Origin of the sequence: Psychroflexus tropicus DSM 15496, assembly GCF_000378765.1 — a bacterium.
GTDB lineage: Bacteria > Bacteroidota > Bacteroidia > Flavobacteriales > Flavobacteriaceae > Psychroflexus > Psychroflexus tropicus.
The window spans coordinates 230,686-288,356 of record NZ_KB905345.1 but is presented as its reverse complement, the minus strand read 5'-3'; the positions used below and the strand labels follow the sequence as shown (position 1 = coordinate 288,356).

Annotated in this window: 49 protein-coding genes (2 of these 49 only partly in view); 23 read left to right on the top strand and 26 right to left on the bottom strand. The window is 35.9% G+C overall.

What is annotated here, in order from left to right; translation table 11 throughout:
• Both mazG and F598_RS0112350 read left to right on the top strand, forming a co-directional pair.
• A protein-coding gene (gene mazG / locus F598_RS0112355; RefSeq protein ID WP_019039378.1) for a nucleoside triphosphate pyrophosphohydrolase crosses the window boundary here: on the top strand, window positions 1-145 show its end. It extends 635 nt beyond the left edge of the window; only the last 145 of its 780 coding nucleotides appear in the window; its start codon lies off the left edge, out of view; it ends in the stop codon at window positions 143-145.
• Between the two features lie 102 nt (window positions 146-247).
• Window positions 248-718, top strand: a complete 471-nt coding sequence (locus F598_RS0112350) for a DUF4168 domain-containing protein (RefSeq protein WP_019039377.1) — start codon at window positions 248-250, stop codon at window positions 716-718.
• Window positions 719-766: 48 nt separating this feature from the next.
• On the opposite strand, the gene F598_RS0112345 is transcribed toward F598_RS0112350, so the two are convergent.
• The 9 genes from F598_RS0112345 to F598_RS0112305 are packed head-to-tail and all read right to left on the bottom strand — an operon-like array spanning window position 767 to window position 10,476.
• On the bottom strand, window positions 767-2,680 hold the full coding sequence (locus tag F598_RS0112345) for an endonuclease (protein WP_019039376.1): 1,914 nt from the start codon (window positions 2,678-2,680) through the stop codon (window positions 767-769).
• On the bottom strand, window positions 2,681-3,892 hold the full coding sequence (locus tag F598_RS0112340; protein WP_019039375.1) for an RsmB/NOP family class I SAM-dependent RNA methyltransferase: 1,212 nt from the start codon (window positions 3,890-3,892) through the stop codon (window positions 2,681-2,683). It lies immediately after the preceding gene.
• Window positions 3,893-3,922: 30 nt separating this feature from the next.
• Window positions 3,923-4,369: a hypothetical protein gene (locus F598_RS0112335; RefSeq protein ID WP_019039374.1), complete on the bottom strand. Its 447-nt coding sequence runs from the start codon at window positions 4,367-4,369 to the stop codon at window positions 3,923-3,925.
• Window positions 4,359-4,859, bottom strand: coding sequence for a hypothetical protein (locus F598_RS0112330; protein ID WP_019039373.1), 501 nt, complete (start codon window positions 4,857-4,859; stop codon window positions 4,359-4,361). Before F598_RS0112330 ends, F598_RS0112335 begins: the two co-directional genes overlap by 11 nt.
• Window positions 4,860-4,890: 31 nt before the next feature.
• Window positions 4,891-5,430 (bottom strand): RNA polymerase sigma factor, encoded by a 540-nt coding sequence (locus tag F598_RS0112325; RefSeq protein ID WP_019039372.1) that lies wholly within the window; start codon window positions 5,428-5,430, stop codon window positions 4,891-4,893.
• A gap of 6 nt (window positions 5,431-5,436) precedes the next feature.
• Complete coding sequence (locus tag F598_RS0112320; RefSeq protein ID WP_026302706.1) at window positions 5,437-7,266, bottom strand: ABC transporter ATP-binding protein; 1,830 nt, start codon at window positions 7,264-7,266, stop codon at window positions 5,437-5,439.
• Window positions 7,267-7,271: 5 nt separating this feature from the next.
• On the bottom strand, window positions 7,272-8,993 hold the full coding sequence (locus F598_RS0112315) for a phospho-sugar mutase (protein WP_019039370.1): 1,722 nt from the start codon (window positions 8,991-8,993) through the stop codon (window positions 7,272-7,274).
• A gap of 11 nt (window positions 8,994-9,004) precedes the next feature.
• Entirely contained in the window at window positions 9,005-9,955 is a 951-nt protein-coding gene (locus F598_RS0112310) for a glycosyltransferase family 2 protein (RefSeq protein WP_019039369.1), read from the bottom strand.
• A gap of 5 nt (window positions 9,956-9,960) precedes the next feature.
• Window positions 9,961-10,476 (bottom strand): DUF4199 domain-containing protein, encoded by a 516-nt coding sequence (locus F598_RS0112305; protein WP_019039368.1) that lies wholly within the window; start codon window positions 10,474-10,476, stop codon window positions 9,961-9,963.
• A 179-nt stretch (window positions 10,477-10,655) separates the two neighbouring features.
• Between F598_RS0112305 and F598_RS15740 the strand changes: the two genes are divergently transcribed.
• Genes F598_RS15740 through F598_RS0112290 form a run of 3 tightly spaced genes read left to right on the top strand, consistent with a single transcriptional unit; the run spans window position 10,656 to window position 14,182 of the window.
• Window positions 10,656-11,141 (top strand): acyl-CoA carboxylase biotin carboxyl carrier protein subunit, encoded by a 486-nt coding sequence (locus tag F598_RS15740; protein ID WP_019039367.1) that lies wholly within the window; start codon window positions 10,656-10,658, stop codon window positions 11,139-11,141.
• Window positions 11,142-11,181: 40 nt separating this feature from the next.
• Window positions 11,182-12,648, top strand: a complete 1,467-nt coding sequence (gene accC, locus F598_RS0112295; protein ID WP_019039366.1) for an acetyl-CoA carboxylase biotin carboxylase subunit — start codon at window positions 11,182-11,184, stop codon at window positions 12,646-12,648.
• Window positions 12,641-14,182, top strand: coding sequence for an acyl-CoA carboxylase subunit beta (locus F598_RS0112290; protein ID WP_019039365.1), 1,542 nt, complete (start codon window positions 12,641-12,643; stop codon window positions 14,180-14,182). The genes accC and F598_RS0112290 overlap by 8 nt, the downstream gene beginning before the upstream one ends.
• A gap of 48 nt (window positions 14,183-14,230) precedes the next feature.
• Here F598_RS0112290 and argS read toward each other — a convergent pair whose 3' ends face one another.
• A complete protein-coding gene (gene argS / locus F598_RS0112285; protein WP_019039364.1) occupies window positions 14,231-16,009 on the bottom strand; it encodes an arginine--tRNA ligase in 1,779 nt (592 codons plus the stop codon).
• Between the two features lie 90 nt (window positions 16,010-16,099).
• Between argS and F598_RS0112280 the strand changes: the two genes are divergently transcribed.
• Together F598_RS0112280 and F598_RS0112275 are read left to right on the top strand one after the other, a co-directional pair.
• The gene (locus tag F598_RS0112280; protein ID WP_019039363.1) at window positions 16,100-16,525 is read left to right on the top strand and encodes a hypothetical protein; all 426 of its coding nucleotides are present in this window, start codon (window positions 16,100-16,102) and stop codon (window positions 16,523-16,525) included.
• Window positions 16,526-16,528: 3 nt separating this feature from the next.
• Entirely contained in the window at window positions 16,529-17,956 is a 1,428-nt protein-coding gene (locus tag F598_RS0112275; RefSeq protein ID WP_019039362.1) for an SDR family oxidoreductase, read from the top strand.
• On the opposite strand, the gene F598_RS0112270 is transcribed toward F598_RS0112275, so the two are convergent.
• Entirely contained in the window at window positions 17,957-18,925 is a 969-nt protein-coding gene (locus tag F598_RS0112270; protein ID WP_019039361.1) for a hypothetical protein, read from the bottom strand.
• Window positions 18,926-19,008: 83 nt separating this feature from the next.
• Between F598_RS0112270 and F598_RS0112265 the strand changes: the two genes are divergently transcribed.
• Window positions 19,009-20,166, top strand: coding sequence for a cysteine desulfurase family protein (locus F598_RS0112265; RefSeq protein WP_019039360.1), 1,158 nt, complete (start codon window positions 19,009-19,011; stop codon window positions 20,164-20,166).
• Here F598_RS0112265 and F598_RS0112260 read toward each other — a convergent pair.
• From F598_RS0112260 to F598_RS0112240, 5 genes are all read right to left on the bottom strand, one after another.
• A complete protein-coding gene (locus tag F598_RS0112260) occupies window positions 20,152-22,608 on the bottom strand; it encodes a TonB-dependent receptor (protein WP_019039359.1) in 2,457 nt (818 codons plus the stop codon). The genes F598_RS0112265 and F598_RS0112260 overlap by 15 nt on opposite strands.
• A gap of 11 nt (window positions 22,609-22,619) precedes the next feature.
• Complete coding sequence (locus F598_RS0112255) at window positions 22,620-24,326, bottom strand: M23 family metallopeptidase (protein WP_019039358.1); 1,707 nt, start codon at window positions 24,324-24,326, stop codon at window positions 22,620-22,622.
• Window positions 24,327-24,348: 22 nt separating this feature from the next.
• On the bottom strand, window positions 24,349-25,143 hold the full coding sequence (locus F598_RS0112250) for a TrmH family RNA methyltransferase (protein WP_019039357.1): 795 nt from the start codon (window positions 25,141-25,143) through the stop codon (window positions 24,349-24,351).
• A gap of 66 nt (window positions 25,144-25,209) precedes the next feature.
• Window positions 25,210-26,601 carry a dihydrolipoyl dehydrogenase gene (gene lpdA, locus F598_RS0112245; protein ID WP_019039356.1) on the bottom strand — a complete coding sequence of 464 codons (1,392 nt, stop codon included), beginning with the start codon at window positions 26,599-26,601 and terminating at the stop codon, window positions 25,210-25,212.
• An 81-nt stretch (window positions 26,602-26,682) separates the two neighbouring features.
• Window positions 26,683-27,348 carry a ZIP family metal transporter gene (locus F598_RS0112240; RefSeq protein WP_019039355.1) on the bottom strand — a complete coding sequence of 222 codons (666 nt, stop codon included), beginning with the start codon at window positions 27,346-27,348 and terminating at the stop codon, window positions 26,683-26,685.
• 94 nt (window positions 27,349-27,442) lie between these two features.
• On the opposite strand from F598_RS0112240, the gene F598_RS0112235 reads away from it, so the two are divergent.
• Window positions 27,443-28,597: a THUMP domain-containing class I SAM-dependent RNA methyltransferase gene (locus F598_RS0112235; protein ID WP_019039354.1), complete on the top strand. Its 1,155-nt coding sequence runs from the start codon at window positions 27,443-27,445 to the stop codon at window positions 28,595-28,597.
• Between the two features lie 2 nt (window positions 28,598-28,599).
• Here the strand turns inward: F598_RS0112235 and F598_RS0112230 are convergent, their stop codons facing one another.
• From F598_RS0112230 to rlmD, 3 genes are read right to left on the bottom strand one after another with little or no spacing between them, the layout of a single operon-like run.
• Window positions 28,600-29,340: a DUF6048 family protein gene (locus F598_RS0112230; RefSeq protein WP_019039353.1), complete on the bottom strand. Its 741-nt coding sequence runs from the start codon at window positions 29,338-29,340 to the stop codon at window positions 28,600-28,602.
• Window positions 29,306-29,803 (bottom strand): DUF6452 family protein, encoded by a 498-nt coding sequence (locus F598_RS0112225; protein WP_019039352.1) that lies wholly within the window; start codon window positions 29,801-29,803, stop codon window positions 29,306-29,308. Before F598_RS0112225 ends, F598_RS0112230 begins: the two co-directional genes overlap by 35 nt.
• A complete protein-coding gene (gene rlmD, locus F598_RS0112220; RefSeq protein ID WP_026302705.1) occupies window positions 29,800-31,215 on the bottom strand; it encodes a 23S rRNA (uracil(1939)-C(5))-methyltransferase RlmD in 1,416 nt (471 codons plus the stop codon). The genes F598_RS0112225 and rlmD overlap by 4 nt, the downstream gene beginning before the upstream one ends.
• A gap of 182 nt (window positions 31,216-31,397) precedes the next feature.
• Between rlmD and rocD the strand changes: the two genes are divergently transcribed.
• The 3 genes from rocD to F598_RS0112205 all read left to right on the top strand — a co-directional run bounded on the left by rocD (window position 31,398) and on the right by F598_RS0112205 (window position 35,479).
• Window positions 31,398-32,705 carry an ornithine--oxo-acid transaminase gene (rocD, locus tag F598_RS0112215; RefSeq protein WP_019039350.1) on the top strand — a complete coding sequence of 436 codons (1,308 nt, stop codon included), beginning with the start codon at window positions 31,398-31,400 and terminating at the stop codon, window positions 32,703-32,705.
• Between the two features lie 587 nt (window positions 32,706-33,292).
• Window positions 33,293-34,810 (top strand): hypothetical protein, encoded by a 1,518-nt coding sequence (locus tag F598_RS15375; protein WP_019039349.1) that lies wholly within the window; start codon window positions 33,293-33,295, stop codon window positions 34,808-34,810.
• Window positions 34,811-34,822: 12 nt separating this feature from the next.
• The gene (locus F598_RS0112205) at window positions 34,823-35,479 is read left to right on the top strand and encodes a DUF6705 family protein (protein WP_019039348.1); all 657 of its coding nucleotides are present in this window, start codon (window positions 34,823-34,825) and stop codon (window positions 35,477-35,479) included.
• Window positions 35,480-35,625: 146 nt separating this feature from the next.
• On the opposite strand, the gene F598_RS0112200 is transcribed toward F598_RS0112205, so the two are convergent.
• On the bottom strand, window positions 35,626-36,612 hold the full coding sequence (locus F598_RS0112200; protein ID WP_019039347.1) for a transporter: 987 nt from the start codon (window positions 36,610-36,612) through the stop codon (window positions 35,626-35,628).
• Window positions 36,613-36,714: 102 nt separating this feature from the next.
• Between F598_RS0112200 and F598_RS0112195 the strand changes: the two genes are divergently transcribed.
• The 4 genes from F598_RS0112195 to F598_RS0112180 are packed head-to-tail and all read left to right on the top strand — an operon-like array spanning window position 36,715 to window position 42,191.
• Window positions 36,715-36,963, top strand: a complete 249-nt coding sequence (locus F598_RS0112195) for a DUF4834 family protein (RefSeq protein ID WP_019039346.1) — start codon at window positions 36,715-36,717, stop codon at window positions 36,961-36,963.
• Window positions 36,964-36,994: 31 nt separating this feature from the next.
• Window positions 36,995-39,442: a YfhO family protein gene (locus F598_RS0112190; RefSeq protein WP_026302703.1), complete on the top strand. Its 2,448-nt coding sequence runs from the start codon at window positions 36,995-36,997 to the stop codon at window positions 39,440-39,442.
• Between the two features lie 3 nt (window positions 39,443-39,445).
• Entirely contained in the window at window positions 39,446-40,717 is a 1,272-nt protein-coding gene (locus F598_RS0112185) for a glycosyltransferase family protein (RefSeq protein ID WP_019039344.1), read from the top strand.
• 7 nt (window positions 40,718-40,724) lie between these two features.
• Window positions 40,725-42,191 carry a lipopolysaccharide biosynthesis protein gene (locus tag F598_RS0112180; protein WP_019039343.1) on the top strand — a complete coding sequence of 489 codons (1,467 nt, stop codon included), beginning with the start codon at window positions 40,725-40,727 and terminating at the stop codon, window positions 42,189-42,191.
• Between the two features lie 55 nt (window positions 42,192-42,246).
• Here the strand turns inward: F598_RS0112180 and uvrA are convergent, their stop codons facing one another.
• A complete protein-coding gene (gene uvrA / locus F598_RS0112175; protein ID WP_026302702.1) occupies window positions 42,247-45,039 on the bottom strand; it encodes an excinuclease ABC subunit UvrA in 2,793 nt (930 codons plus the stop codon).
• Between the two features lie 219 nt (window positions 45,040-45,258).
• Here uvrA and F598_RS0112170 point away from each other — a divergent pair, with 219 nt between their 5' ends.
• Both F598_RS0112170 and F598_RS15480 read left to right on the top strand, forming a co-directional pair.
• Window positions 45,259-45,846, top strand: a complete 588-nt coding sequence (locus tag F598_RS0112170) for an RNA polymerase sigma factor (RefSeq protein WP_019039341.1) — start codon at window positions 45,259-45,261, stop codon at window positions 45,844-45,846.
• A gap of 55 nt (window positions 45,847-45,901) precedes the next feature.
• The gene (locus F598_RS15480; protein WP_019039340.1) at window positions 45,902-46,051 is read left to right on the top strand and encodes a hypothetical protein; all 150 of its coding nucleotides are present in this window, start codon (window positions 45,902-45,904) and stop codon (window positions 46,049-46,051) included.
• A gap of 24 nt (window positions 46,052-46,075) precedes the next feature.
• On the opposite strand, the gene F598_RS0112160 is transcribed toward F598_RS15480, so the two are convergent.
• Window positions 46,076-46,744, bottom strand: a complete 669-nt coding sequence (locus F598_RS0112160) for an endonuclease III domain-containing protein (protein WP_019039339.1) — start codon at window positions 46,742-46,744, stop codon at window positions 46,076-46,078.
• A 30-nt stretch (window positions 46,745-46,774) separates the two neighbouring features.
• Here F598_RS0112160 and bcp point away from each other — a divergent pair, with 30 nt between their 5' ends.
• Window positions 46,775-47,224, top strand: a complete 450-nt coding sequence (gene bcp, locus F598_RS0112155; protein ID WP_019039338.1) for a thioredoxin-dependent thiol peroxidase — start codon at window positions 46,775-46,777, stop codon at window positions 47,222-47,224.
• A gap of 71 nt (window positions 47,225-47,295) precedes the next feature.
• A complete protein-coding gene (gene xerD, locus F598_RS0112150) occupies window positions 47,296-48,192 on the top strand; it encodes a site-specific tyrosine recombinase XerD (protein WP_019039337.1) in 897 nt (298 codons plus the stop codon).
• Between the two features lie 2 nt (window positions 48,193-48,194).
• Here the strand turns inward: xerD and F598_RS0112145 are convergent, their stop codons facing one another.
• On the bottom strand, window positions 48,195-48,800 hold the full coding sequence (locus tag F598_RS0112145; RefSeq protein ID WP_019039336.1) for a hypothetical protein: 606 nt from the start codon (window positions 48,798-48,800) through the stop codon (window positions 48,195-48,197).
• A gap of 3 nt (window positions 48,801-48,803) precedes the next feature.
• Window positions 48,804-49,298, bottom strand: a complete 495-nt coding sequence (locus tag F598_RS0112140; RefSeq protein WP_026302701.1) for an RNA polymerase sigma factor — start codon at window positions 49,296-49,298, stop codon at window positions 48,804-48,806.
• A gap of 91 nt (window positions 49,299-49,389) precedes the next feature.
• On the opposite strand from F598_RS0112140, the gene F598_RS0112135 reads away from it, so the two are divergent.
• Window positions 49,390-50,685: an NAD(P)/FAD-dependent oxidoreductase gene (locus F598_RS0112135; RefSeq protein ID WP_019039334.1), complete on the top strand. Its 1,296-nt coding sequence runs from the start codon at window positions 49,390-49,392 to the stop codon at window positions 50,683-50,685.
• Window positions 50,686-50,750: 65 nt separating this feature from the next.
• Here the strand turns inward: F598_RS0112135 and F598_RS0112130 are convergent, their stop codons facing one another.
• Window positions 50,751-51,857 carry a TlpA disulfide reductase family protein gene (locus F598_RS0112130; RefSeq protein ID WP_019039333.1) on the bottom strand — a complete coding sequence of 369 codons (1,107 nt, stop codon included), beginning with the start codon at window positions 51,855-51,857 and terminating at the stop codon, window positions 50,751-50,753.
• A gap of 147 nt (window positions 51,858-52,004) precedes the next feature.
• Here F598_RS0112130 and F598_RS0112125 point away from each other — a divergent pair, with 147 nt between their 5' ends.
• Window positions 52,005-54,386 carry a cell surface protein gene (locus F598_RS0112125; protein ID WP_019039332.1) on the top strand — a complete coding sequence of 794 codons (2,382 nt, stop codon included), beginning with the start codon at window positions 52,005-52,007 and terminating at the stop codon, window positions 54,384-54,386.
• Window positions 54,387-54,422: 36 nt separating this feature from the next.
• Here F598_RS0112125 and F598_RS0112120 read toward each other — a convergent pair whose 3' ends face one another.
• Window positions 54,423-55,604: a Pycsar system effector family protein gene (locus F598_RS0112120; protein ID WP_019039331.1), complete on the bottom strand. Its 1,182-nt coding sequence runs from the start codon at window positions 55,602-55,604 to the stop codon at window positions 54,423-54,425.
• Window positions 55,605-55,650: 46 nt separating this feature from the next.
• On the opposite strand from F598_RS0112120, the gene F598_RS0112115 reads away from it, so the two are divergent.
• On the top strand, window positions 55,651-57,671 hold the 5' portion of the coding sequence (locus F598_RS0112115; protein WP_026302700.1) for a metallophosphoesterase. It continues 1,705 nt past the right edge of the window; the window shows 2,021 of its 3,726 coding nt (coding positions 1-2,021); the start codon lies at window positions 55,651-55,653; its stop codon lies beyond the right edge, outside the window.

Below are 57,671 nucleotides of genomic sequence, written 5' to 3'. Positions count from 1 at the left end.
CGCTCTGGAAAGGACTAATAAGAAATTTATCTCAAGATTTCAATACCTAGAGAAGAAGGCTAAAGAGCATAACTTAGATTTATCTAAGATGAGTCTATCAGAAATGGATAAGTTTTGGAATGAGGCTAAAACATTAAAACTTTGATAAAGTTTAGAAGTTTATAGTTAAACCCTCTAATAATATATCTATTCATTTGGGAGGCTTTTAAAAAATAGCAATATTGCAACAAATCTTAATAATTAAATCATGAAAAAAGCAATTTCAACATTCGGCATATTTTTATTTACTGTATTTGCCGTTTCAGCCCAAGCTCAAGAACAAGTAACTGATGCTCAATTGAAAAAATTTGCAGAAGCTTACCAAAGTGTTCAAATGTCCAATCAAGCCATACAGCAAGAAATGGTTGAAGCAATAGAGAAAGAAGGTTTATCTCCAGAACGCTTTAATGAAATTTATGAAGCTGATATGGATCCGGAAAAGGATGTAGAGGCGACAGAAGAAGAAATGGAGCAACAAAAAGCAGCCATGACTAAAATCCAGGAAATTCAAAAAAGTTCTCAAGAAAAAATGGAGAATAAATTGAAAGAAAAGGGTTTAACTCTTCAACAATTTCAGGACATAGGGGCGCAGGTTCAAAAAAATCCAGAATTACAGCAAAAGTTGCAAGGTATGATGATGAAAATGCAGACTGGCAATAATCCTATGAAGAAAAACTAAAATAGCCTTTAATATCAAATCAAAAAGACCAGATTTATCTGGTCTTTTTTAGTTTAAAATTAATCGTTTGACTTTTGAATTTAAATCTTGATTAATTTTTATAAAATAAATTCCTTTTGGCAGTTGACTAAGATTAGCCATGTATCGCTTTTGATAAGTAGTTTTACTGAAGACTTCTTTTCCAGCGATATCATAAACTTTAATAGATTTGAGACCTGTGGATGAAAAATTCAGATAAAAGCGTCCACTTTCACTTGGATTTGGATACAAAGTAAAATCAAATTGTTCTTCGAATTCAGCATTTGATAATAGGCTTTCTCCAGTAATACTGAAGTTATCGATAGTCCATCGTGTTGCTTCATCTCCATTGGTTGTATTGTATCTAAAGGCAACATATACGTTTTCTCCACTTAGTTCTGAAATATCAATTGATTGTGCTTCATATGTAAATAGCGAATTATCGCCTTCTGGGTGACGAGGTATATTGATATTGGGGATTTCTTGCCATTCAAAATTTGACGGATTTTCATTTCCATTGTAAGCTGTAGAATAGAGAAGTTCAAGCTTTGAGTTTCCAAAGGAAGCAGCAGCCCATAGGCTCAATCTTTCCTGCTCATAGATATCAAAATTTAATGGATGACTCGTGATGAGCCAATCTAAACTTTGGACTTGTCCTCCTAGAAATCCATTCATCTGGTATCCTCCTGAACCATTTTCTCCAAAAGTAGGAACACATCCCCAATTGAGACTGCTTACCTCGCTGATAGATACAAAATGATCTATCCCATTTTCACAGTCATCGAAATCTTCGTTTATAAGATAATTAGGATCTGCTAAAGTCGTTATTTCAATTTCGTTACTGTACTCCGAAAAATTATCGCCCTGATCTACAGCATAAACTCTAAAATTATAAAGTGTTTCTGCATTTAAGTCTTCAACCGTAAAATTTGACTGATTTGATGGAGAGGTTCCTATCTCTACATCGTCCTGTTCTATTATATATCTAGCAACGGCTACATTATCTTCTGATGGTGTCCATGAAAGCTCAACACTTGAATTTGTGATTTGATTGGCCTGCAGATTTGTTGGCGGGGTTGGAGCCTCATCATCCATAAAATCTCCCCAGATCCTAAGTACAAACTCTGGATGATCAATGAGAGGATTTCTGTTTGACTGGAATTGGAATCCATTATTATTTCTGTCGATCTCCCTTTGACTAACCGGGTCCTGGAGATGCCATGAGACCAATAGGTTGATATACCATTCCACAAAAAAATCTTGTGGATTGTCAGCCAGGACCTGATTGCTACTCCAGCTAGAATTAAATTCATCTTCATACCTAATAGCAAAGTATAAGACAGATCTGGCGATATCTCCTTTAAATTCATCTATGGGTTCAAAAACAATACCTAAATACCCAGGAAAAACATTGGGACCTCTTTTAGAGCCATTTGAAGATGTGTAAGTTGGATTGGTGACCTCACCAAAGGGAAAACTGCCTCTTGCTCCGTTTACTGCTCCGTCCGAAGGTACCACATGAAAATAATCATTTCGCATTGGAGAGGCACTATTGAAGGTGGACTGTGGTACTAAATGCTCTCGATTGTAGCAATCTCCTTCATCTGAATAATTTCCGCAATTATTTTGAAAATGCTCATAATTATAATCATCCGCACCGGCTATAATTTCAGAATACATGTCTAATACTGTACCATCTTCTTCAAAATAATCATCGGTATCTCCACTGTTTTCTGTGGCATAGGCATCATACAGGGCAGCATATCCTTGATCCTGATGGATCGGAAATCCATTAAAATCATCTATATCATCAATGCAAACCTTCAAGGCACTTTTTAGTTGAAATCCATTGAGTCCTTGGGTGTTGGAGTAGTATCCTTCTGGAGCTTGAGAGAAACCCAGGGTGAAAGACAAAACGAAGAGGAGGATAAGGCTGTTTTTCATTTATTTAGATTTTTTGAGAACAGCAAAATAAAAACCGTCGAAACCCGATTTGTGAGCTAGTATTTTTTCGTCCTTTTGAAGTTGAAAACCATCGCCCGATTCTGAATTTAAAAACTCTTGTACCTGAAGTTGATTTTCTGAAGGTAAAACTGAGCAAGTGGCATATACAAGTAATCCTCCAGGCTTTAGCATTTTACTGTAGTTTTGAAGTAGCTGTTGCTGTTTTTTCTTAATATCAGCTAAGAATTCTGGGGACAATTTCCATTTGGCATCTGGGTTACGTCTTAATACACCTAAACCAGTACACGGTGCATCAATAAGGACTCTATCTGCAGACTCATTCAATTTTTTGATGACTTTAGTAGAGTCAATTAGACGAGTTTCTATATTATGTGCTCCGGCACGTTTAGCTCTGCGCTTCAATTCTTTCAGCTTGTTGGAGAAAATATCCATAGCAATAACTTGTCCTTTATTCTGCATCAGTGCGGCCATATGTAAGGATTTTCCTCCTGCTCCTGCACAAGCATCAATGACCCGCATTCCTGGCTCTAGGTTGAGGGCATGAGCCACTTTTTGAGAAGAGGCATCCTGAACTTCAAAATAGCCCTTTTTAAAAGCATCAGTTTTAAATACATCTGCCCTTTCATACAATTCAAGCGCTTCTGGATAGCCTTTTATGGGTTTTGTTGGAATAAATTCTTCGTCTAATTGTATTTGAAGCTTCTTCGGAGTGACTTTTAGTGTATTAGTTCTTAAAATTACTTTGGCTTGCTCATTCAGGGCTTTAATTTCTTCCTCCCATAGTTTACCTAGTTCTTTGCGACCTAGCTCATCCATCCAGTCAGGGATAGATTCAGAATATTTTGTGATTTTAGACAATTCATCGAAGCGACCTTTTATTCGTCTGGTAGGCGTATCTTCAAACTGTTTCCAATCCGGTATTTCGATACCTCTCAAGGTTGCCCATACGGTAAATAATCGAAAAAGATTTGGTCTGGAGAACGGTTCATTTACATCTGCAATTTCAGAGTAAAGTCTTTTCCATCTTACAATATCGTAAGTCGTTTCGGCAATGAAGCCTCTATCTCTGGAACCCCAGCGTTTATCTCTTTTTAAGGTGTTAGATATCTCTTTGTCAGCGTATTTGCCTTCGTTAAAGATGAGGTGTAAGGTGTCTATGACGGCGAAAACTAAATTTCTATGTAAGCGCATGATTATAATTTAATCTGCAAAAATAGATATTTAGTCTTTAGATGACTTGTCAGATTGATATTGTTTCAAAAGTTTTTTATTGAAGTCGTACTCTGCTTTTTTAAGCATCATAATTTGCTTTGGAGTAATGACGTCTTTTAAGCTTTCTACAAATTCTTCCCTGTATTCTACACGAGACCTCTTATACGCCATGTAGTCTTGAAGTAAAGCCTGCGATTCTGACTCGGAAAGTGACTTTACCTTGCTTAATCTCGACTTGATCGATTCCCATTCATTAGATCTCAGCTTATCGTATTTTTTGTTGTATTTGGTATACACAGGCCAAAAGCGCTTGGCTTCACTAGTGGACAAGTTGAGTTCTTCAGTGAAAAAAGCAATTTTAAGCTGTTCTATCTTTTCTGCCTCAGAATTTTGAGCCATCCCGATCTGACTGAAGCAAAAAGCCATCAGCAGAATTAAAAAGTGTTTAATCTTCATTATTATAGTCTTGTTCTTCAAGTTTATCATCTAAGTATTCAAAAATATCTTCATCATCTAATTCAGAAATATTGGACTCCAAATTCTTTTTTATCGAGGTAGAATTATAGTCGATAAATTCGTCTGGAGATTCTAGATTGTATTCTAAATAACGCTCAATCATGTCATTGTCCAAATCAGAAAATTGAATGTTTTTTTCTACACTAATACTATCAATATAAAATGCACCTGTAACAGCAGCAACAACAATAGAGGCTGCTGCAACCCATTTTTTCCATGGATTAAAAGGTATAAGCTTAACATCGTTCGCCTCAACCGGCATATCGACATTAAAATCTGAAAAGTAAGTTTTAGGGACTTTAAATCCAGATTTTTTTGTCATATGATCAGTCTTAACTTCATTAAGTACTGAAGCTTCTAAAGATTCAAAATAACCTTTAGGCACCTTAAATCCCAGTTTATTTTCTTTTGTGTTTTTAGATGCTTTCATCACTAATTAGACTTGCTTATATATTAAAGGTTTAACCCTCTTTCAAAAATTTTTCAACTTTCTTTCTGGCATGGTGGTAGTTAGACTTTAGCGCGCCTACACTGGAATCTAGTATTTCCGACATTTCTTCGTAAGGTATTTCTTCAAAGTATCTCATATTAAACACTATCTTTTGCTGCTCAGGAAGAGTTTCTATTGCTTTTTGCAGTTGAAGTTGAATGGCATTCCCTTCAAAATAGACGTCACTTTCTAAAGAATCTATAAGATAATCATTTAATTCCTGGTCTGACAGTTTCATTTTCTTAGCCTTCTTATTCAAAAATGTAATCGATTCGTTGGTTGCTATACGGTACATCCAGCTAAAGAGTTTGCTTTCCCCTTTAAAGGATTTGATGTTTTTATAAACTTTGATAAATGTATTTTGTAAAACGTCGTCGGAGTCTTCGTGAATCTTCACTAAGGTTCTGATATGCCAGTATAATCTTACTTTGTGTTCAGAAATAAGAGCCTGAAAGGATTCATCAGTCTTGATTCCTTTTTGTAAATTCTCTATGATTTCCTGTTCTTTCAAAACTACTTATTCAAAAGATTGCATATTAACCAACTTTCTATATATACCATCAGCAGACATCAACTTATCATGTTTTCCCTGTTCCACAATTTCTCCCTGATGCATCACTAAAATGTTATCAGCATTTTTGATGGTAGATAATCGGTGGGCAATCACAATTGAAGTCCTGTTTTGCATCATGTTTTCTAAGGCCTTTTGGACCAGCTGTTCACTTTCGGTATCTAATGCAGATGTAGCTTCATCCAGAATCATAATTGGAGGATTTTTTAGCACAGCTCTAGCAATAGAAATTCTTTGCTTTTGGCCTCCACTCAATTTTCCTCCGCTATCTCCAATATTCGTGTCCAGGCCTTTGGGTAAAGTCATGACAAAGTCGAACGCATTTGCAATTTTCAGTGCTTCAAATAATTCGTCATCAGAAGCATCCGGCTTCCCAATCTTTAGATTCTCTTTGACTGTGTCATTAAAAAGAATTGAATCTTGAGTGACCAGACCCATTAAATTCCTTAATGAACTTTGTTTTATTTTTTTGATATTGACGCCGTCAATTTTAATCTCACCTTCTTCTAGATCATAAAATCGAGTCACCAGGTTTGCGATGGTAGACTTACCACTTCCCGATTGACCGACTAAAGCAATGGTTTTTCCTTTCTTGACGGTTGCATTAAAATTTTTCAGCACATATTCTTGTTCGTATTTAAAGGAAATATTTTTTAAAGTCAACTCTGAGTTAAAATCTTCCTTTTTTTTCGCATTGATGTCATCCTGAATGGTATTTTCAGTTTCTAAAATATCAAGAACACGTTCTGCGGCTGCATTACCTTTTTTTACATTATACGAAGCTTTTGAAATTCCTTTTGCAGGCGTCAAAATGTTATAGGCCAATCCCATATAGGCGATGAATGTACTTCCATCTAGACTACCTTCTAGCAATACCATTCTTCCTCCATACCACAATAAAACAGCAATTACAGTAATTCCTAAAAATTCACTTGCTGGTGAAGCCAGATTTTGTCGATTTAAAAGTGAATTTGAGAAGTTGTAAAAATTCTGAGTTGAAGCTTTGAATTTATTATAAAAGATAGATTCTGCATTGAAACCTTTAATGATTTTTAAACCTCCAAGGGTTTCTTCAAGGATCGATAAAAACGTGCCTTGTTCCTGCTGAACTTTGTCTGATTTCTTCTTCAAGGATTTTCCGATCAGTGAAATGATAAAACCAGAGATAGGAATAAAAATGAACACAAATATAGTTAACTCGACACTGATGAATAACATCGCCCCTATGGTGAATAAAATGGTTAAGGGTTCTCTTACTATCAATTCTAAAATGGATAAAAAAGAATGTTGTATTTCTAAGACGTCACTGGTAACTCTTGCAATGGTGTCTCCTTTACGCTTTTCAGAATAGTGAGATAAAGGAAGCTCGATGGTTTTTTTATACAAGGCGTTTCTCAAATCTTTAAGTACTCCATTTCTTAAAAAGGTAATGAAATACATAGCGATGTAATTGGATATATTTTTAAGAAAAAATAAAATAATGACCAAACTAATGACCAACACTAAGGCCATCGAGGCATCATCCTGTGCAATTTCATTAACCTGAAAGGATAAATAGTCTTTAAAGTAATCTTTAGCTTTTCCTATTCCCTCGTATACTGGCGGTTCCGTAATCTTTTCAGCATCTTTACCTTTGAACAGAACATCTAGCATTGGTATTAAGGCTATAAACGAAAGCGCACTGAACAGGGCGTAGAACACATTGGCAATAATGTTCAATATTGCATAGTGTTTATAGGGTTTCGCAAAGCGGATAATCTTTTTGAAGTATGTCATACGATTTATTCAGTCAATCCTAAGTCTGTTTGTATTTCTTTTATTTTGGAATCTAAAACTTGTTCTACCTTTTCAAAATCTGAAGTTTGAGATAGTGTAGTATTTACACTGATGTAAAACTTTATTTTAGGCTCTGTTCCGCTAGGTCTTGCTGCGACTTTTGTTCCGTTTTCGGTATAAAAAATCAAAACGTTTGACTTCGGAATTTCAATATCATAGGTCTCATGGGTCTGTAAATTCTCAGCCTTTGAGCTCAGATAATCTTCAACGAGAACCACTTTCTCGCCAGCAATTTCTTTTGGTGGATTATTTCTAAGCTGAATCATTTTCTCTTTGATTTCTTCTGCTCCTTCAATGCCTTTCTTTACAAGAGATACGAGGTGTTCCTTAAAGAAACCATGATCTTTATAAATTTCTATAAGCTTCTCGAAGACCGAAGTGCCGTTAGCTTTAAGCTCAGCGGCCATTTCACAGACCAATAAAATTGCTGTGTTGGCATCCTTATCTCTTACGAAATCACCAACCATGTAGCCAAAGCTTTCTTCTCCACCCCCAATGTGATTTTGGCTTGGATGATCCTTAATGAGTTTTGCGATCCACTTAAAACCTGTAAGACTCTCCATATACTTAACTCCGTAAGCTTCAGTTAAAACTTTCATCAAGGGGGTTGAAACTATTGTAGAAGCAACGAAGTGAGAGTCGTTAAGGCTATCATTTTTTTTCATTTTGTCAAGTAAGAACCAAGTCATCAGTACCATGGTCTGATTTCCATTAAGCAGGCTTAGCTCTCCACTTTTGTCTCTTACAGCTACACCAAGCCTATCGGCATCAGGATCGGTTCCAATAACCAAATCGCTTCCTTTTTCTTTGGCAAGTTGTATCGCCAATTCCAAAGCTTCGGGCTCCTCGGGATTTGGAGATTTTACAGTTGAAAAATCTGGATCAGGTTCAGACTGAGATTCAACCAAATGAAGGTTGGTATAACCTGCTTTATCCAGTAATTTTGGAACAGTGGTAATCGCTGTACCGTGCAAAGATGTGAAGGTAATATTTAGATCACTTTTGATATTAGCGGATAAATCAAAACTTACCTTTTCAACCGCTTTTTTAATGTAAGCATCTTCAACAGAACTATCTAAAACAGTTATCAATTCAGAATTTCCTTCAAAATTAATATCTGTAAAGTCTAAACTATTGATTTCTGAAATAATTTCCTTGTCCTGTGGGGGTACCAACTGCCCGCCATCTTCCCAGTATACTTTATAACCATTGTACTCTGGAGGATTGTGACTCGCGGTAAGCATAATTCCACACTGACATTCAAGATGTCTTACAGAATAAGATAAAAGGGGAGTAGGTCTTAATTCTGGAAAAATATAAACATGTATTCCGTTGGCCGAAAATACGTCGGCCACCTGATGAGCAAATTTTTTGCTGTTATGTCTACAATCGTAAGCAATGACGACCTTCAACTTTTCATCGGGAAACACAGATTTCAAATAATTCGAAATTCCTTGTGTATTCTTTCCTAAAGTATATTTATTTATTCTGTTGGTTCCCACACCCATCACCCCGCGCATTCCACCAGTTCCAAAACTTAAATTTTGAAAAAAACTTTCCTCCAGCATTTTAGGGTTGTTGTCCATTAAAGATCTAACTTCTTCAACAGTGTTGTTATCGAATGTGTTGGATAGCCAAGATTTAGCTTTATCTAGGATAGAACTCATTTTAATATATTTTAAATTTTTTCTGAAATTTGATAGCGTTTATGTTGTCGTTTAGTTCTCAATAGTAACTCGCCCAAAAAGCCAGCTAAAAACATTTGAACACCAATAATCATAGAGCTTAAAGCTATGTAAAACCATGGATTATCTACTACTAAAATATTTGGCAGACCATTCCATAATTTATAGAGTTTGGAAGCACCAATCCAAATTGCCGATAAAAATCCAACAAAAAACATAAGCACCCCAATAGCACCAAATAAATGCATTGGCCGTTTGCCAAATCTTGCAAAAAACCACAGTGTTACTAAGTCTAGAAATCCATTTATGAAACGCTCTGCTCCAAATTTGGTTTTCCCATATTTCCTTGCTTGATGTTTTACTACCTTTTCATCGATTTTATTAAAACCAGCCTGTTTAGCTAAAACTGGTATATACCGATGCATTTCTCCATTAACATCAATAGATTTAACCACTTCTAATCTATAGGCTTTCAACCCGCAATTAAAATCATGCAATTTAAGTCCAGAAGTCCATCGGGCAGCTTTATTAAAAAGTTTTGAGGGTAAATTTTTGAACAGCACAGAATCATATCTTTTTTTCTTCCACCCCGAAACCAGATCGTAGCTTTCTTCTTTAATCAATTTAAAGAGTTCGGGGATTTCTTCAGGATTATCCTGTAAATCTGCATCCATAGTAATGACAACATCGCCTTGAGCTTCTATGAATCCTGCGTGTAGAGCCTGAGATTTACCGTAATTTTTTTTAAAATTTATACCCTTTACGGCAATGGATTCTTGAGCTAAGGACTGGATGAGTTCCCAGGAATTATCTGTACTTCCATCGTTGATGAAAATGATTTCATATTTGAAATGATGTTCCTCCATAACCGATTTGATCCAGTTATGTAGTTCGTTCAAGGATTCTGACTCATTAAGCAGAGGGACAATGATGGATAGATCCATAAATTTTAATTGTTTCGCTTTACCAAACCGATGATCAGCCCTACTAAAAAGGTTTTAAAAATAATAGAAAGTAAGGCTATGGTAGCTAGTACAAAAGGCGAGGCAAAGACACCAGATACATTTTTAGTCATTTCAGCTTCTTCTTCACTCATTTGTTGTTTTTCAATTTCAGCTTGAATTTCTGCATCCATATCAGACTTCATGCTTTCAATAAATTCCGGCTGTACAAATTCATAATGAACATAAGTATATCCTGCGTATAAAATACCGCCCAGAACTCCTATAGCTAAGCTTAATTTAATAGAGGTCATAAGGTCAAGTCGGCCCTCATTGTCATTTTTATACAGATGAATTGCATACCAAACAATACCTACTGTAATGGCAAAATTCATTAGTGAAATAGCAGTATTTTGCTCATAGTTGAAGAGATAAAGCAAAACCAAAATTAAGATGGAATAGCCTCCAAAAAGCACTCCAAATTTTTCTGCATAAGGTTTTACGGGGAGGTTATCGTGTTGCATTGACTGAATTTATAGACTACAAATATAACTAATCACTTGTATTATCAATCTGTTCAATTATTGGATTGTTTGTAAATGCGTTCTTTTTAAGCTCAGCTATTAACAGAATTTATTTGATTTCTTTTTGAGGAGGTAAAAGCATAGAAAATCTTTTATATTTACGCACAAACATAATAAACATGAAACATTTGCTTAAAGCTAAAGTAAATGATGAGCATGAATTTGAATTTAATCAAGACCAAATTGAAAGTTTAGATGTTCAGGAAACATCTTCTGGTCTTTACCACCTGCTCGTCAACGATAAATCTGTCAGTTCAGAACTCATGGAGTCTGATTTTTTGAATAGGACCTACACTATTAAAATTAATTCTAATCTATATAAGGTCGAAATTTCTAACGAACTGGATGTTTTGATAAAAGATATGGGCCTTTCATTGTCGGCTAATCAAGTCATCAATGAAGTAAAGGCTCCCATGCCAGGAGTGATTTTGGAAGTGGCTGTTGAGGAAGGCGATGAGGTGAAAGAAGGGGATAACTTACTGGTCTTAGAAGCCATGAAAATGGAGAATTCTATTTTGGCTCCCAGAGATGCTACCATCAAAACCGTTCACGTGAATAAGGGAGGTACAGTAAGTAAAAATGAAGTTCTAATTGAAATGGATTAAAAAATCAAGATTAGAACAAAATCCTATTAAAACGTTTAAAATGAAAAAAATATTAGTAGCCAATAGAGGAGAAATAGCCTTGCGGATTATGAAAACCATCAAACAGATGGGTATTAAAACCGTGGCTGTTTTTTCTGAGGCAGATAGAAATGCTCCTCACGTGAGATTTGCAGATGAAGCTATATGCCTAGGCCCACCACCTTCTAATCAATCTTACCTTTTAGGAGATAAAATTATAGAGATGGCAAAATCTCATCAGGTAGACGCAATTCATCCCGGATATGGATTCCTAAGCGAAAATGCAGGCTTTGCAGAAAAGGTTGAAAAAAATGGACTTGTTTTTATAGGTCCAAAATCACATGCTATCAAAGTGATGGGCGATAAGCTTTCAGCAAAAGAAACCGTGAAATCCTATGATATTCCAATGGTGCCAGGGATAGATGAAGCAATTACAGATGTCAAAAAGGCCAAGGAAATCGCTGATGAAATAGGTTATCCAATTTTGATTAAAGCCTCTGCGGGAGGTGGAGGAAAAGGAATGCGAGTAGTGGAGCAGGAGAGTCAATTGGAAGAACAGATGAAGCGGGCCATAAGCGAAGCAGAATCTGCCTTTGGGAATGGTGCTGTTTTTATTGAAAAGTATGTAGGCTCACCAAGACACATAGAAATACAGGTCCTTGCAGATACACATGGAAATGTAATACACCTTTTTGAAAGAGAATGTTCAGTACAGCGTAGGCATCAAAAAGTTGTAGAAGAAGCTCCATCTACAATTTTAACTTCTGAATTGAGAGCTAAAATGGGAGAGGCAGCGGTGAATGTTGCCAAGTCTTGCGATTATGTGGGAGCAGGAACCGTAGAATTCTTGATGGACGAAAAAAAGAATTTCTATTTTTTAGAAATGAATACAAGACTTCAGGTAGAACATCCTGTCACCGAAATGATCACAGGAATAGATCTAGTTGAGCAGCAAATCAGAATTGCTAGAGGAGAAGAGCTTCAAGTCCAACAAAATGATCTAACCATCAATGGACATGCATTAGAATTAAGAGTCTATGCAGAAGACCCTACCGATGATTTCCTACCAAGCGTTGGAACTTTAGAACGGTATCGCAAACCTTCTGGCAAAGGTGTCCGAATAGACGACGGATTTGAAGAAGGAATGGAAATTCCTATTTACTATGATCCTATGCTATCTAAGCTAATCACTTACGGTAAAACTAGGGAAGCTGCTTTGCAGCTTATGGAGGAATCGATCAATCACTATGAGGTCAAAGGTGTGGCTACAACTTTACCTTTCGGGAAATTCGTTTTCAATCATGAAGCCTTTAGATCTGGAGATTTTGACACACATTTCGTTAAGAAGTATTATACGCCAGAGGTTCTGAAAGAGGAAGAAAAAGAAGAAGCACATTTGGCAGCTTTAATGGCATTGAAATTATACCAGGCTGATCAAAAAACATTAAGAATACCAGAAGTTACATCAGAAATAAAACCCAATGAGTAAAAATATAGAACAACTTCAAGATAAACTTAAACAAGCAGAGCTTGGTGGTGGTCAAAAGCGTATTGACAAACAGCACGAAAAGAAAAAACTAACGGCCAGAGAACGCGTTGAGTATTTACTGGATGAAGGTTCTTTTGAAGAAATTGGTGCTTTAGTGACCCATAGAACTACAGATTTTGGAATGCAAAACCAAATTTATTACGGTGATGGCGTGGTCACGGGTTATGGTACTGTCAATAATAAGTTGGTTTACGTGTATGCTCAAGATTTTACTGTATTTGGCGGTGCACTTTCAGAAACCCATGCTGAAAAAATCTGTAAATTGATGGATCATGCTGTTAAAGTAGGAGCGCCTATCATAGGATTAAACGACTCAGGTGGGGCAAGAATTCAAGAGGGGGTAAGATCCCTTGGAGGCTATGCCGATATTTTTTATCGCAATGTCCAGGCTTCAGGTGTTGTGCCACAGATTTCAGCGATCATGGGCCCTTGTGCAGGAGGAGCTGTTTATTCACCGGCAATGACAGATTTTACCTTTATGGTAGAAAATACAAGCTACATGTTTGTTACAGGACCTAATGTGGTAAAAACCGTTACTAATGAAGAGGTTACCTCCGAAGAGTTGGGTGGGGCAAGCACACACTCTACTAAGTCGGGAGTAACACATTTCACCTCTGTCAATGACGTAGAGTGCTTAGAACATATTAAAACCTTATTGAGTTATATCCCTCAAAACAATAAAGAAACCCCAGAACATTTTCCTGTTCAATTAGAAGATGAGGTAAGAGAGAGTTTAGATTCTCTTATTCCAGATAGTCCGAATAAGCCTTATGATATGCACGATGTCATTAAAGGAATTATTGACGAAGATTCTTTTTTTGAAGTCCATAAAAACTATGCCGATAACATTATTGTTGGGTTTTCCAGAATAGGAGGAAGAAGTGTTGGAGTCGTAGCAAATCAGCCTATGAGTTTAGCTGGTGTTTTGGATGTGGATGCTTCCAAAAAGGCCGCTCGATTTGTAAGATTTTGTGATGCTTTCAATATCCCATTACTTGTACTTGTGGATGTCCCTGGATTTTTGCCTGGAACAGACCAGGAATGGAATGGTATCATACTTCATGGCGCTAAGCTACTTTATGCTTTAAGTGAGGCGACCGTTCCGAGAGTGACTGTGATAACCAGGAAAGCATATGGAGGCGCTTATGACGTCATGAATTCTAAACATATTGGCGCCGATCTTAATTTTGCCTGGCCAACGGCAGAAATTGCAGTAATGGGTGCCAAAGGAGCTTCAGAAATTATCTTTAGGAAGGAAATACAGGAAGCTGAAGACTCTGAGTTGAAGTTATCTGAAAAAGAAGCTGAATATGCCGAGACCTTCGCCAATCCGTTCAAAGCAGCGCAACGCGGATTCGTAGATGAGGTGATTATGCCAAAGGAAACTCGTCGTAAGTTAATTAAAGCTTTCGCTATGCTTGAAAATAAAGATGTTCAACGGCCTAAACGAAAACACGGTAACATCCCTTTATAATCAAAAAAAGCCTCAAATTGAGGCTTTTTTTATGGAGATTGCAGAGAATTACATTCTTTGAGGCACCTCAATGCCAAGAACAGCAAAACTTTTTTTAATTACTTCCCCTACAATTCTTGCGAGTTCTACTCTAAAGTGAATCTGATTGGAGTCATCAGCGCCAAGTATAGAAATGTTTTGATAAAAGGAGTTAAATTCTTTTACCAAATCGTAAACGTAATTGGCTACCAATGCAGGACTGTATTGGTCTGCAGCCTGCTGAATGATTCCTGGAAATTCATTCAATTGTTTAATCAATGATTTTTCTTTATCGTCAAAATTATAATTAGTAACATCCAGGGAATCTGCCTCAGTGTTTGCCTTTCTCAGGATAGATTGAATTCTCGCATAGGTGTACTGAATAAAAGGACCGGTATTACCTTGAAAATCTACAGATTCTTTTGGGTCAAAGAGTATTCTTTTTTTAGGATCTACCTTTAAAATGAAATACTTTAAGGCTCCAAGACCAATCATTTTATAGAGTTGGTTTTTTTCAGCCTCATCGTAGCCTTCAAGTTTTCCTAGCTCTTGTGATATGGTTCTCGCTGTTTCAATCATTTCATCAATCAGGTCATCGGCATCTACCACATTTCCTTCTCGACTTTTCATTTTTCCACTAGGAAGGTCCACCATACCATAACTTAAATGATACAGATTATCGGCCCATTTGAAGCCTAGTTTCTTCAAAATAAGAAATAGTACTTTGAAATGATAATCCTGTTCATTTCCAACGGTATACACCATTTCATCAATGTCATAATCTGTAATCCTCTGTATAGCAGTGCCGATGTCTTGTGTCATGTAAACCGCGGTGCCATCAGATCTAAGAACGATTTTCTCATCAAGACCTTCATCCGACAAATCTATCCATACACTTCCATCGTCTTTTTTATAAAAGACACCTCTTTCCAAACCCTCCTTAATATGATCTTTTCCTAAAAGATAGGTTTCACTTTCGTAGTAGTTTTTGTCAAAGTCAACACCAAGCTCTTTATAAGTTTTTTCAAAACCTTCGTACACCCAGTTGTTCATTTTTGACCAAAGGGCTACAGTCTCTTCATCTCCAGCTTCCCATTTTTTAAGCATGTCCTGTGCTTCAATAAATATTGGGGTTTGCTTTTTAGCTTGCTGTTCAGCTGTACCCTGTTGAACAAGTTCTTTGATTTCAGCTTTATAGGCCTTGTCGAACTCTACATAGTACTTACCTACTAAATGATCGCCTTTTACTCCAGAGTTTTCTGGCGTTTCTCCATCACCAAATTTCTGCCAGGCGACCATACTTTTGCAGATATGAATTCCTCTATCGTTGATGATTTGGGTTTTATACACTTGTTTACCAGCAGCCTTTTGAATTTCTGCAACAGAAAAACCGAGCAAATTATTTCTTACGTGACCCAGGTGTAGTGGTTTGTTGGTATTTGGAGAAGAGTATTCTACCATCACCTTATGACTTTCTGGGGTAACCTCTTTAAAGCCAAAATTTTTATCCTGATGAATGTCTTGAATCAGTTTAGAGAAGTAAGTTTCAGAAAGGGATAAATTCAAAAATCCTTTAACCACATTAAAGGCCGAAATTGTTTCAGACGCCTTGACTAAATGCTCGCCAATTTGTTCACCTAACTGAACTGGGTTGGTTTTTATATGTTTTAGGAGTGGGAAAACGACAAGTGTAAGATCACCTTCGAATTCTTTTCTAGTGAGTTGAAAATCAAAATCTTGAACTTCTACTTGATGAGTGTTTTTTAAAAAAGTGGTTATGTGCTTAGAAAGTTGTGTTTCTAGGGTCATAGTTATTCAGTTTCAGTTGCAAAGATAATCTAAAATTTAGAGGACTTTCCAAGATGTGAGTGCGGAATTAAGTATATTTCAAATAAAAACATGCTTTTAAATGTTTCTTATAACCGTCCTAAAATAAAGGAACAAATCAATAATGAAGTTGGTCCACCTTTCACCTTTATGGATAGAATAAAGATGGGCGGAATTGGATCTGGAAAACTCGCGATCCACTCTTCAAGTATTCAAATACATAACCTCTTAATTTTAGACAATAACCTTAACACCTGTGGTGTAGAGATGAGACCCAAGGGAATTATATTGACTTTTAGATCCCTGCTTGAGACTTTTGCTTTGGTCATCCCTTATTATAAATTAAAACTTTATAAGGGTCAGGCTCAGGTCTACTCTATATACATGGATAATTATTTTGTAAAAGTAGAAGCTAAAGAAAAGCGTAATCATGAATTCTTAAAAAGGATTCTGAAATATAAATCAGATCATTTTTCAAATGATTTTGAAAATTATTAAACAATGAAAATTTTACTCACTGGAGCCAATGGTTACATTGGCATGCGGGTTTTGCCTTTGCTTTTAGATAGCGGACATGAAGTGGTCTGTGCAGTAAGAAGTGCAGATCGACTTTCGGTAGATAAGGAAACCAAAAGTAAAATTCAAATTGTGGAAGTGGATTTGCTGGATGATGTTCAACCCGATCTCTTCCCAAAAGATATTGATGCTGCCTATTATCTGGTTCATTCCATGACGAGTTCTAATTCCAACTTTTCTAAGAAAGAAAGAATAACTGCAGAGAACTTTAATACTTATATGAAAGCAACCTCTGTAAAGCAGGTCATTTTTCTAAGTGGTATTGTGAATGAAGATAACCTCTCAGAGCACTTGGAGTCTCGAAAAAATGTAGAATCTATACTTTATAAAGGAGATTATAATTTAACAGTAATCAGAGCAGGAATTATTGTAGGCTCTGGCAGCGCTTCTTTTGAAATTATAAGGGATTTGTGCGAAAAGCTTCCTGTTATGATTACACCAAAATGGGTGAATACCAAATGCCAACCTATTGGGATAAGAGATGTCTTAAAGTTTTTGACGGGAGTTTTAGAAAAGCCTGAAACTTATAACGATTCCTTTGATATTGGAGGTCCGGATGTGTTATCCTATAAGGATATGATGAAAGGTTATGCAAAAGTGAGAGGGTTAAAACTGACTATATTTAACGTTCCGGTTATGACCCCAAAGCTTTCCTCTTATTGGCTATATTTTGTAACCTCTACTTCCTATAAATTAGCGGCCAACCTGGTAGATAGTATGCGCATTAATGTAATTGCTAAAGATCATAGGTTACAGGATATTCTCGGTATTAAACCCCATACCTATGAAGAAGCCATTGAAATGGCTTTTGTGAAAATAGAACAGAATCAGGTGATTTCGAGTTGGAAAGATTCTAAAGTGAGCAGCCGCTACTCTCAGAAGGATTTGAATAAATATATTAAAGTCCCCAAGTATGGTTGCCTTCATGATCATCAAAATATGAAAGCTAGCGATCCAGATTTGGCACTAGAAAAGATATGGGCTATAGGAGGTAAAAATGGCTGGTATTACGCTAACTTTCTTTGGAAAATAAGAGGTTATATCGATAAACTGGCTGGTGGTGTAGGCTTGAGAAGAGGGAGAACTAATCCCGATAAGATCAACCCTGGAGATTCTTTAGATTTTTGGAGAGTTCTCATGGCAGATAAGGAAGAAAAGCGCTTGCTTTTATTTGCAGAAATGCGCGTACCAGGGGAGGCCTGGCTGGAATTTTTTATAGATGAGAATAATGTCGTTCATCAGAATGCAACCTTCAGACCAAAAGGCTTAAGAGGTAGGCTCTACTGGTATTCTATGTTGCCTTTTCATTATTTTATTTTTAATGGAATGCTGACTCAGATTTGTAAATCTTAATTACTCCCTGAAATCAATCACTTCATTTGAAGTTGGAAAAGAAAAGGTTCCAAAGCCCTGAGAATTGAATCGAATAGTGCGCTCATTTTCAATATTTTGAAGAGTTATATTGTTAAAAACAACTGTAATATTAAAGTTTCTGGAAACGACGTTATCCCTAAAAAAATCTACAATTACTTCTTCTGATATACTGGCATCTAAATAATTAGGAATTCCATCATCATTACTATCATCATCCCTAGGATTCAAGACAGGCTCCTCGGGGGTGCCTTCTTCAAAGGCATTAAGATCTTCATTACGAGTAAGCACTCCATCACCATCATCATCTTCATCCAAATAATTCCGCACCCCATCTCCATCAGTATCTAAATCAATATCAGAATCGTCTGTTCCTCCTATTTCGACCACTGTAGGTACATTATCATTATCATCGTCGATGTCCAAAAAATTTGGAATGCCATCTTGATCGGTGTCATGACCAAACACATCTCCAATAAAATTACCTTCACTGTCTGTTGCTCGTTCATTAAGGTCGGGGATTCCATCCCCATCCGTATCCACTCCCTCACCTGAAGCCCTAGAAATGGTAAAGAGGACGCTACCGCCGTTAGTGCTTGCAAACTCTTCTACCACAGTAGGTTCTCCAGGAGGGATCTCCTGGCAGAAGTAATCATTACTCTCTACACTGGAGCTAAGGCGTCTGTAATTTATTCGATTAGACCCATCTATTTCAACAGTAAACTGAACTGGATCAATAATATTTTCAATATTTTCTAAAATATTTTCCTCGAATGTGAAAGAAATAGCTTCATTCGATTCAGTAACGATATGTAAGACTTTACGGTTATTTTCAAATTCACAGAGATTAAGACTGGAGTCCGCATCGAAGTTGAAATCACTTACGATAATGTCTCCATCATCGCAGCTTAAGCATACTGCTATAATCATCAATAAAATTACTCTTCTCATAGTCTTAAATCTATCTTCAAAGATATAACACTTAGCTGATTTCAATTTAATTTGAAGTAATTTTGTATTAGAAAATTTAAGCGATGAATTCAGTTTATTTAGATAACGCCGCTACGACTCAAATCGATGATGCAGTAGTTGCTGCCATTAATGAAAGCATGAAATCCAATTTTGGTAATCCTTCTTCTACCCATGCGTTTGGGAGAAAAGCAAAAGCGGCGGTTGAATTTGCTAGGAAGTCAATAGCTTCATTATTAAACGTTCAATCAGCAAATATAGTTTTTACTTCTGGTGGGACCGAGGCAGACAATATGGCTATCTCCTGCGCTGTGAGAGATCTTGGTGTAACGAGAATTATTTCTTCTAAAATTGAGCATCATGCCGTTTTAAATTGTGTTGAATTTCTAGAGGCTGAACATAAAATAAAACTTCAGTTTGTAAATTTAGATGAAGATGGGGCTGTAGATCTTAAACACCTTGAAAAACTTTTAGCAGAACAGCCCCAGGAAAAAACGCTAGTTTCCTTAATGCATATCAATAATGAGATAGGTAATATCTTAGACCTCGAATCTGTCTCTGCCTTATGCCAAGACTATGAAGCTTACCTGCACAGTGATACTGTACAATCTGTTGGGCATTATCACCTTGACCTATCGAAGTTGCCAATTGACTTCGTTGCTGTGAGTGCTCATAAATTTCATGGTCCTAAGGGAGTGGGTTTCTTATACGTTAAAAACAGAGGTCAACTCAAACCTATGATTCACGGTGGGTCACAGGAACGAGAGCTACGCGCTGGAACCGAAAGTGTGCATAATATTATTGGACTTCAAAAAGCCATGGAAATTGCCTACGAAAATTTAAACAAAGACTCCAACTATATTAGGTCTTTAAAATCTCATTTTATTAACTCGCTAGAAAAAGAGATTCCTGGAGTAAGATTTAATGGACTTTCTGGAGACTTAGATAAAAGCACTTACACCTTAGTGAATGTAAGCATTCCTTTGTCTGCTTCAGAATCTGATATGATGTTGTTTCAATTAGACCTTAAAGGAATCGCCTGCTCCAAAGGTAGCGCATGTCAAAGTGGAGCTCAGTTAGGTTCTTTTGTGCTCAATGAAGTTTATGGTGAAGAATTGGATTATCCTGGTATTCGTTTTTCTTTCTCAAAATTCACAACCCAAGCAGAATTAGATTATGTTGTTTCAACATTGAAGAGCATTGTCTTTTCAAAAGCGAGCTGAAAGTTTTAAATTAAAAACTCGTGGACTCAAAAAATTGGGAATCGCAAATTGATTTCTAGAAGAGGCATCTCTTACAAAAGTGTTGGTGATTGAATTCAATCGGTCAAACATATTAAACACCTCGAATCCTACATCTACATTTTCAAATATATTGAGCCAGTGATTCTTTTTGAAGTTGTCATTCGGTTCTTTTAAAGCATAGAAAAAGCCTACATCTACCCGTTGGTAATCTGGAAGTCGATTCTGAAAATCATAAGGATCCTCAAACTGAGGAGAACCTCCAGGTAAACCTGTGTTATAAACCAGATTTAAATACAATTTCATTTTTGGAAAATTGGGAACATAATCTTGAAATAAAGCAGCAAATTTTAAACGCTGATCTGTAGGTCTTGAAATGAATTCCCTGTCTCCTTGCCGTTCTTCAGTCTTGAGATAGCCAAAACTAAACCAACTTTCTGTCCCCGGAACAAACTCTCCATTCAACCTCATATCTAGCCCATAAGCATAAGCTTCTGCATCATTTCTAGCTCTATAACGAATCCTTACGTTTTCGATAGTGTAAGGATTGACGTCGTTGAGTTGTTTGTAGTATGCTTCAGTGACCAGTTTAAAAGGCCTGTCCCATAGCTGAAAGCTGTAATCATTTCCTGCAACCAGATGAATAGATTCCTGAGCTTTTACGGTTGGGATGACGGTTCCAGTAGAATCCCTAAGTTCTCTATAAAATGGGGGTTGGTGATAAAAACCACCAGATAACCTAAAAAGCATATCTTTTTCCCAATCTGGTTTTAATGATATTTGTGCTCGTGGACTTACAACCTGTTGAGTATTAGATTCTATATTTTCTCCAGAAACTCTCCAGGCTTGAGTTCTCACACCTGCATTCATCCATAATTTTGAATTTCCAAGGCTTGTCCTGTAGCTCCATTGTAAGAAGGCGGTGAGACGATCTATTTTGGTTGAGTTTAAAGCCCTGATACTTATAAATGGTTCAATGGCCGCATCAAAGGGATTGTATGGTTGATCATTGTTAAAATCTGGGAGAGGCGGTCGAATGCTAAATCCAGCAGAGTCTATGACTTCATATTCCTGAAGGCGATCACGAATATCTTCATGAGAATAGCGGGCTCCATATTCTATTAGGTGTCCATCCAGTTTATGCGAAGCTAAATGCTGTACGTTAAAAATTAAAGCATCAAGATTATTTCTGGCATGAGTAAACTGAGATCCTGCACCTTCAGTGAAATCCACTTCTCCTAAATTGCCGTCTCCAAAGTCAGTACTTACACTTCCTAGTCTGTAGTTGGCTAGAATGTCAAAATGTTCTTGCTCTTTAGTGTGATAAGCAGAGGCAATAAGTTTTCCAGTATAATTATCATTTGGCTTGTAAGTCGCCTTAAAAGCTCCAAAATAGGTTTCATAAACGTCCTCTTCTTCACCTTCGTAAAAAACGAGTAAAGCTTGCGGGTCATCTATGGTGCCAAAATTAGTTTGCCTTGTGAAGGGCTCATAATTGTATGTATTCACGGCGATATTACCTAAAAAGCTAAGTTCAAATTTTGAGCTAAATTGGTAGGTTAAGAAGGTTTGGATATCCGCAAACCTTGGTCTAAAGTTAGCTTCAATATCTTTAGAGTTTACAAACAATGAATTGTCTCGATACCTTAGTCCAACTATTGCCGAAAGCTTTTTATCTTTTGAAACCCCCTCAACCGAAGCGCTCCCGCCTAAAAAACTAGCTTCAAAACTTCCTCCAAAACTTACAGGCCTTCTGTATTCAATATCCAATACAGAAGACATTTTATCTCCATACCTAGCTTTGAATCCCCCTGAAGAAAACTCAACATTTCTCACCAAATCTGTATTCACAAAGCTCAAGCCTTCCTGCTGACCACTTCTTATTAAGAAAGGTCTGTAAATTTCAATATCGTTTACGTATACCAGATTTTCATCAAAATTACCTCCGCGGACTGAATATTGAGTACTCAATTCGTTATTGGAATTTACTCCAGGTAGGGTTTTCAATAAGTTTTCTACACCTGCATTGGCTCCTGGTATTTTCCTTACGGTTTCTGGATCTAATGTGGTTACCCCTTCAATTCTTGCTCTACCTTCATTTCGTAAAACTACTTCTCCTATTTGTTCAACGTTAGTTTTCAAAACAAAATTGAGTTCTTCAACCTGTTTTGGCTTAAGCTTTAAGGTTAAAGTTATAGGTTGAAAACCTACATAGCTAATTTTAAGTTTTACATCAGTATTGGCTGGAATAGAAAGTCGATAAAACCCATTTGAATTGGTAACTGTACCTCCTGAATCGCTGCTGACGTTAGCAAAGGCTACGATGTTGTTATTTTCATCAAAAATTAATCCCTGAACAGTTGCAGTTTGCGCATGGATACCTTGAAATAGACCAAGAAGAACAAATATAAAAAGGTGTTTCAAATTGAATTGGATTAGTTTTTTCTATAAAACTTTGCTTCAAATATAGCAGTATTTCCTACTTTATCCGTAACAACGACTTTTAAATCATTTTTAGTATCTCTAATTTTATCATCGTTGAAATCATGTGTAAGTGTATTTGTTTTATAATCGTATTCCATAAGAATAAACTCTCCATTTACAGTGGCTCTATAGCTTTCGATCCCTGAGTCTAAATCTTCAATTTCAAGTTTCATATACCTAAAATTGGACATCCACTGTTTATCCTTAAAATTCATAGGTTTGATGGATGGAGGAGTGTTGTCCTCAAATAATTTGTAGGTTCCAAATTGATTGGTTTTGGTGGTTAACCTGTCTTTTTTTCTGTAGGTAGACACGTAATAATGACTCCCCCAGGATGTCACCCTCCCCACATACAATTTGGATTGATCTTCGGGAGAAAACTCTTTTACATCAAACCCGATCGTCACAGATTTATGAAGTGGCGTGGTTTCTTCGTGTAAGTCGATTTTTAATCCTTCAAACTTAATATCAAGAAAAGTATCTTCATAGAGGGCCCCTTTGGGAATATAGAGATCTATTTTATCGCCTTCAAAACTACTTGCTGAATTAGCCTTTGCGAAATAGGCTGTTTCTGCTTTTTCTTCAATATTTAGATCATCTTTATATTCCGAAGTGATAGGAATAGAAATCAGTTGCGTATTTCCTTTAAAATCTGAAACTAAAATTTCGAAGTTTTTATCTTCATTATGTCTATTTATGGTTATGATGCCATTATTTAGAATATTAGAATATATGCTTAAGTCATTATTAGGCTGTACGAATAGTTTATGAATTTTTCTTCTGTTCTCCTTATAGTACCCAAAATCAATAAATCGATTAATATATCGAGTTTCATAAAACGAAAATTTATCAAATCTGCTTTCGAATACAGGTGAGCCATTTAATGAAGTTTTTGCAGAGTAGATCCCGTTTTTGTTATAGGTTAAATCCAAAACATCATAAGCATCTATCCCGAACCCAATATCTCCAAAGGCTTTAATAGACTCCGTTTTATAACTACCATCGTTACGTCGAATTAATTTTAACTGTGTACGTTCTGTGCTTCCATTGATGTGAGCTTCTTTACTAAGGGGGTAAGCATGTAAAGCAAAGATTTGAGGAGATTTAGAATCTTTTATTTCTTCAAACCCAAAAAGGAATGGATTCATAGGTCTAGAGTTGTAATCTCTAATTTCAAAATGAAGGTGAGGTCCTCCGCTTGAGCCAGAATTCCCACTATAACCTATAACTTCGCCCTGTTTTACCTTTAACTCTGAGGCGGTAGGGAATAATTCAATCTCATAGGATTCCTTTTCATACTGGGCCTTTTTTATGTATTCTTCAATTTGTGGTGAAAATCCACTTAAGTGGGCATAAACTGTTTGATAACCGTTGGGGTGGAAAACATATAACGCTTTACCATAGCCCCCGTGTTGAATTTTAATTCTACCTACATAACCTTTTGCAGAGGCCGAGACTGATAGGCCAGTCACTCCTTTTGTTTTTATATCTATACCAGCATGAAAATGATTGGATCTTAATTCTCCAAAGGTACCAGATAATAATAGAGGGATATCCAGAGGTTTTTCAAAATAGTCTTTAGGTAAAGCTTCCTGAGCATTAATTTTTTGGGATGTAAAGCCAGTCAGTAAAATCAGGAGGAAGAAAACTATGCGCATGTGGGACTAGTATTGAAAATTATCATTGTAAATTATAGCGTTGTCGCTTAGCTTCAAAAATAAGAATTGCTGCCGACACTGAAACATTGAGTGAGTCAACTTTTCCTTGCATAGGTATTTTTATAATTTTATCGGCGTGAGTTCTCCAATCTTCGGTTAAGCCTTCATGCTCTGTTCCCAACACTATAGCTGTGGCGTTTTTAAAATCTTCTTCGAGGTATGAGGTAGAATTTTGAAGAGCAGCAGCATAAATCTGAATGTTCATTTTCCTTAAGTAGTCTATGATTTCGGAGGTGGATCCTATAGCGACCTGATTTGTAAATACAGTTCCAACGCTGGATCGTATGATGTTTGGATTGTAAAGGTCTGTTTTTGGATCGGCAAGTATAAATGCATCGGCTTGTGCTGCATCACAGGTTCTTAGCAGAGCCCCAATATTTCCAGGTTTTTCTGGAGCTTCCGCAACGACAACTAATGGAGTAGACGTGTTAAACTTTAATTCATTCAAGTTTAGTTTTAGAGCCTCGGCTATTCCTACTATTCCGCCGGTAGTGGAGCGGTAGGCTAATTTTTCAAATACTTCCTTAGAAATCTCAATTATTTCGCAACCTATTTCTTCTAGTGAAATTTCGAAATCAAAAATTTTGAAACAGACCAGTACTTGTTTTATGCTATATCCAGATTTTAGAGCTAATTGTAGCTCCTGTGCCCCCTCAATTATAAACTCTTTTTCAGTCCTTCTAACTTTAGATTTTTTCTGGAGCTGAATAATATGTTTAATTAGCGAATTAGATGTACTTGTGATTTCCTTCCTCATATTTAAAATTAAAAAAAGCTTCTGAAATTAATTCCAGAAGCTTCAAATTTAAACTAATGTCTTTTATTATAAATGAATCACTTCATCGTAAGCATCTGCAGTAGCTTCCATTACAGCCTCACTCATGGTAGGGTGAGGGTGAACGGTCTTTAAGACTTCATGCCCCGTAGTTTCTAGTTTCCTTCCTAAAACGGCTTCTGCAATCATATCTGTTACTCCAGCACCAATCATGTGGCAACCTAGCCACTCTCCATATTTTGCATCAAAAATAACTTTCACAAAACCATCTTTAGCACCAGAAGCACTGGCTTTACCAGAAGCAGAAAAAGGAAATTTACCAACTTTGATGTCGTATCCAGCTTCTTTAGCTTGCTTTTCTGTCATTCCAACGCTAGCAATTTCTGGATTGGAATAGGTACAACCTGGAATATTACTATAATCTAAAGCTTCAACCTTTTCACCAGCAATCTTTTCAACACATAAAATACCTTCAGCAGAGGCGACGTGAGCGAGCGCTGGACCTGGTGTTACATCACCAATAGCATAGTATCCAGGAACGTTGGTTTGGTAATAATCGTTCACTGTGATTTTATCTTTATCGGTTTTAATACCAACTTCTTCTAAACCAATGTTTTCAATATGTGTTTTAATTCCTACTGCTGATAATACGATATCGGCTTCTAAGGTCTCTTCTCCTTTTTTAGTTTTTACTTTGGCCTTCACTTTCTTTCCTGAAGTATCAACACTTTCTACTGAAGAATTGGTCATTACCTTAATGCCTTTCTTTTTGTAAATTTTTTCAAATTGCTTTGAAACTTCTTCATCCTCTACCGGTACTATGTTGGGTTGGAATTCGACTAAAGTCACTTTGGTACCCATATCGTTGTAAAAGCTTGCAAATTCTGAGCCGATAGCTCCAGATCCTACAACTATCATGGATTCTGGCTGCTTATCTAAAGTCATCGCTTTTCTGTAACCAATGACTTTTTTTCCATCCTGTGGTAAATTAGGAAGTTCTCTAGAATGTGCTCCTGTAGCTATAATTACATGATCTGCTTCATAGTCAGTGGTCTTGCCCTTATCATCTTTTACAGAAATCTTTTTTCCTTTTTTTAAGGTTCCATGACCCATGATCACATCAATCTTGTTCTTTTTCATAAGGAACTGAACACCTTTACTCATTCCTTCTGCAATACTTCTACTACGTTTTACGACCTTAGTAAAGTCTTTGTCCGGATTTTTGACGCTCAAGCCATAATCTTCAGCGTGATTTAGGTATTCAAAAACCTGGGCACTTTTTAATAAAGCTTTTGTAGGGATACATCCCCAATTTAGGCAGACACCACCTAAGCTCTCTTTCTCTATAACGGCTGTTTTAAAACCCAATTGAGATGCTCTAATCGCTGCTACATAACCACCTGGTCCACTACCTAAAACTATAATATCGTATTTGCTCATAACATTTTGTTTGCTAAGATTTTTAAAACCGCTAAATTAAGAATATTCAACAAATTCTGCACTTAAAAGTTGAAGTCTTATTTAAAGAACCAGCGCCAGAAGAATTCCCAGAAGTATAACCCCAAATTTGTAAATATTGAATTTGTGATCTTTGGAGGATTCAAAAAGTATTGTCGTGGAGACATGAAGAAAAATACCAATTACAATAGCATCAAGATAAATTACAATGGGGTCTAAAACTTTTGTATTGGACTGAATATAACTACCTAAAGGGGTCATCAAGCCAAATATGATCAGAAACACAATAATTTTAGTCTTTGATAATCTAGTATTGAAAAGAAAAGAGGCAATGATGATTGCTATTGGAACTTTATGAACAATCACCGCGTACAACAGGTGATGGTTGCTGTCTATAGGAATACCTTCGAGAAAAGCATGTATACAAAGACTCATGAAAAGTACATAGGGGAAATTGGTGTCTTTCTTGGAAAGATGAAAATGACCATGCTCTGCACCTCCAGACAAATATTCTAAAATAATTTGAAGTAAAATACCGCCTAAAATGAATATTCCTATTGAGGCTGTTCCTGTGTTGTAAATCGCAGGAAGGAATTCCAAAACAGTCACAGATAATAAAAAAGAGCCGCTGAATGCTAAAAGCAGATTGATCGTGACAGATTTCTTATATACAAAATAAGAGATGCCAAACCCGATAAGAACTGCCAGGACTGGTAAAAGTATATTCATACGTGGAATTTATTCAATTCTTATGATTTAAAGCCTGCTTGTAAAAATTAGGGTGCAAAATTAGTGTATTTTTGCCCTCCAAAATATCTTCTTCATGGAAAATAATTTCAAAATGATAGCAAAGTGTCTTTATGAATTTGAAGATGAACTTGCTAAGGAACTGAGACAGCTTGGTGCAATGGATATCCAAAAAGGGGTAAGACATGTTTCTTTTGTAGGAGATCTTGGCTTTATGTATAAAGCCAACCTAAGCTTGAGAACTGCTATTAGTATTTTGAAACCCCTATTTAGTTTTAAGATTTATAATGAAGATGATTTTTACAAAAAAATAAATGCATTTGCTTGGGAAAACCTTATCGATAAAAATGGAACTTTTGCAGTAGAGTCGACTGTTAATTCTGAAATTTTCACTCATTCCAGATACGTCGTTTTTAGAACCAAAGATGCTATTGTAGATCGGTTTCGAGATAAATTTGAATTTAGACCAAGCATAGATACGGAGCGTCCAGATGTTCAGGTGAGTGTTCATATCGACCGTGAAAATTGTGAAATAAGTCTTAACACTTCTGGAGATCCTCTTTTTAAACGCGGATACAAAACAGCAACTAATATTGCACCAATCAATGAGGTACTTGCAGCCGGTTTACTTTTGAAATCGGGCTGGGCTGGACAATGCGATTTTTTAGATCCCATGTGTGGAAGTGGAACATTGCTAATTGAAGCAGCTATGATAGCTTGTAATATCCCGCCAAACATTAACCGAGATCATTTTGCATTTCAAAAATGGGAAGATTTTGATGAAAATCTTTTTGAGATCATTAAAGATTCGACTTTAAAAAAGGTAAAATCCTTCAGCTTCAATATTTTAGGTTATGATAAAGCACCTTCTGCAGTAGAAAAATCTATTCAAAACATTGAAAACGCAAACTTATCTGACTTTATCGAAGTAAGGCGACAGGATTTTTTTGAAAGTCATAAGACCTCAGAGCGTCATTTGCATATGGTGTTCAATCCGCCATATGGAGTAAGACTTGATGTAGATGTCCCTAAATTTTATTCCAAAATAGGTGACACTTTGAAGCAGAATTACCCTGGAAGTTCGGCCTGGTTTATCGTAGCAGATCTTGAAGCCATTAAGCACGTTGGTTTAAGGCCCTCCCGAAAAATAAAGCTTTATAATGCTAAGCTCGAGTCCAGACTTTTAAACTATCAAATTTATGAAGGTTCCAAAAAAGCATCTAAACAATAAGTTTAGTTGTCAATAGCTTGTCGTTTTGTTTTGCTGTAAACCGGTATTAAGTAACTGATGCTATAACCCCAGCCAGCTCCAATACTTGAATTATCATAAGTTCTACGAAATCCAGGCACGTATAAATTATCAAAATTTGGGATATCTGTACTGGACACCAGGTTTTTAAGCTGAACATGAGCGCCCATGTAAAAGTTGCCAAAGATATTTACGCGAATTCCTGCCTGTAATTCTAACCAGCTAGCAGTCAAGTTTCCAAAAGTTTGGTCTACTGTTCTAACATCAGGTTCAAAGAAATCATCTCTAGTGTAGATGGTGTAATTTTGGAGGTTTTGAGAATAGGTGGCAAATCCATAGCGAAACCCTACATAAATCAAGTTGGTCATCCCAATCCAATTGTCGTAAATGTTGTAATTGACTCCGAGCTTAATATAACTTCCATCGGTTTCGTTTACCAAATTTTCTTCATTGTAGGTAGACACTTCATTTCCTAATTCACCGGCGATGTATAGGTTTTCTGAATATCGATAATCAGCTGCTATTTCAATGCCCTGGTAGTCGTCACCCCAAAAGCTTTGACCAATCCTGCTTAGGTCCAAACTTACTGTAAGTCCATATTTATCTTTGTAGAAAATAGAATCTGTGACTTGTTCATATTCAGTATTATCACCTTCTTGCCCAAAACAAGAATAAGAAGATACTACTAAACTAATAAGTAATAGACAGGTGTGTTTCAGATTCATTTCTGATAATGTTTTCGTTTACTTCAAGATCTCTTATCCAGGATAGTGGATTGTCATTGTTCTGCTGTCTTGCTCTAAAATCAATAAAATTCACCTTAAAACCACAGGCTCTGTTCACGTATAATTCTTCTGTAGCATAACTAAAGGTTAAGGTATCTATACGTCCTCCTGATTCATCATTAGAATTGATGTTGAAAATATATTTGGTTTCAATCTCATTGGTTTTGAGTGGTATGCTAATGTTGGATGTTCTTGGAAACCTTAGAGTATCCTGACGCTCAAAGTCAATGACCGCAAGGTCATTAACATTTCTGTTCTGTCCTGGATTATCGGCGCTAAAAAATTCAATGACCAACTGTGGAGTAGTAGGAGTGGCTTCAGCACAGATATCATCTCGTTCACAGGAAATTAAAAGTGAAATCAAAAAAGCGATACTCAAAATGTTAACCCCTGTTTTTTTCATGAACGTAAGCTTAAAGACACCACATTTTCAACGTGATGGGTTTGTGGAAACATATCTACAGCCTGACTTATCTCTATTTTATATAAATGATCCATCAATTCAAGGTCTCTGGCTTGCGTAGCCGAGTTGCAGCTTACATAAACAATACGCTTTGGTTTCACACTTAGTATCTGCTCAACCACTTCCTTATGCATGCCTTCTCTTGGAGGATCTGTGATAATGACATCAGGTTGACCGTGTTCTGCAATAAACTCTGTTGTGAAAATCTTTTTCATATCTCCTGCAAAAAAAGAGGTATTTTCTATGCAATTCAATCTCGCATTTGCTTTGGCATCTTTAATAGCTTCCGGAACCGCTTCAATACCTACCACATGCTTAGCTTTTTTAGCTACAAACTGAGCTATAGTTCCAGTACCAGTGTATAAATCGTAGACGAGCTCCTCGCCAGATAAATTAGCAAAACTTCTGGCAATCTTATACAGTTCATAAGCCTGATCGGAATTAGTCTGGTAGAAAGATTTGGCGTTAATCTTAAATTTTAAACCCTCCATTTCCTCAAAAATAAAGTCCTGACCAAAATACTTAATCACCTCCTGATCGTAAATCGTATCGTTTCCTTTTTCATTGATGACGTACTGTAAAGAAGTCACTTCAGGAAACTCTTCGATGATAAAATCCAATAATAATTCACGTTTAGCTTTATCTTCCTGATAAAACTGAATCAAAATCATATATTCTCCAGTAGAGCTTGTTCTAATCATTAAGGTCCTTAATAGACCAATCTGCTCTCTTGGATTAAAAAATTCGATATTATTTTTGGTAGCAAAGTCTCTTATTTTGTTTCTGATGGCGTTGCTAGGATCCTCCTGAAGATGACATTTGTTGAGGTTTAAAATTTTATCCCACATCCCTGGAATGTGAAATCCAAGGGCATTTTTATCTTGAATGTCCTTTCCGCTGGAGATTTCACTTTCAGTGAGCCAGCGACTGTTGCTAAAAGAAAACTCCATTTTATTTCTGTAGAAATAGGTTTTTTCGCTTCCAAGGATGGGTTTGGTGCTTTCAATTTCAACTTTTCCTATACGTTTGAGATTTTCTAAAACTTCCTTTTCCTTATAGAACAGCTGGTGATTATAAGCCATATTTTGCCACTTACAGCCACCACAAACTCCGAAATGATCACAAACAGGCTCTGTGCGTTTAGGCGAAAGTTCGATAAATTGAGTCGGCTTGGCTTGATAGTAGGACTTACGCTTTTTATAGGTGCTTACATCTACTACATCTCCCGGAACTACGTTATCTATAATTAGAACTCGTCCATCGCTTGCTCTTCCTATGCCTTTTCCTTTGCTTCCTGCATCTAAAATTTCGACCTTTTCAAAGGTTTTTTTTGAATTTTTTCGTCTTGCCATGGGGCAAAAATAAAGCAATGTTTGGATAAGCTGATTTTTTATCCAGAAGTTTTTCATCACTTAGCTTAATTTGATAAGAATAACTTATTTAAACTCAAACTAAATTGCCCTAAGGCTTCGTTAATAATTTTTAATGGTCTTTCAAATCCTTATTTTTGTAAAAATTGATTAAAATCATAGATATGTCAGTAGATACAATAGATAAATTGAAAGTAGAAGATGTAAAATCCTCTCAGGAAGCTATCGCTCTTGAGGACAAGTACGGGGCTCATAATTACCACCCCTTACCAGCTGTTCTTAAGAAAGGTGAAGGTGTTCATGTATGGGATGTAGAAGGAAAGAAATACTATGATTTTCTATCGGCTTACTCTGCTGTAAATCAAGGGCATTGTCATCCAAGAATTGTGGAGGCTATGCATAAGCAGTCGCAAACCATCTCACTAACATCTCGTGCATTTCATAACAATGTACTAGGCGTTTATGAAAAATATGCCACAGACTATTTTAAATTCGATAAGCTCCTCCCTATGAATAGTGGAGCAGAAGCCGTTGAAACAGCGATTAAAATCTGTAGAAAATGGGCTTATGAAGAAAAAGGCATTCCAGAGACTGAAGCTCAAATCATTGTGTTTGAAAATAATTTCCACGGTAGAACAACGACCATCATTTCGTTTAGTAATGATGAAGGGGCGAGAAAAAACTTTGGACCTTACACGCCAGGGTTTATTAAAGTACCTTATGATGATGCAGAAGCTTTAGAAAAGGTACTTAAGGAGCATAAAAATATCGCAGGAGCATTAATTGAGCCTATCCAGGGTGAAGCTGGTGTTTATACTCCAGCAGACGATTTCATTCCTAAAGTAAAAGCTTTATGTAATGAACACAATGTCTTATTTATGGCCGATGAAATCCAGACTGGTATAGCAAGAACAGGTGCTTTACTTGCCATTTGTGGTAAATGTGATTGTCAGGGACATTGTGAGCGTCAGGAAGCTACTTATGCACGCCCAGATGTTTTAATCCTCGGTAAAGCCTTATCTGGTGGCGCTTATCCGGTTTCCGCTGTGCTTGCTGATGATAGAGTGATGAATGTCATCCAGCCAGGACAACATGGATCCACTTTTGGTGGTAATCCAGTTGCTGCAGCAGTAGCGATGGAAGCTCTGGAAGTGGTAAAAGATGAGAAATTAGCTCAAAATGCAAGACGCTTAGGTGACCTTTTTAGAGCTGAGATGAATAAGTTCATCGAAAACCATAATATCGTAAAATTAGTAAGGGGTAGGGGCCTGCTTAATGCTATTGTCATTAACGATTCTGAAGATAGCTCAACTGCATGGGACATTTGCGTAGCTTTGAAAGAAAATGGCCTTCTGGCGAAACCTACACATGGGAATATTATCCGTTTTGCACCACCACTAGTGATCACAGAAAATCAACTAATGGATTGCGTAGATATCATCACCTCAACTTTAAAGAAGTTTGATAAGTGATAGATATTAGAAACCAAGTAAAAAAGCCTCAATCTACAAGATTGAGGCTTTTTTACTTTAAGACTCTTAAATATATATTCAGAATTTGACACTACAAGTTTGAAACTTATTGGATATTTAGCTTAAGATATACTATATGCCAATCAATTTCAACTCTATTGAGTTATCCTGAAGCTAATAAGGGTTTTAGACTATTGAAATTATCTATACCTGAAATTTTAACATGAAAGAACAAAAAACCGCACCAAAAGTACGGTCGAAGCGTATTTGTTTTAAATCTTAAAGTTTTATCATTTAATTGTTAATGTTTTATAAAATGTTTTACATTAACTATACATTTAAATCGTCTCATAGCAAACTAGCTGGTATTTATGGATTTACTTAGTAATTATTTCATTGAAATAGATCGAAATAATTAAACAAAAATCCATAAAAATGAGAAACATAAAGAAAACTATACTGTTATTGGTTTCAATTATTTTTCTTGCAACTAGTTGTGAAAAAGATGAAACCCATAAAAAAGCATCAATGAAAGTTCTAACAAGCAAAGTTTAAGCACCGTAACTAGTAAGGATATACCTGAAGTAATGAATTTTCTAAAGCAAGATGGCAAGACTAAATTGATTTTCCAGCTTCAACGTGGAAAATCAAATGATAGTAAATCTGGAAATGATGATATTGTCTTAACTACAGCAGAACTAAATTACATCAAGAAATTGACCAATTCACAAGGTATCTCTAACTATACGTTTGAGTTAACCTTTGATAATCATCAAAATTTGGACGGCTACACCAGTTACTTCAATTTGGTGGTCAAAGAACTTAGTACAGGAGATTATTATTCTTATATACAGGAATTTAGGGTGAAAAACACTTGGCTTCTGTCCAATAACCTTCATACAAACATAGATCAATTCAGTGGCCATATCGTATTTTATAATACTGTAGGGGAATTTTTGATGGATATAGAAATGGATAATGGGAATATTATTAATTATGAAGAAGCCGGGAAATGTGATAGTGGAGAAGGACAGGGTTCTGGAGGTGGAGGTGGCGGAGGATCAACTGGTGATGGACTAGGCTCTGGACCAGGACCAGGACCTGGAAATGGTTCTGGAGGTGGAGTTGGAAGCGGAGGAACTGGCGGTTCAAACATTTCAGTTATACCGATACCATGTAATTGTGAACCTAATCATTTACCAGGCCAATCTTGTAGTTGTCCTGCTGGGGGGCCAAGATTTGAAATTCATATTAAATCCTATTTTCCAGATGGTAAAACAAAAGAAATTTTAAAAAACGGTTGTGTAGAAGCTCCAGAAGAATGTTTTAATGAAGTTGGTGACCCATGTGAATGTGATAGTAATGGCGATTGTATTGAGGAAAACAACGAAGTCCCCATTATTATTATTCCTCAAACACCATGTCAAAAACTTAATTTTATTTCACAAACTGAAGATTTTCAGGAGAAAATTAATGAGCTTAACACTTTATCGAATGCCTCACCATCTGAACCGCGCTATGAAAAAGGCTTTATCATGGAAGGCATGTTAGCCAACACAGAATATACCCCTGTAGAAGGTACAGAAGATGATCCGGCATTACAGGATTTTGACTTAGCTGCGGGTTCTACGATTTCTGGCTTTATGCATAATCATTTTTTTATAGATGAGATGATTGAAGAAGAAAGAGTACAATCAATAAGTATTTTTTCAGATGAAGATGTGTTTAGTTTGTATAAGATAGCCAAAGGTGGACATATAGAAACTACAAATGGCTTTACTTTTGCTATGGTGTACCAAGGGGATATGTACCATCTGCAAATTGGAGATTTGCAGGACTTTATTGATTTTGGAGATGAGTGGTTAGCAAATCCCAATGGTTCAAAATCAAAATTTCTATATGATCTCATGAATGAACCCTCTCAAGGAAACATCCAACATGAAGCCAGTAATGACCAGAATAGAGATAATTTTGCCAGGATGCTAAAGCTGATCTCATCTTTTAGTCCTAGCTTAAGTTTGTATCATTCCAGTGTGGATAATCCCGACTGGAAAAAAGTCGTAGTCGATCAAAACAATAATGTCTCATTAGAAGACTGTAATTAAAAACTAAACATCATGAAAACACTAATTAGCATACTTATATTATTTATAAGTTCAATACATTTAGCTCAAGAAATAATACCGCTCGAAGATTTTGGTAGCTATAGAGATAAAGAGGGGAAGTATTTTAAGGACCCCTCAGGCCCCTTAGGGATTTTGGATGCTTATACGGGAGTTTGGCGCTGGACAGAAGGGAACCGTGAACTTATCTTTTACCTTTATAAACAGGAAGCGGCTACATTACAATCTTCAACTCAATATCTAAGTGACGTGATTGTAGGATACTATATTTATAAAGAAAATGGAGAAGAACTCATCAATACCAGACAGGATCTCATAGACAAATACGACTTATACGATGGTAAAATGATGTTGTCCAGAGGTGGAATTGGTATGGCGCCAAGAACCAGAGGTTATGATGCCAATACTGCTCCTCCGTTTTATTTTAGAGACCATTCTGTATTAGTCTGTTATATAAATGACATTTATGTGCCTATGCAAGGAACCCCAGGTTCATGGCGTTTTATAAATCCTACTACTGCTAAAGTTGGCTTACCTCGTAAATCAGGTGGATTTTTTTGTGGGCCAGAAGTTGTAGTTCATCCCAACTTCCCTTCCAGCAAAGGAATAACAATACACAAAATTGCAGATGAGGCGCCTCCTTTGGATTAGAAATGTTAAAAAATGTAAAAACTGTCTTGAGTAGATATCATCACCTCAACTTTAAAGAGGTTTGAAAAGTAGAAGACATTAGAAACCAAGTAAAAAAGCCTCAATCATTAGATTGAGGCTTTTTTGATAGTCATATTTTCAAATTGTTACTCCTTTGGTTGATCTACCTGATACTGCCTACGCATTCGTCTTCTTTCTTTTTCACGACGTTCTTTTTCTTCTAGGTAAAGCGATTCTTCTTCATCGTCCTCAAACAAATATTGATCGCTATTGTGCATGTCCAAACGGTAGGATACACCAATGCCTGCTCTCCAGCGTTCTGGAGAGTCCTTAAAGTTAATCAGGCCTGAAACGTCTACTTGTAAGTCTTCTGTGACCAGAAAGGCCACCCCACCTCTCACGACTTCATCACTATATAGATCACTAATATAGGTCTGAAATTCTGCGAAAATTCCAGTGCGAGCGTAAATGGAGTGTGTTAAGGTGAAAATTCCAGCATAGGTAGGGAAGTCAGTGGTAGGTTTGTCTACAATGAAATTCGAAACTAAAACCCACTTACCTCCTGCAAAATTATTTTGAGTAATTAACGCAGCTTTTGGAGAAACATTAGGTTCTCCAGGGAATTTAAATGGATTTTCTCCAAAGAGTAAGTTTACTCCAGCATAGACAGACACAGCTGGTATAAGGTCCTTCCATTGAGGGCGGTTATTCTTTTTCCAACTATACAGATTAGGCCCGTCTAGTTCTCGTTGAATATAAGGGTCGTAAAGTAAATATTTTGCCCCTAAAGTATTTTGCTGAAAATTACTATAGGGATTGTTAGTGACTGTAGCTCCTCTAATGATTGTTTCTTCTGCTCTAGCAAAGTCTCCATCTAGTATGATTTCCAGTTGCTCCATAAAAAGACCGTACCGTAATTGATATTGAAAATCAACCTGAGTTACGTCTGGAATTAACGGAGAGGAATGATTGCTCTCTCCATAGGCAATTCCACCTTCAAACTGAAGCACATTGGTCCCTACACTAAAGGCTCCAAAAGATTCTCCAGGTCGGTTTGAATTAATCATGTCTGTATACTGAGCTTGGACGCCTAAGGATGCTAGTAATAACAGGCCAGAAAATATTGATTTCATAAATAGGAATTATAGGTCAAAGATAAATTAAAATCCGATTTTTTATAAGTCAAAGGTAAATTGCTGTAAAGTATTGGTAGTTTTGTAATTCAAATTTTTATTATGGTATTTCTTAAAACCTTATTAATACTGCTTTTGGTGTACTTTGGGATAAAACTCCTAGCCAAGTACTTTGGCCCCATGCTTATGAAATATTTTTTAAAGAAGGTACAGCGTAAAATGCAGAATCAATTCAATTCTGGGCAACAAGCACCAAAATCTGATGCCCAAACCTCTAGAAATAAATTGAAAGCTAAATCCAACAAGAAAAGTAAAGTAGGAGAATATGTAGATTATGAAGAAATTGAATAATTTCCCCATCTTTATATCACAAATTTAATCCATGAATTCGATGTTAAAACACGCTTGGAAACACCTTCTGGTTCTTCTTCTTTTTATAGTGGCTTCATTGGCCTTCTTTTATCCGGTTCTAAAAGGAAAGACCATTTACCAAAGTGATATTGTACAGTACACTGGAATGGCTAAAGCTCAAAATGACTTTAGAGCAGAACAGGACTCGGAGCCTTATTGGACCAATTCAGCTTTTGGAGGTATGCCTACTTACCAGTTGGGCGCCAATTATCCTTATAATTTTATCAAAGAAATAGATCGTCAGTTAAGGTTTCTACCCAGACCTGCTGATTATTTGTTTCTTTATTTCATTGGGATGTATATCTTGTTTTTATGCTTTAAGGTCAATTATAAGTTAGCTTTTCTAGGAGCGCTGGCTTTTGGATTTTCTACCTATCTCATTATCATTCTTGGTGTTGGGCATAATGCCAAAGCCCATGCCATCGCTTATTTTCCTCTTGTGATTGGGGGTATGGTACTGGTTTACAGGCAAAACCTGTTTTGGGGGAATTTGTTATTTTGTGTGGGACTTGCCTTTGAGCTGATGGCCAACCACTTCCAGATGACCTATTATTTGATGTTGTTGTTGTGTTTGGTTATGGTAATTGTGAATGCTGTACATGCTTACCAAAAAGATACTTTTAAGCCTTTTGTTAAGGCATCTTTGAGTTTTATTCCTGCCATTATTTTAGCGGTATTACTCAACATTACCAATCTTTTGGCGACTCAGGAATATGCAGATTATAGTACAAGAGGGGATACTGGTCTTACTATCGAACCTAATGGGAGTGAAAAGGTAAAATCTGGCTTGGATTATGATTATATTACTAAATACAGCTACGGTATTTTGGAAACCTTCAATTTATTTATTCCACGGTTTATGGGAGGTTCTAGTAATGAATCTCCAGGGAGAGATTCTGAAGTTTATAAGGAGTTTAATAAACTTGTAGCTTCACCAGTACAAGCTTTAAAATTTACTGAAAGGTTACCGGCTTATTGGGGTAAACAGCCTATAGTTGCTGCTCCTGCTTATATTGGAGCTAGTGTGATTTTCCTTTTTGTATTGGCTTTATTTTTGACCAAAAACAGAATCAAATGGTGGTTGGTTGCAGGTTCTATTCTGGCTCTATTACTTTCCTGGGGTGATAATTTTTCTTTCTTCACTAAATTATTCCTAGATTATATTCCTTTCTATGATAAATTCAGAGCAGTTACTTCTATCCAAGTGATTGTTGAATTTTGTTTACCAGTATTAGGGATTCTTGGACTTTCAAAATTACTAAGCGATAAAATTTCGAATCAAGATAAATGGAACGCCCTTAAAATATCGACAATTATTCTTGCAGTATTAAGTGTTTTCTTTTTGCTTTTTAAGTCAGTTATTTTCGATTTTAGTAAAGACACTGATATAATGTACCTTAAACAGTTTGGTGATGAATTTGTAAATCAATATGGTGATATATTTTTAAGAGCACTCAAAGAAGACAGAAAGGCCATGTTTACTGCAGATACGATTCGATCCTTGGTTTTTGTCTTATTGATTGCTGGAGCTATCTACTTATACCTTAGAGAAAAACTGAAAAAAACCGTTTTTATAGGGCTTATTGGGATCTTTGTTTTAGTTGATTTAATTGGAGTCAATAATAGATATGTCAACGAAGAAGACTTTGTTGCTGCCTCTGTCATGGAAAAACCCTTTCAAGTCAATCAGGCAGATCTCGAAATTCAGAAGGATACCTCGCATTATAGAGTTTATGATTTGACTTCCAATCCTTTAAATTCTGCAAGGGCATCCTATTTTCATAAGTCTATTGGGGGTTACCATGCTGCGAAACCAGGGAGAATGCAAGAGTTATTTGACTTTTACATCTATGATGGTAAACAGAGTATTCTAAACATGCTTAATGTCAAGTATTTTATTTTTAGTGATGAAGGTAAACCGGTTGTTCAGCAAAACCGGGATCACTTAGGAAATGCCTGGTTCGTAAATGAAGTGGTTACAGTTGAGAATGCTAACGAAGCTATTTTAGCTTTAGATAGTATCAACCCTAGTACCACAGCAATTGTGGAGCAAAATCAATTTGATATTCCAGAACAAACTTATGATGTTCAATACTCAGATGAGATTAAGCTTACTTCTTACAAAGAAAACGAATTGATTTACGATTACGAGTCAGAGGGCGAGCGATTAGTCTTATTTTCAGAACTTTATTACCCGCAAGGCTGGAAAGTCTCTATTGATGGGGAGGAAACAGAGCATTTTAGAGCCAATTACGTCCTAAGAGCATTACAAGTTCCAGCTGGAAAACATCAAATTACTTTTTCATTTGAACCTGAAGTAGTTCAAATGGGTAGTAAAATTACCCTGGCAAGTTTTATAGTTTTAGTTTTAATTATCCTTGGTGGTCTTGGATATCATTATAAGCGTAAGCAACTCTAAAGCATGAAGAAGGTACTCATTATAACCTATTACTGGCCTCCAGCGGGAGGGCCTGGAGTACAGCGCTGGCTTCAGTTCGCCAACTATTTACCAGATTTTGGTTATCAGCCTGTGATTTACAAACCAAAGAATCCAAGTTATCCCATCACCGACGAAAGCCTTAAAGCCAATCTCTCTGCTGAAGTGATTGAAAAGCCAATTTTTGAACCTTATAGATTTGCAGAGCTGCTTTCAAAATCAGATTCCAAAACCATTAGTAGTGGTATTATAAAGTCTAAAAAAAGGCAATCCTGGAAAGAAAAGATGATGCTTTACATTCGTGGTAATTTCTTCATTCCTGATGCCCGAGTGTTCTGGGTGAAGCCTTCTGTGAAATTCCTGAGCTCCTATATTCAAGAACAGAAGATTGAAACTATTATCACAACAGGGCCACCTCACAGCTTACATTTAATAGGTTTAGGATTAAAAAAAAACCTAAATAATTTACAATGGATTGCAGACTTTAGAGATCCATGGACTACAATTGGTTACCATAAGGCTTTAAAGCTTACAAAAAAGTCTCAGGCTAAGCACAAAAAAATGGAGAGTGACGTCTTAAATTCAGCAGACCAGATAGTGGTAACAAGTTTTCAAACCAAAGCAGAGTTCGAGCAAAAAACAACAATACCAATAGAAGTTATTACGAATGGTTACGGAGAATTATCCGCGGAGGCTGAGCTGAGTGAAGGCTTTACTTTATCCCATATAGGTTCTTTGCTCAACGATAGAAACCCTAAGGTGCTTTGGGAGGTTTTGGCAGAGCTTATCGAAGAAAATCCTGTGTTCAATGATTTCTTTGAGTTGAAGTTTATAGGTAAAGTGAGTGAGAGCGTTTTGGAATCAGCTTATGCTGCTGGTCTTAGAAAACATATAAGTGTTCTTGGGTATTTGAGTCATCAAGATGCTGTTGAAAGCCAGAGAAGTTCACAGATGCTTTTACTTATAGAAATTGATAAACCTGAAACACGAGGGATTATCCCAGGAAAAGTTTTTGAATACCTGGCTGCTAATCGTCCTATTATAGCTATCGGACCTCAGGACTGGGACATAGAGAAAATTATTTCTGAAACCAACTCTGGCGTATGTTTTAAGTATGACGAAAAGCAAAAATTAAAAGTTCATATCAAAAATTCGTTTCAGGCGTTTTTAAACGGAAAACTATCAGCATCCACACAAAATATAGCAAAATATAGTCGTAAAAACTTAACTAAGCAATTGACTCAGCTTATTCAATGATAATATCATGGGAATCGTCGCCAAGCAATCCTTAAATAATCTTATTTCTACCTACTTGGGTTTTGGAATTGGTGCGCTGAATGTTTTGATTTTATACCCCAAATTTCTAACGGTAGAATATTATGGTTTGGTGACCTTTCTTTTGTCTGCTGGTAATTTATTTTGGCCGTTTATGGCGGTAGGGGTTCACAATACCATCGTAAAATTTTACTCTGGTTTTATCTCCACTTCAGATAAGGATAAGCTCCTCAATTTTGCGTTAGTTCTTCCTATGCTTTTGGGCCTTTTTTTGGGCGGTTTAGGATTCTTATTTTATGATTTATTACTCTATTATTTTGAAGGTGAGAATAATTTGGTGCAACCCTATGTATGGGGGATTTTTGTCATAGCCATCACAACGGCCTATTTTGAAGTTTTTTTTGCCTGGGCCAAAGTGCAATACAAAAGCGTATTTGGAACAATTATGCGCGAACTTTTTCATAGGATAGCTATTACCATACTACTGGTTTTACTTTTTTCTGAATTTATTGACGTTAATCAATTTATCTATTTATTAATTGGAGTCTTTGTACTAAGAGCAATGGTGATGTTTGGGTATGCGATAAAACTTTACAGACCTCGTTTTAGTTTATTATTACCTCCAAGATTGAAAGAATTGTTGAATTATTCATTTCTAATTTTCATTGCTGGTACTGTTGCCGTGGCTCTATTTGACTTAGATAAAGTGATGATTGAATATTTTATGCCTATAGAAAATGTTTCGATCTATGGCATTGCTATTTACATAGCTACAGTAATTGCAGTGCCTTCCAAAGCGATGCATCAAATTACAAATCCTATCACTGCCAAGTATTTAAATCATGATGATAAGGAGCCACTCAAAGATTTATACATCCGTAGTTCTAATACCTTGTTTCTCATAAGCGGTTTAGTCTTTGTTTTAATCGTGACCAATGTAAATATGCTTTATGCTATTATTCCAGAAGATTACAGGGTAGGAGTGAGCATTGTATTACTGATAAGTTTTGTTAAGTTGAGTGATAATATTTTAGGCAATAACAACAGTATTATTTTCAATTCAAAGTACTATAAAACTGTTCTAGCTGCAGGACTTGTTCTGGTAGGTGTGGCTTTTACTCTGAATATATGGCTAATCCCTTTATATGGTATTTATGGAGCGGCCTATGCCACTTTTTGCGCGTTTTTAATCTACAATTGTTTTAAGCTTCTTTTTGTGAATTTCACTTTTGGTATCCATCCTTTTAATCGCAAGAGCCTTTATATTTTTATAGTGATTACTCTGCTTATCTTTTCTTTTTATTTCTGGGATTTTAGCACGGATCAAGCGATTTTAAACATTATTTTAAAGTCCATCATTCTCAGCCTCATCTACCTTATCATTAGTATCAAAGCTAATCTATCTAAGGATTTAGTCAATTTATTTCAAAATCTGATGAAGAAGAAAAATCTATAAGATTATCAAAATAATGATTCTGATGTATTGAAATATAATCGCAGAAACCTAAAATTTAAACCTTAGCCTTAAGAAACTGACCAGTGAATGAGTTCTTTTGCTTAGATACTTCTTCTGGTGTTCCTTGCGCTACCAATTGCCCACCTTTTATTCCGCCTTCGGGTCCAAGGTCGATCACGTGATCTGCACATTTAATGAGATCGATGTTGTGCTCAATCACGATGACGCTGTGCCCATTTTCTATTAAAGCTTCAAATGATTTTAGGAGCTTATTGATATCGTGGAAATGTAAGCCAGTTGTAGGTTCATCAAATATAAACAGGGTTTTATCCGCGTTTTTACCTTTGGTTAAAAAGGAAGCCAGTTTTATACGCTGAGCTTCTCCGCCAGATAGTGTAGAGGAGCTCTGGCCTAAAGTTACATATCCCAAACCTACACTTTGCAAGGCTTCCAGTTTATTTGAGACTTTCTTCTCATTATGAGCACTAAAAAAATCCATGGCATCGTCTATGGTCATGGAAAGAACATCATCGATATTCTTGCCTTCAAACTCTATATCCAAAACTTGTTGTTTAAAGCGTTTACCGTTACAAGCATCACAAACGAGGTGAACATCGGCCATAAATTGCATTTCAATAGTTACTTCTCCCTCTCCTTCACAGTTATCGCATCGACCGCCATCTACATTAAAACTAAAATGCTTTGGTTTGAAGTTTCTAATTTTAGAAAGCTTTTGTTTTGCAAAAAGGTTTCTGATATCGTCATAGGCCTTGATATAAGTCACAGGATTGGATCTAGATGATCTTCCAATAGGGTTTTGATCTACATATTCAATATGCTTAATATGTTTAAATTTACCCTCAACGCTATCAAATTGGCCAGCTTTAGTTCCATAACCCCCATTTTGTTTGATCATAGCTGGATAAAGTATCTTTTTAACAAGTGTACTTTTTCCACTCCCAGATACTCCCGTAATAGCTACAAAACTATCGAGAGGAACTCTTACAGAAATATTTTTAAGGTTGTGTTCTCTAGCTCCTTTTAACTCTATGTAAGATGATGAAGTTCTTCTATTGTGTGGAACTGAAATTTCCTTCTTTCCATTAAGGTACTGAGAAGTGAGGGAAGAAGATTTCAAAATCTGTTTATAAGTACCTTTAGCAACAAGCTCCCCGCCATGAGTTCCAGCTTCTGGTCCAATATCGATAATATAATCTGCTGCTTTCATGATGTCCTCATCATGTTCTACAACAATAACAGTATTACCAAGATCCCTTAGGTTTTTCAACACCTCAATTAAACGTTCGTTGTCTTTGGAGTGAAGGCCAATAGAGGGCTCATCTAAAATATACATAGATCCCACCAGACTGCTTCCTAAAGAGGTTGCTAAATTGATACGCTGAGATTCTCCTCCAGATAACGTATTCGATTTTCTGTTTAGAGTAAGATAAGTAAGGCCAACATCCATCAAAAATTTTAGCCTGCTGTTGATTTCTTTTAGAAGACGCTTTCCAACGTGTTGATCATGTTCATTCAATTTCAAAGCCTTAAAAAAATCACTGACTTCGTCTATTGGTAAATCTACAAGTTGAGTGATATCCACTCCGTCAATTTTAACGTAGGTGGCTTCTTTCTTCAATCGTCGCCCTTTACATTCTGGGCACCTGGTTCTTCCTCTATACCTCGATAATAGTACTCGATTTTGGATTTTGTAGGCTTTGGATTTTACCGTTTCAAAAAATTCGTTTACACCTGTCACATATTGGTTACCATTCCAGATGATGTTTTTTTCATCTTCTGTTAATTCAAAATATGGTGTGTGAACTGGAAAATCGAATTTATGGGCATATTTTATAAATTCTTTTTTGTACCAACCCAGAGTGTCTCCACTCCAAGGAGCAATAGCGCCTTCGTAGACACTTAAGCCAGTATTTGGGATGACCAAGGCTTCATCAATATCGATAATATCACCATAGCCTTCGCATTTAGGACAAGCCCCCAAAGGATTATTAAAACTAAATAAATGCGCATTAGGCTCTGTGAAAAGCATTCCATCTAGTTCAAACTTATTATTAAAGTTTGTGATCTCATGCGAGTCCACATCTTCAATATTTAACTCTCCTTTTCCCTCGAAAAAGGCGTTTTGCACAGAGTCTGCTAAACGATTATAAAAATCTTCATCATCTTTCACTACAATTCTATCGACTACTATAGAAAGTTCACTTTTTTTCGAAATCTTTTGATCCTGAGCATCATTGATTTTAATGACTTTATCGTCAACTTTAATTCTACTGAAGCCTTGTTGTTGAAGTATGTTTATTTTTTCCTCGACACTTCTTTTTTTCTCTAATGTGATAGGAGCAAGCAAGAGTAATTTTTGTTTTTCCTTTTTTGATTTTACATAATCCACGACATCAGTCACCGTGTGTTTTTTTACCAGATTACCAGAGATAGGGGAGATGGTCTTACCTATTCTGGCGTAGAGTAATTTGAGATAGTCATATATTTCAGTTGACGTACCTACTGTAGACCTGGGATTGGTAGAATTTACTTTTTGCTCTATAGCTATAGCTGGAGCTATTCCTTTGATGTAATCTACCTTGGGTTTGTCCAGGCGTCCTAAAAATTGCCTGGCATAAGCAGATAGACTTTCAACATAGCGTCTCTGTCCTTCTGCGTAGAGGGTGTCAAAGGCAAGACTGGACTTTCCGGATCCAGAAAGCCCAGTGATGACAACGAGTTTATTTCTAGGAATAACAACATCAATATCTTTCAGATTATGAAGTTTTGCTCCTTTAATGATGATATATTCTCTAGGGTCAATTTTTTCTAAATCTGTGTGTTTCATAGGGCTTTTGAATGCTGCAAATATAGAGATTTGAATACCCAAAACGTAGGTAATCATTGATTCATAATATGTTAAATTTATTAACTGGGTGTTGAGCGTAAACTTATATTTATATATTAGCCAGATATTTATAGGCCTATAAAGCACTTTTACTTAAACTAATATTATCAATAAAACACCTTTGATGCAAAGGTTGTTTTGTATTTAAGTAAAGGATGTATGAATAGAACTTCAATTTCTTCAGAGGCTTACTTAGTCAAACAATATTTATCTGGCGACGAAAACTCACTGTCTATACTCGTCAATAGGCACCAACAAAAAATTTTCAGTTTTATATTTTCCAAAGTTTACGATAAAGACCTGGCTGAGGATATTTTTCAGGATACCTTCATTAAAGTGATACGTACACTTAAGCGTGGGAAATATAATGAAGAAGGTAAATTTCTACCCTGGGTAATGAGAATTGCTCACAACCTGGTGATCGACCATTTTAGAAAAAACAATAGGATGCCTAAGTTTGAAGGTAAAGGGGACTTTGATATTTTAGACTTCATGACAGATGGAGGACTTAATGCTGAAAAACAGCTCATTAAAGAGCAAATCGACTCAGATCTTCATGAATTAATCAAAGAGCTACCGGAAGACCAGTTGGAAGTGTTGGAGATGCGAATTTTTAAGGAAATGAGTTTCAAAGAAATCGCTTTCAAGACCGATGTCAGCATTAATACAGCTTTAGGACGGATGCGTTACGCCCTTATTAATCTAAGAAAAATTATTGATAAACATCAGGTAGTTTTGACCAACTAAGGCATACAATATTTTTAAATTGAAGTCGTTTTCGTTATATTAATAAATAAAGCATATGGCGAAAATCTACTCCAATGAAGTTTCAGAAGTGACTTCAGATTCTTTAAAACCTTCTCAAAAGACCATCAAAACTATTTTAGACTTTTCTAAAGCCTTCTCGGTGGTGAACTACAAAAACTTTCAGTTTGAAAGTATTCAGAATTAAATACTAAAAAGTAATAAAGCTTCCTTACTTAGATTTGGAAGCTTTTTGCTTATAGTAAGCTTTTAAAACCGATTTTCTACCGATAGTTTTGGTGATGATGTCTTTATCCAAGTCCCAGCCTCTAGCAGGAGAATACTCACGACCATACCAAATGATTTGTAAATGAAGATCATTCCATAAGTCTTCTGGGAACAGTCGCTTAGCATCTTTTTCGGTTTGAACCACATTTTTTCCAGTAGTTAGGTTCCACCTGTACATTAGCCGGTGTATATGAGTGTCTACAGGAAAAGTTGGGACATTATAGGCTTGAGCTAAAACTACTGAAGCAGTTTTGTGCCCCACCGCCGGGAGTTCTTCCAGAGCTTCCATACTCTTGGGGACCTTACCTTTATACTTATCGATCAAAATTTTTGAAAGTCCGTAAATACCTTTAGCCTTCATGGGAGACAGTCCTACCGGCTTGATAATCTCTCTAATCTGATCTGGTGACATTTTAATCATATCCCATGGATTATCTGCTTTTTCAAAGAGAAGAGGTGTGATTTGATTTACTTTTACATCTGTACTTTGTGCAGACATCAATACAGCGATGAGAAGGGTGTAAGGATCCTTATGATCTAGAGGAATAGGTATAGACGGATAATATTCCTTTAACGTATTTATAACGAAATCTACTTTTTCAGATTTTCTCATTTCCTGTACTTTTAGACAAAAATAGGAATTATGACAACACTAGAAGCTGGAGATAAAGCTCCAAAATTTGAAGCAAAAGACCAGGATGGAAATACTCATACTTTGGAGGACTATAAGGGTAAAAAGCTAGTAGTTTTCTTTTATCCTAAAGCTAGTACGCCTGGGTGTACTGCAGAGGCTTGTAATTTGAGAGATAACTGGAAAGCCCTTCAATCTCAAGGCTACGAAATTTTAGGGGTAAGTGCAGATTCTCCTAAACGTCAACAAAATTTCAAAGCAAAGTACGAACTGCCATTTCCTCTTTTGGCAGATGAAGATAAAGAAGTCATCAAAGCCTTTGGAGTCTGGGGACCTAAGAAGTTTATGGGTAAAGAGTATGAGGGCATTCATAGAACTACATTTATCATAAATGAAGATTCTGTCCTTGAGGAGGTGATTACCAAGGTAAAAACAAAAGCTCACGCAGAGCAAATCTTATAATTATAAGAAACTATTTCAGAATTGCTTTTCCAACTTTGATATTCTTATCCATAATAGTGTAATTTGGTAGCATGAAATGGCAGCAAGCAATTCAAGATTATACCTATTTTCTCAAAATAGAAAGGGGTTTAGCCGATAATACAGTGGAAAATTATCGGCTAGACATCCTTAAACTCACTAATTACCTTTCGGAATTTGAAACAGATGTTTCTCCAATTACTATAGATGAAGAAATAGTCCAAAATTTCATTTATATCATTTCAAAACTATTAAGTGAACGCTCTCAATCCAGACTCATATCTGGGCTAAAAAGTTTTTTCGACTTCCTGATTTTTGAAGACTACCGTAGTACTAATCCATTAGAATTGATAGAATCTCCACGGTTAGGGCGACAACTACCAGACACATTGTCAACCCAAGAGATCGATCAACTCATCGACGCTATAGATTTATCCCACCCTCAAGGTCAACGTAATAAGGCCATCATTGAAACGCTTTATGGATGCGGCCTTCGAGTAAGTGAATTAATCAGCTTAAAGCTCTCTCATCTTTATTTTGACGAGGGTTATATAAAGGTATTGGGGAAGGGCAACAAGGAGCGTCTTGTGCCCATCAACGATTATACTCAAAAGTATATCAATCTTTACAAAAACCAGATTAGAAATGAACAGCAGATAAAACCAGAATTTAATGATATTCTGTTTTTAAACCGGCGGGGCGCTCAACTCACTCGTGCAATGATTTTTACTATTGTGAAACAACTTGCTAAGTCTGCAAATTTTAGTAAAACCGTTAGTCCGCACACTTTTAGACACTCATTTGCCACGCACTTATTAGAAAATGGAGCTAATTTGCATGTGATTCAACAAATGCTTGGCCATGAGAGTATTACTACGACTGAAGTGTATATGCATTTAGACAAATCTCACTTAAGATCTGTAATGGAGAAATATCATCCTAGAGCTTAAAACTACATTTCCATTTGATTGATGATTTTGTAGTTTTTATGAAGACGTTTAGTCAATATTCCGTAGAGTACGTGATAAAAAAGCAGTAGGAAGCCTATAATAATCAACAGAATAAATGCCATAACACCTGTGATGATCCAGAATTCTTCACTATAAAGTTCGGTCTGACCAGAAATTACCTTGAAAGACGCTAGAATGAACACTATCGTAAAAAAAATAATATTGTAGCGTACGTAGTATTTCACTGTGAGTCTCGTCTTTATAATCTGTCGCATGAGGTTTTTAGCAGAATCTGTAACTTGTATTCTTAAATAATTTCTAAAAAACAAGATGATAAATCCTATAAGGACAATGTAATTCAGCACCGTGGAAATTCTCATGAACCAATAGAAAACCTCTCCTTCGATAAGTTGAAGAGGGTTTTGTCCGGAACTTAGAATTTCAATAATGATCCATAAAGCAAACTCTAAGATACTTATGATAAAAATCCATTTCACACTAGAAGAGGATTTCTTATGTATCATCGGCATTAGCTCTTCTTTTGTATATTTTGGCAAATCCTGATTTCTCTTTTGCCAGTCTTTTTTAATTAGGTCTAATTCATCCATAAATTAAGGATTCAAAATGTTTTTTAATTTGGTTTTCACTCTATTCATTTTCACTCTTGCATTCACTTCAGAAATTCCAAGTGTTTCTGAAATTTCTGTATAAGGTTTATCCTCCAGGTAGAGCAAAACCAAGGCTTTATCGATATCATTTAATTCTTTGATGGCCGCATACATTAATTTTAAATTATCGTCTAGGGTGCTGTCATAGTCCTCTGCTGAAATTTTAAAATCAAAACTTTCCCATGGTAGGGTTTGAACGTTTCTTTTTTTCTTCCGATAAAGCGTTATTGCCGTATTTAATGATACTCGATACATCCAGGTACTAAATTTTGATTCTGCTCGAAATTTCGGATAAGCTTTCCACAGTTGAATAGATATCTCCTGAAATAGATCTTTATGAGTAGCTTCATCATAGGTGTACATCCTACAAATTTTGTGTACAATGTTTTGATGCTTCTCGAGTAAACCTAAAAATTCAGCTTCTTGTTTTTTCCTCAAAACGCTTAAAGTCTATTTATATGTCGTTAAAATTATCAAAAGTTACAAACTTGGCTGTATTTTCAATTAAATTTGAAATAAACACATTTTTATGAACATTCCAGTAACTGATCTACCAAGAGTAGTCATTATAGGTGGAGGATTTGGTGGTGTAAGTTTGGCTAGACATCTTGAGAAGAAACCATTTCAAGTGGTGATGCTGGATAAGAGAAATTACCATACGTTTCAACCCCTTTTATATCAAGTATCGACCTCTGGTCTAGAACCAGATTCTATCGCTTATCCTATCCGAAAAATCCTGAAAAAAAATAAGGATGCTTACTTTAGGATGGCAGAAGTAAGCCACATCGATGATAAGCAACAAATTGTTGAAACCAATATTGGGGAGGTCACGTATGACTACCTAGTCATTGCAACCGGTTCCAAAACCAATTTTTTTGGCAACAAAAGTGTTGAAGAGAATGCGATCTGGATGAAAACAGTTCCTCAAGCCTTAAATTTAAGAAGCTTGATTTTGGAAAATTTTGAAGAAGCAACATTCACAAAGGATCCAGAAAGAAGAAAAGCCTTATTGAATTTTGTAGTTGCCGGAGCTGGTCCTACTGGAGTTGAATTAAGTGGAGCTATTGCAGAGTTAAGGAAGCATGTCATACCGAAAGACTATCAAGATATCAACCCAGAAGATATTCACATTCATTTAATAGAAGGCATGGATCGCGTATTGCCTCCTATGAGTGAAAAGTCCTCTGCAAACGCTCAAAAATATCTTGAAGATTTAGGGGTAGAGATACATCTAAATACATTTGTTAAATCGTATGACGATAAGATTGTAAAAACGAATAACGAAGAGCTTAGCTTTCATGCTGAAACTTTCATTTGGAGTGCTGGCGTCACCGGAGCTGCCATAGAGGGTTTAAAAGGTGAAGCGCTCATGGAGAAAGCAAATCGTTATAATGTCAATGCTTTTAATCAAGTAGAAGGTTATGAAAATATCTTTGCTATTGGAGATATTGCTTTAATGATTAGTGAAGGGTTCCCTAAAGGTCATCCTATGGTGGCTCAACCTGCCATACAACAGGGTGAACATCTTGCTAAAAACCTGCTAAGGACCCTAAACAAACAAAAACTTTTACCTTTTGATTATTTCGATAAGGGTACAATGGCTACGGTAGGAAGAAATAAAGCTGTAGTAGATTTAGATAAAATCAAATTTGGTGGAGCATTTGCCTGGTTGGTATGGATGTTTGTTCATCTTTGGTTTTTGGTTGGATTTAGAAATAGAATCGTTACCTTTTTTAATTGGACCTATAGCTACATCAATTACGATAGAGCTGCAAGATTGATTGTGAGACCTTTTAAGGCCGCAAAATTAAAATCACCTGATTGATAAGGTAAGACAAAATTAAAAAGCTGATAAGTTTTTACTTATCAGCTTTTTTATATTAGAAAGGATTATTCTCCTAAGGCTTCTTTCACCTTATTCCTTAGGTCATCACCTCTTAAGTCTTTTCCTATTATAATCCCATTCTCGTCAATTAAAAAGGCTGCAGGAATTGCTCTTACTCCATACTTTTGAGCGATAGGTTCCTGCCAGTGTTTGAGGTTAGAAACATGATTCCATTCTAAATTATCATCAGCAATGGCTTTTTCCCAGGCATCTTTACGATTGGGTTTATCTAAAGAAACACCAATGACATTAAATCCACTATCCTTATAGTCATTATAAATACTTACAATGTTAGGATTTTCTATTCTGCAGGGTTTACACCAGGAAGCCCAAAAGTCTATTAAAGTCACCTTACCCATAGCTTCGTCTAAGGATATGATATCTCCATCTGGGTTTGGTCCAGAAAATTGAGGTGCTTCAGCACCGATATCTGTTGCGCCAATTTTTGCAATATTTTGTCCTAATTTTTTTCCTAGCGGAGTATCTTTTACTTCTCCTTTATAATTATCATATAGGGATTTCATTTTATTAAGGGGGATAGATTTTGAGCTCATGGCATCAGATAAAGCCATCATACCTACAATGGAATGGGTGTTTTCTTTAATAAAATTTATAGAAGCTTCATTAGCTTCCTTGTCAATAGCTTCTAAATCTAGTCTATAGTCTAAGACAGCTATTTCATCTTGTTGTTGAATCGCTTTTTGTTGTTCAGACTTGATGAAGTTTTTTTCTTTAGAATAACTCGTAATCAAGTTGATGTATTTTTTCAGCAGCTTGTTATGTTGCCCGGCCTCAATTTTAGAACTTCTCAAGTTATCTTTGGAAGCTTCAACTTTTATACTTTCTGCGTCGTTAATGAATATTAAATTTCCATTAACGCCTTCAATCTGAATTAGATTAATATCCTGGTTAACTTCTTTCAGATCAAACTCAAAAGTATTGTTTTGAACCTGTGTAGTATCTAGTGGAATTGGAATATTTTGAGGCCCAAGTTGTGTCAAATACACATTAGTTCCATCTTCAACATTATCAATCGTCGCTTTAAGGTTCGAATTGGAAGTATTACAACCTATAAAAAGTAAAAGTGAAAAAAAACTGAGTATAAATTTCATTGTAATTTTAATTTGACAACAAAAATAATACTCTTACGAAGAGTTACAGACTAAGATGCAGATAATTTGGCATATAATGATAAAACTATCTTAAGTTAAAGTCTACTAAGGATGACATCAATAGTTTTGAAAGCCTTATATTAAGTTATGGACTATTATAAAGAGGTATACCCTTTTCAAATAAAATTAAGCTTTCAAAAAATCCTTGATAATTTTAAGGAACGCTTAGATAAAGAGCAAAATCCAGTCTCTAAAAATTATATTCAGGGGATTATTGATTTTTCAAAATCTTATCCAGAACTTTTTGAAGGTTTAGATGATTTTGAGAATCTTGAACAGTATAAAGATCAAATAAAAATCCTTTTGGACGATCTTTTTCCAGACGTATTAACAAACAATGAAATTAAGGTCGCAACCGTTCCCTTTAGAAATAAAATATTTAGAAAAACCAAAAGGTTTGAGCGAATACTAGAAGCAGTTCCAGACAAAAACTTCCAGTTTTTACCAAGAAACTTCAATATTGAAAAGGATTACATTTTAGCGTGTATCATCATCCTAAATACCTATTACAATTACAATGTAGACTTTTTTAGACCCGAATATTACGATGTTCCCGATGCCAATGGAAATTTTAGGAATTATAGATTGTTTGTCAATGCAGACTTTGTAGAGTTAATACCTACTAAAGAGGCCGTCGATATTACTGAAGATGACCTGGATGAATTACTGAAAAGGCACGACGATATTGAATTTTGGAAAGAAAAATTTCCTCCTAATTCCTGGATCTTTAAAGGCTTTGCCATTTTGAATTTTACAGATATCACTTCAGATAATAGTATCTCAGAAATAAAAACACTTTTACTCAATAATAATATTTTTTCTGACTCAAAGGCGGTGTCGCTTAAAATGTCCAGAATTTTAAAAGCAATTTTTAATTTACCAAAGCTTGAGTTTGGTTTTGCTTTGTTTGACGATGAAAATGAAAAATTTCAGAACACAAATTCCAATTTTATAGAAAGTTATATTCTAGATTCAATTTCTGAAAATGGGTGCAGAGAAGCCTTTTGTCATGGGGCATACCAGTCTATCGTTGAGCAGCATCGCTATTTTAGTATTACAGATGTTGATCTTTATACCGAAAAAAATCCCTCCAATAAATTTGCTGCTCATTTAAAATCCAAGGGGATAAAGTCTGTTGTATTAGCTCCTGTTAGCAAAAACAACAAACTATTAGCCATTCTTGAATTGGTGAGTTATGCTAAAAACGATTTAAATAATATAAATGCAACCAAGCTAGATGATATTGTTCCCTATATAGCAGAAACTGTTGAAAACTTAAGACAAGATCGCCGAAACAGAATTAAAGCAATTATACAGAGTGAGTATACTTCTATACATCCTAGCGTAGAATGGAAATTTAAAGAGGAAGCTGAACGCTTATATACTGAAAAATCAAGCAAAACTGATTATGAATTAAAAGACATTACATTTAAAAACGTCCATCCTTTATTTGGCCAAATCGATATTGCGAGTTCCTCGACTCAGCGTAATAAAGCAGTTCAGAATGATCTGATTCATCAGCTAAATCAAGTGTTAAATATTATCAATTCAGCTTACGAAACTCAATCTATCCCTATTTATGAGCAGTTAGGTTATAGAATTTCAGATACACTTACTGAATTGTCTGAAGGAATATCTGCTTCTTCAGAAGAGAAAGCTAACCATTTGTTCACTGAGGATATTATTCCTGTCCTTGAACACATCAAAGCGAATGTTCCTTCTAGCAAAGCAGCAGTTATATCCTATTTGAATAAAACAGAATCTGGTGCTAAAGCCTTTCATAAAAATCGGGATGAGTTTGACGAAAGTGTCTCAAGAATTAATTATGCCATGGCGAGTTATATCGATCAAAAACAAATAGAGGCTCAGAAAATCTTTCCTCATTATTTTGATAGGTATAAAACAGATGGTGTAGAGCACAACATGTACATAGGTCAGTCTATCGTTAAAGATTTACAGTTTAGTGAAGTTGTCTTGGAAAACCTAAGGCTATGGCAACTTAATGTGATGTGTGAAATGGAAAACAAATTCTATAAAATACAAGAAACGAAAGACCTGAAATTGAGTTCTAGATCTTTAATTTTAGCTTTTAATAATACACTTACTATTCACTATCGAATGGATGAAAAACACTTTGATGTGGACGGCTCTTATAATGCCAGGTATGAAATTATTAAAAAGAGAATAGATAAGGCTTTAATAAAAAATACAAAAGAACGTATTACTTCTAAAGGAAAACTTACCATTGTTTACTCTCAAAAGGAAACTGAAGAAGAGTATCAAAAATATTTGAAATATCTACAGCATAAAAAATATGTTGCTAATAACATTGAGGTGTTAGATGTAGAAGATCTTCAAGGCGTTTCTGGTTTAAAGGCTATAAGAGTAAGTATTCTATATCATTCTGAAAATCAATCCAAAAGCATGACTTACGACGATCTTGTAAAGACGATGAAGAATAAAGCCTAACTTCTTGTTTTACAGCTGTGTCATATTTTTTTTGTGCTAAATAATCTTGAAGGCGATAAAAAAGCTTACAACGGAAATGATAATTCCTAGCATAAAAATATTGTAAGTTAATCTCAGTAATCGGTATTTACGTTCCAACACTTTTCCAAGTAGATAAAGATCTTTTATCAATGCTTCATAGACATAGTCTTTATCTTTCATTATCTCTTGTACACCCCATAAGTAGTCGTCGAACTTCATTTTATGAAAATTTCCAAAAAATAGAATGTTTATATCTCTGTTTTTGACTTGATCCTTGGTAAATTCTCCAGAGGTTACATTGGGCCTGGTAGATAAAATAGATAGAATAATTGCTGCTACACTAAAGCAAATTAAAATTAAAGTAGGAATCATCAAATGCTCATTACTCGGGTTATCAAGTTTTGGAATGATATTGGCCAGCGCCAGGGATATAATAATGGCGTTGACAGATAATAAAATATTAGCTTTAGTATCTGCTATATCACTTAGTTTGATGTGGTTTCTTAAGGTTGTTCTAAAGAGAGTTTGGACACTACGTTCTGGATTGTCATTTTTATATTGAGCTTTGTACTTTGCCTTAAGTTTTTCCTTTTCGTGTTTACGTTTTTTCTTATCCCTTTCTTCAATCAATCCAATTAAATTCTGTTGCTTTTTACTACTCCAGTTTTTAATGGCATAAGTGGAGTAAAACTGATGCTTGGTAGATAGCATTTCAATATTGAGATCACGCCATTCTTCAGCAGAGTATTTTTCTCCTCTTAAGTTTAATTCCTGTCTTAGTAATTCACTTATTTCCTTAAAAGTATCTTTAGCAAAATGAGAACAATCTGCGTCTTTTAGAATGCTTTCGATTTCATTTGCTGGTTCAGCATCCATTCTGGTTACATCTATAGTACTTTCAACTTTTGAAATCAAAGCTTCCGGATAATTTAGTTGTCCTAGAAACTCTCTAGCGATGCGTTTACTTTCCTGTTCATGATTTTTTTCTGATACCGTGTAGCCAGTGTCATGCAACCAGGCCGATAAAATTAATACTTCTTTATCCTCTTTATTTAAATTTTGTTCCTCTGCTAGTACCTTAGCATTTTCAACAACTCTTTGGGTGTGATTGAAATTATGGTAAACAAATCTTGTAGATAGCTTATCTTTGAATAAATTCAATACAAAAGATTCTGTTTCCGAAATGAAATCTGTCATATACAGTGATTTTATGCGAAATTAAAAGAAAAAAGATACCCTTTCAATGAAGTATACATTACTAACAGTTATCCTTAGCTTTTTAATGCTCTCTTGTGCAACATACGAAGTTAAATATAAAAATCAAGACCAATTTAAATCTTCAAACTACCCAAGTCATAAAAATCTTGCTCAACGATTTTATCTTATTGGCGATACGGGGTATGAAAACTTGGAAGGAACCCCTCCAGGTATCGCTGCTTTCAAACGATATTCCGTTTCTAAGGATACTAAAAACGATAAGGTCATCATTCTTGGAGACAATATATATCCAGCTGGACTTCCCAGTAAAGGAGATAAAGATAGGGCACAAGCAAAACGAATCATAGATGCACAAACCTCAAGCTTACAATTTTTTGAAGGAGATGTGCATTTTATTCCAGGTAATCACGACTGGTATTCTGAAGGTTTAACTGCTTTAGAAAATCAAAAAGATCGAGTGGAAGATGCGTTAAATAGTCAGGATAAGCCTTGGCTACCAAATCCTGGCTGCGGAATGTCATTTGTAGATATTTCTGATGAAGCGCATCTTATCATATTAGATTCCCAATGGATTTTATCCAACTGGGATAAAAACCCTTTGATCAATAGAAACTGCGATCAAATAAAGACTTTAGAACAATTTTACGAGGAATTTGAAACCGAATTGAAAAAAAATCAGAATAAAACCACCTTGGTTGCCTTACACCATCCTCTTTACACAAATGGTGTTCATGGAGGTACTTACGAGTTTTCAAAACACTTATTTCCTTCAGATAAAAAAATCCCTTTACCAGGTCTAGCTTCTTTAGCCAATCTTATAAGAGTATCGGGTGGTGTTTCTGTACAAGATACCCAGAACAACCAATACCAGTCCATGGTAGATAGAATTTCTGCGATTGCCAGCCGATGGAATAAAGTAGTTTTTGCCTCAGGTCATGAACATAGCTTACAATACATAGAAAACGATTTGGTGAAACAAATCGTTTCTGGTTCCGGTTCTAAAAAATCTTACGTCAAATTGGGCAATAATGGCGAGTTTGCTTACCCTGGTCATGGTTTTGCTGTATACGACGTGTTTGAAGATGGCTCTTCATGGGTTCAGTTTTACACTGCAGATGAAGAACCTGAGTTAATTTTTCAAAAAGAAATCTATGCTCCCGATGATGGCTTTGATCTAAAAGATTTGCCAGAAGAATTCCCAAATAACTACACTACTTCCGTTTATGATGAATTCAAAACGCAAAGGTCTGAGTTTTATGAAAGTTTTTGGGGCGAGCATTACAGAGACCTGTATACCAGAAAGATTACAGTACCTGTTTTAAAAATTGATTCAGCTTATGGCGGGCTCCAGCCCATGCGTATGGGTGGAGGAATGCAGACCAACTCTCTTCGATTAAATGATAAGTCTGGAAGGGAGTATAATATCAGACAAATCAAAAAGAACCCTGTTAGGCTTTTACAACAATTTGTCTATCCTGATAAAAATCTAAAGGATGAGTTTGATGAAACTATTGTAGAAGAGGCGCTTTTGGATTTTCTAACAGCGGCTCATCCTTTCGGTTTTATGGCTGTCCCCGTTTTATCTGAAGCTATTGGTGTTTATCACACCAATCCGAAATTGGTCTATATTCCAAAACAAAAAGGTTTAGAGAAATTCAACAGTGTTCATGGAGATGCTTTGTATATGATTGAGGAACGTCCGGAAGAACATTGGATGGGAACCGAAGGTGTTTTTGGAAATCCAAATCATGATATTGTAAGTACTGCAGATATGATAGAACGCTTACGTAGAGATGAAAAGTATAGTCTGGATGAATCAAATTACCTTAGAGCCAGACTTTTCGATATGTTGCTTGGTGACTGGGATAGACATGAGGATCAGTGGCGCTGGTCAGAATTTGAAAAGGAGAATGGTGATCGTTATTTTAGACCAATTCCAAGGGACAGAGATCAAGTATTTGCCAATTTTGATGGTGGATTTTTTAACGCCCTGCGTTTTATGAGTTCGGTTCCAAAAAAGTTTCAACCCTACGATAAGGATATTGA

Excerpts from the sequence above, each read along its gene's own strand:
- F598_RS0112185 (WP_019039344.1), top strand. The coding sequence starts at position 39,446 with ATGAAGAAGGTACTCATTATAACCTATTACTGGCCTCCAGCGGGAGGG.
- F598_RS0112310 (WP_019039369.1), bottom strand. The coding sequence starts at position 9,955 with ATGGATCTATCCATCATTGTCCCTCTGCTTAATGAGTCAGAATCCTTG.
- F598_RS0112235 (WP_019039354.1), top strand. The coding sequence starts at position 27,443 with ATGGAAAATAATTTCAAAATGATAGCAAAGTGTCTTTATGAATTTGAA.
- F598_RS0112320 (WP_026302706.1), bottom strand. The coding sequence starts at position 7,266 with ATGACATACTTCAAAAAGATTATCCGCTTTGCGAAACCCTATAAACAC.
- F598_RS0112230 (WP_019039353.1), bottom strand. The coding sequence starts at position 29,340 with ATGAATCTGAAACACACCTGTCTATTACTTATTAGTTTAGTAGTATCT.
- F598_RS0112305 (WP_019039368.1), bottom strand. The coding sequence starts at position 10,476 with ATGCAACACGATAACCTCCCCGTAAAACCTTATGCAGAAAAATTTGGA.
- F598_RS0112200 (WP_019039347.1), bottom strand. The coding sequence starts at position 36,612 with ATGAAATCAATATTTTCTGGCCTGTTATTACTAGCATCCTTAGGCGTC.
- uvrA (WP_026302702.1), bottom strand. The coding sequence starts at position 45,039 with ATGAAACACACAGATTTAGAAAAAATTGACCCTAGAGAATATATCATC.
- F598_RS0112170 (WP_019039341.1), top strand. The coding sequence starts at position 45,259 with ATGAATAGAACTTCAATTTCTTCAGAGGCTTACTTAGTCAAACAATAT.
- xerD (WP_019039337.1), top strand. The coding sequence starts at position 47,296 with ATGAAATGGCAGCAAGCAATTCAAGATTATACCTATTTTCTCAAAATA.
- F598_RS0112125 (WP_019039332.1), top strand. The coding sequence starts at position 52,005 with ATGGACTATTATAAAGAGGTATACCCTTTTCAAATAAAATTAAGCTTT.
- F598_RS0112275 (WP_019039362.1), top strand. The coding sequence starts at position 16,529 with ATGAAAATTTTACTCACTGGAGCCAATGGTTACATTGGCATGCGGGTT.
- F598_RS0112225 (WP_019039352.1), bottom strand. The coding sequence starts at position 29,803 with ATGAAAAAAACAGGGGTTAACATTTTGAGTATCGCTTTTTTGATTTCA.
- F598_RS0112190 (WP_026302703.1), top strand. The coding sequence starts at position 36,995 with ATGAATTCGATGTTAAAACACGCTTGGAAACACCTTCTGGTTCTTCTT.
- F598_RS0112160 (WP_019039339.1), bottom strand. The coding sequence starts at position 46,744 with ATGAGAAAATCTGAAAAAGTAGATTTCGTTATAAATACGTTAAAGGAA.
- F598_RS0112250 (WP_019039357.1), bottom strand. The coding sequence starts at position 25,143 with ATGAGGAAGGAAATCACAAGTACATCTAATTCGCTAATTAAACATATT.
- F598_RS15480 (WP_019039340.1), top strand. The coding sequence starts at position 45,902 with ATGGCGAAAATCTACTCCAATGAAGTTTCAGAAGTGACTTCAGATTCT.
- F598_RS0112290 (WP_019039365.1), top strand. The coding sequence starts at position 12,641 with ATGAGTAAAAATATAGAACAACTTCAAGATAAACTTAAACAAGCAGAG.
- F598_RS0112335 (WP_019039374.1), bottom strand. The coding sequence starts at position 4,369 with ATGAAGATTAAACACTTTTTAATTCTGCTGATGGCTTTTTGCTTCAGT.
- F598_RS15375 (WP_019039349.1), top strand. The coding sequence starts at position 33,293 with ATGAATTTTCTAAAGCAAGATGGCAAGACTAAATTGATTTTCCAGCTT.
- rlmD (WP_026302705.1), bottom strand. The coding sequence starts at position 31,215 with ATGGCAAGACGAAAAAATTCAAAAAAAACCTTTGAAAAGGTCGAAATT.
- F598_RS0112240 (WP_019039355.1), bottom strand. The coding sequence starts at position 27,348 with ATGAATATACTTTTACCAGTCCTGGCAGTTCTTATCGGGTTTGGCATC.
- F598_RS0112205 (WP_019039348.1), top strand. The coding sequence starts at position 34,823 with ATGAAAACACTAATTAGCATACTTATATTATTTATAAGTTCAATACAT.
- F598_RS0112340 (WP_019039375.1), bottom strand. The coding sequence starts at position 3,892 with ATGCGCTTACATAGAAATTTAGTTTTCGCCGTCATAGACACCTTACAC.
- F598_RS0112120 (WP_019039331.1), bottom strand. The coding sequence starts at position 55,604 with ATGACAGATTTCATTTCGGAAACAGAATCTTTTGTATTGAATTTATTC.
- F598_RS0112195 (WP_019039346.1), top strand. The coding sequence starts at position 36,715 with ATGGTATTTCTTAAAACCTTATTAATACTGCTTTTGGTGTACTTTGGG.
- F598_RS0112255 (WP_019039358.1), bottom strand. The coding sequence starts at position 24,326 with ATGCGCATAGTTTTCTTCCTCCTGATTTTACTGACTGGCTTTACATCC.
- argS (WP_019039364.1), bottom strand. The coding sequence starts at position 16,009 with ATGACCCTAGAAACACAACTTTCTAAGCACATAACCACTTTTTTAAAA.
- F598_RS0112130 (WP_019039333.1), bottom strand. The coding sequence starts at position 51,857 with ATGAAATTTATACTCAGTTTTTTTTCACTTTTACTTTTTATAGGTTGT.
- F598_RS0112145 (WP_019039336.1), bottom strand. The coding sequence starts at position 48,800 with ATGGATGAATTAGACCTAATTAAAAAAGACTGGCAAAAGAGAAATCAG.
- F598_RS0112350 (WP_019039377.1), top strand. The coding sequence starts at position 248 with ATGAAAAAAGCAATTTCAACATTCGGCATATTTTTATTTACTGTATTT.
- lpdA (WP_019039356.1), bottom strand. The coding sequence starts at position 26,601 with ATGAGCAAATACGATATTATAGTTTTAGGTAGTGGACCAGGTGGTTAT.
- F598_RS0112270 (WP_019039361.1), bottom strand. The coding sequence starts at position 18,925 with ATGAGAAGAGTAATTTTATTGATGATTATAGCAGTATGCTTAAGCTGC.
- accC (WP_019039366.1), top strand. The coding sequence starts at position 11,182 with ATGAAAAAAATATTAGTAGCCAATAGAGGAGAAATAGCCTTGCGGATT.
- F598_RS0112280 (WP_019039363.1), top strand. The coding sequence starts at position 16,100 with ATGCTTTTAAATGTTTCTTATAACCGTCCTAAAATAAAGGAACAAATC.
- F598_RS0112180 (WP_019039343.1), top strand. The coding sequence starts at position 40,725 with ATGGGAATCGTCGCCAAGCAATCCTTAAATAATCTTATTTCTACCTAC.
- F598_RS0112330 (WP_019039373.1), bottom strand. The coding sequence starts at position 4,859 with ATGAAAGCATCTAAAAACACAAAAGAAAATAAACTGGGATTTAAGGTG.
- F598_RS0112135 (WP_019039334.1), top strand. The coding sequence starts at position 49,390 with ATGAACATTCCAGTAACTGATCTACCAAGAGTAGTCATTATAGGTGGA.
- F598_RS0112265 (WP_019039360.1), top strand. The coding sequence starts at position 19,009 with ATGAATTCAGTTTATTTAGATAACGCCGCTACGACTCAAATCGATGAT.
- F598_RS15740 (WP_019039367.1), top strand. The coding sequence starts at position 10,656 with ATGAAACATTTGCTTAAAGCTAAAGTAAATGATGAGCATGAATTTGAA.
- rocD (WP_019039350.1), top strand. The coding sequence starts at position 31,398 with ATGTCAGTAGATACAATAGATAAATTGAAAGTAGAAGATGTAAAATCC.
- F598_RS0112315 (WP_019039370.1), bottom strand. The coding sequence starts at position 8,993 with ATGAGTTCTATCCTAGATAAAGCTAAATCTTGGCTATCCAACACATTC.
- bcp (WP_019039338.1), top strand. The coding sequence starts at position 46,775 with ATGACAACACTAGAAGCTGGAGATAAAGCTCCAAAATTTGAAGCAAAA.
- F598_RS0112345 (WP_019039376.1), bottom strand. The coding sequence starts at position 2,680 with ATGAAAAACAGCCTTATCCTCCTCTTCGTTTTGTCTTTCACCCTGGGT.